Origin of the sequence: Xanthomonas codiaei (assembly GCF_002939785.1) — a bacterium.
Taxonomy (GTDB): Bacteria; Pseudomonadota; Gammaproteobacteria; order Xanthomonadales; family Xanthomonadaceae; genus Xanthomonas; species Xanthomonas codiaei.
Window position 1 is genome coordinate 111,458 of sequence record NZ_MDEC01000009.1, and the last position, 53,991, is coordinate 165,448.

The 53,991-nt window shown below is 66.2% G+C and carries 56 protein-coding genes, 1 other RNA gene and 1 pseudogene (1 of these 58 running past the window's edge); 33 read left to right on the plus strand and 25 right to left on the minus strand.

The window, feature by feature from the left end; translation table 11 throughout:
* Positions 1–15: 15 nt before the first annotated feature.
* Entirely contained in the window at positions 16–3,048 is a 3,033-nt protein-coding gene (locus XcodCFBP4690_RS08800) for a ligand-binding sensor domain-containing diguanylate cyclase (RefSeq protein ID WP_104540579.1), read from the plus strand.
* Positions 3,049–3,304: 256 nt separating this feature from the next.
* Here the strand turns inward: XcodCFBP4690_RS08800 and rnt are convergent, their stop codons facing one another.
* The 8 genes from rnt to XcodCFBP4690_RS08840 all read right to left on the minus strand — a co-directional run bounded on the left by rnt (position 3,305) and on the right by XcodCFBP4690_RS08840 (position 11,828).
* Complete coding sequence (rnt, locus tag XcodCFBP4690_RS08805) at positions 3,305–3,946, minus strand: ribonuclease T (protein WP_104540580.1); 642 nt, start codon at positions 3,944–3,946, stop codon at positions 3,305–3,307.
* Between the two features lie 341 nt (positions 3,947–4,287).
* Complete coding sequence (gene phoU / locus XcodCFBP4690_RS08810) at positions 4,288–4,998, minus strand: phosphate signaling complex protein PhoU (protein ID WP_104540581.1); 711 nt, start codon at positions 4,996–4,998, stop codon at positions 4,288–4,290.
* A 127-nt stretch (positions 4,999–5,125) separates the two neighbouring features.
* Positions 5,126–5,956 (minus strand): phosphate ABC transporter ATP-binding protein PstB, encoded by an 831-nt coding sequence (gene pstB / locus XcodCFBP4690_RS08815; protein ID WP_104540582.1) that lies wholly within the window; start codon positions 5,954–5,956, stop codon positions 5,126–5,128.
* A 22-nt stretch (positions 5,957–5,978) separates the two neighbouring features.
* Positions 5,979–6,848 (minus strand): phosphate ABC transporter permease PstA, encoded by an 870-nt coding sequence (gene pstA / locus XcodCFBP4690_RS08820; RefSeq protein ID WP_104540583.1) that lies wholly within the window; start codon positions 6,846–6,848, stop codon positions 5,979–5,981.
* Positions 6,848–7,822 (minus strand): phosphate ABC transporter permease subunit PstC, encoded by a 975-nt coding sequence (gene pstC / locus XcodCFBP4690_RS08825; protein WP_104540584.1) that lies wholly within the window; start codon positions 7,820–7,822, stop codon positions 6,848–6,850. Before pstC ends, pstA begins: the two co-directional genes overlap by 1 nt.
* Before the next feature lie 112 nt (positions 7,823–7,934).
* Positions 7,935–9,026, minus strand: a complete 1,092-nt coding sequence (gene pstS / locus XcodCFBP4690_RS08830; RefSeq protein ID WP_104540585.1) for a phosphate ABC transporter substrate-binding protein PstS — start codon at positions 9,024–9,026, stop codon at positions 7,935–7,937.
* Between the two features lie 337 nt (positions 9,027–9,363).
* The gene (pstS, locus tag XcodCFBP4690_RS08835; protein WP_104540586.1) at positions 9,364–10,383 is read right to left on the minus strand and encodes a phosphate ABC transporter substrate-binding protein PstS; all 1,020 of its coding nucleotides are present in this window, start codon (positions 10,381–10,383) and stop codon (positions 9,364–9,366) included.
* A gap of 194 nt (positions 10,384–10,577) precedes the next feature.
* The gene (locus XcodCFBP4690_RS08840; protein WP_104540587.1) at positions 10,578–11,828 is read right to left on the minus strand and encodes an OprO/OprP family phosphate-selective porin; all 1,251 of its coding nucleotides are present in this window, start codon (positions 11,826–11,828) and stop codon (positions 10,578–10,580) included.
* Between the two features lie 336 nt (positions 11,829–12,164).
* On the opposite strand from XcodCFBP4690_RS08840, the gene XcodCFBP4690_RS08845 reads away from it, so the two are divergent.
* The 3 genes from XcodCFBP4690_RS08845 (at position 12,165) to XcodCFBP4690_RS08855 (ending at position 14,852) form a co-directional block, all read left to right on the plus strand.
* Positions 12,165–12,485 carry a hypothetical protein gene (locus XcodCFBP4690_RS08845; RefSeq protein ID WP_208622714.1) on the plus strand — a complete coding sequence of 107 codons (321 nt, stop codon included), beginning with the start codon at positions 12,165–12,167 and terminating at the stop codon, positions 12,483–12,485.
* Positions 12,486–12,600: 115 nt separating this feature from the next.
* The gene (locus XcodCFBP4690_RS08850; protein WP_104540589.1) at positions 12,601–13,281 is read left to right on the plus strand and encodes a carbonic anhydrase; all 681 of its coding nucleotides are present in this window, start codon (positions 12,601–12,603) and stop codon (positions 13,279–13,281) included.
* A gap of 11 nt (positions 13,282–13,292) precedes the next feature.
* Entirely contained in the window at positions 13,293–14,852 is a 1,560-nt protein-coding gene (locus XcodCFBP4690_RS08855) for a SulP family inorganic anion transporter (protein ID WP_104540590.1), read from the plus strand.
* Positions 14,853–15,028: 176 nt separating this feature from the next.
* Here XcodCFBP4690_RS08855 and nth read toward each other — a convergent pair whose 3' ends face one another.
* Genes nth through XcodCFBP4690_RS08870 form a run of 3 tightly spaced genes read right to left on the minus strand, consistent with a single transcriptional unit; the run spans position 15,029 to position 16,953 of the window.
* A complete protein-coding gene (nth, locus tag XcodCFBP4690_RS08860; protein ID WP_104540591.1) occupies positions 15,029–15,742 on the minus strand; it encodes an endonuclease III in 714 nt (237 codons plus the stop codon).
* A gap of 41 nt (positions 15,743–15,783) precedes the next feature.
* Positions 15,784–16,164 (minus strand): hypothetical protein, encoded by a 381-nt coding sequence (locus tag XcodCFBP4690_RS08865; protein WP_104540592.1) that lies wholly within the window; start codon positions 16,162–16,164, stop codon positions 15,784–15,786.
* A gap of 6 nt (positions 16,165–16,170) precedes the next feature.
* Positions 16,171–16,953 (minus strand): enoyl-CoA hydratase/isomerase family protein, encoded by a 783-nt coding sequence (locus tag XcodCFBP4690_RS08870; protein ID WP_104540593.1) that lies wholly within the window; start codon positions 16,951–16,953, stop codon positions 16,171–16,173.
* A gap of 164 nt (positions 16,954–17,117) precedes the next feature.
* Between XcodCFBP4690_RS08870 and XcodCFBP4690_RS08875 the strand changes: the two genes are divergently transcribed.
* The 4 genes from XcodCFBP4690_RS08875 (at position 17,118) to XcodCFBP4690_RS08890 (ending at position 20,648) form a co-directional block, all read left to right on the plus strand.
* Positions 17,118–17,816, plus strand: coding sequence for an FKBP-type peptidyl-prolyl cis-trans isomerase N-terminal domain-containing protein (locus tag XcodCFBP4690_RS08875; protein ID WP_104540594.1), 699 nt, complete (start codon positions 17,118–17,120; stop codon positions 17,814–17,816).
* 126 nt (positions 17,817–17,942) lie between these two features.
* Complete coding sequence (locus XcodCFBP4690_RS08880) at positions 17,943–18,740, plus strand: CoA pyrophosphatase (RefSeq protein WP_104540595.1); 798 nt, start codon at positions 17,943–17,945, stop codon at positions 18,738–18,740.
* Complete coding sequence (locus tag XcodCFBP4690_RS08885) at positions 18,737–19,609, plus strand: sulfurtransferase (RefSeq protein ID WP_104540596.1); 873 nt, start codon at positions 18,737–18,739, stop codon at positions 19,607–19,609. The genes XcodCFBP4690_RS08880 and XcodCFBP4690_RS08885 overlap by 4 nt, the downstream gene beginning before the upstream one ends.
* Positions 19,610–19,694: 85 nt before the next feature.
* Positions 19,695–20,648, plus strand: coding sequence for a DUF1684 domain-containing protein (locus tag XcodCFBP4690_RS08890; protein ID WP_104540597.1), 954 nt, complete (start codon positions 19,695–19,697; stop codon positions 20,646–20,648).
* Positions 20,649–20,684: 36 nt separating this feature from the next.
* On the opposite strand, the gene XcodCFBP4690_RS08895 is transcribed toward XcodCFBP4690_RS08890, so the two are convergent.
* The gene (locus XcodCFBP4690_RS08895; RefSeq protein WP_104540598.1) at positions 20,685–21,260 is read right to left on the minus strand and encodes an N-acetylmuramoyl-L-alanine amidase; all 576 of its coding nucleotides are present in this window, start codon (positions 21,258–21,260) and stop codon (positions 20,685–20,687) included.
* A 23-nt stretch (positions 21,261–21,283) separates the two neighbouring features.
* Here XcodCFBP4690_RS08895 and XcodCFBP4690_RS08900 point away from each other — a divergent pair, with 23 nt between their 5' ends.
* From XcodCFBP4690_RS08900 to XcodCFBP4690_RS08945, 11 genes and pseudogenes are all read left to right on the plus strand, one after another.
* Positions 21,284–21,775: an MOSC domain-containing protein gene (locus XcodCFBP4690_RS08900; protein ID WP_104540599.1), complete on the plus strand. Its 492-nt coding sequence runs from the start codon at positions 21,284–21,286 to the stop codon at positions 21,773–21,775.
* Positions 21,772–22,299, plus strand: a complete 528-nt coding sequence (locus XcodCFBP4690_RS08905) for an alpha/beta family hydrolase (RefSeq protein ID WP_104540600.1) — start codon at positions 21,772–21,774, stop codon at positions 22,297–22,299. The genes XcodCFBP4690_RS08900 and XcodCFBP4690_RS08905 overlap by 4 nt, the downstream gene beginning before the upstream one ends.
* Before the next feature lie 40 nt (positions 22,300–22,339).
* On the plus strand, positions 22,340–22,846 hold the full coding sequence (locus XcodCFBP4690_RS08910) for a GNAT family N-acetyltransferase (RefSeq protein ID WP_104540601.1): 507 nt from the start codon (positions 22,340–22,342) through the stop codon (positions 22,844–22,846).
* 469 nt (positions 22,847–23,315) lie between these two features.
* The gene (locus XcodCFBP4690_RS08915) at positions 23,316–24,269 is read left to right on the plus strand and encodes an SAM-dependent methyltransferase (RefSeq protein WP_104540602.1); all 954 of its coding nucleotides are present in this window, start codon (positions 23,316–23,318) and stop codon (positions 24,267–24,269) included.
* 280 nt (positions 24,270–24,549) lie between these two features.
* On the plus strand, positions 24,550–26,163 hold the full coding sequence (locus tag XcodCFBP4690_RS08920; protein ID WP_104540647.1) for an ABC-F family ATP-binding cassette domain-containing protein: 1,614 nt from the start codon (positions 24,550–24,552) through the stop codon (positions 26,161–26,163).
* Positions 26,142–26,325 (plus strand): annotated as a pseudogene (locus XcodCFBP4690_RS23050) (hypothetical protein). Before XcodCFBP4690_RS08920 ends, XcodCFBP4690_RS23050 begins: the two are co-directional and overlap by 22 nt.
* Positions 26,322–28,457, plus strand: a complete 2,136-nt coding sequence (gene rlmKL / locus XcodCFBP4690_RS08925; RefSeq protein WP_104540603.1) for a bifunctional 23S rRNA (guanine(2069)-N(7))-methyltransferase RlmK/23S rRNA (guanine(2445)-N(2))-methyltransferase RlmL — start codon at positions 26,322–26,324, stop codon at positions 28,455–28,457. Before XcodCFBP4690_RS23050 ends, rlmKL begins: the two are co-directional and overlap by 4 nt.
* Positions 28,458–28,603: 146 nt before the next feature.
* Positions 28,604–28,679: non-coding RNA, sX9 sRNA (locus tag XcodCFBP4690_RS08930), on the plus strand.
* A 127-nt stretch (positions 28,680–28,806) separates the two neighbouring features.
* Positions 28,807–29,583, plus strand: coding sequence for an NAD kinase (locus XcodCFBP4690_RS08935; protein WP_104540648.1), 777 nt, complete (start codon positions 28,807–28,809; stop codon positions 29,581–29,583).
* A 144-nt stretch (positions 29,584–29,727) separates the two neighbouring features.
* Positions 29,728–30,693: a 5'-nucleotidase gene (locus XcodCFBP4690_RS08940; protein ID WP_104540604.1), complete on the plus strand. Its 966-nt coding sequence runs from the start codon at positions 29,728–29,730 to the stop codon at positions 30,691–30,693.
* A complete protein-coding gene (locus XcodCFBP4690_RS08945) occupies positions 30,690–31,430 on the plus strand; it encodes a spermine/spermidine synthase domain-containing protein (protein ID WP_104540605.1) in 741 nt (246 codons plus the stop codon). Before XcodCFBP4690_RS08940 ends, XcodCFBP4690_RS08945 begins: the two co-directional genes overlap by 4 nt.
* Positions 31,431–31,475: 45 nt before the next feature.
* Here the strand turns inward: XcodCFBP4690_RS08945 and XcodCFBP4690_RS08950 are convergent, their stop codons facing one another.
* The 8 genes from XcodCFBP4690_RS08950 to can form a co-directional block, all read right to left on the minus strand.
* Positions 31,476–32,042, minus strand: a complete 567-nt coding sequence (locus tag XcodCFBP4690_RS08950; protein ID WP_104540606.1) for a DUF2939 domain-containing protein — start codon at positions 32,040–32,042, stop codon at positions 31,476–31,478.
* A gap of 268 nt (positions 32,043–32,310) precedes the next feature.
* Positions 32,311–32,997 (minus strand): DUF2461 domain-containing protein, encoded by a 687-nt coding sequence (locus XcodCFBP4690_RS08955; protein WP_104540607.1) that lies wholly within the window; start codon positions 32,995–32,997, stop codon positions 32,311–32,313.
* Entirely contained in the window at positions 32,994–34,439 is a 1,446-nt protein-coding gene (sbcB, locus tag XcodCFBP4690_RS08960; protein ID WP_104540608.1) for an exodeoxyribonuclease I, read from the minus strand. The genes XcodCFBP4690_RS08955 and sbcB overlap by 4 nt, the downstream gene beginning before the upstream one ends.
* 165 nt (positions 34,440–34,604) lie before the next feature.
* The gene (locus XcodCFBP4690_RS08965) at positions 34,605–35,972 is read right to left on the minus strand and encodes an FAD-dependent oxidoreductase (RefSeq protein WP_104540609.1); all 1,368 of its coding nucleotides are present in this window, start codon (positions 35,970–35,972) and stop codon (positions 34,605–34,607) included.
* 172 nt (positions 35,973–36,144) lie between these two features.
* A complete protein-coding gene (kynU, locus tag XcodCFBP4690_RS08970; RefSeq protein ID WP_104540610.1) occupies positions 36,145–37,419 on the minus strand; it encodes a kynureninase in 1,275 nt (424 codons plus the stop codon).
* Between the two features lie 33 nt (positions 37,420–37,452).
* Positions 37,453–39,582 (minus strand): FUSC family protein, encoded by a 2,130-nt coding sequence (locus XcodCFBP4690_RS08975; RefSeq protein ID WP_104540611.1) that lies wholly within the window; start codon positions 39,580–39,582, stop codon positions 37,453–37,455.
* Between the two features lie 133 nt (positions 39,583–39,715).
* On the minus strand, positions 39,716–40,264 hold the full coding sequence (locus tag XcodCFBP4690_RS08980) for a 3-hydroxyanthranilate 3,4-dioxygenase (RefSeq protein WP_104540612.1): 549 nt from the start codon (positions 40,262–40,264) through the stop codon (positions 39,716–39,718).
* A gap of 82 nt (positions 40,265–40,346) precedes the next feature.
* The gene (gene can, locus XcodCFBP4690_RS08985; protein ID WP_029220919.1) at positions 40,347–41,009 is read right to left on the minus strand and encodes a carbonate dehydratase; all 663 of its coding nucleotides are present in this window, start codon (positions 41,007–41,009) and stop codon (positions 40,347–40,349) included.
* A gap of 156 nt (positions 41,010–41,165) precedes the next feature.
* Between can and XcodCFBP4690_RS08990 the strand changes: the two genes are divergently transcribed.
* The 10 genes from XcodCFBP4690_RS08990 (at position 41,166) to XcodCFBP4690_RS09040 (ending at position 48,614) form a co-directional block, all read left to right on the plus strand.
* On the plus strand, positions 41,166–41,702 hold the full coding sequence (locus XcodCFBP4690_RS08990) for a glycoside hydrolase family 108 protein (RefSeq protein ID WP_104540613.1): 537 nt from the start codon (positions 41,166–41,168) through the stop codon (positions 41,700–41,702).
* A 42-nt stretch (positions 41,703–41,744) separates the two neighbouring features.
* The gene (locus XcodCFBP4690_RS08995; protein WP_104540614.1) at positions 41,745–42,278 is read left to right on the plus strand and encodes a DUF2589 domain-containing protein; all 534 of its coding nucleotides are present in this window, start codon (positions 41,745–41,747) and stop codon (positions 42,276–42,278) included.
* A 49-nt stretch (positions 42,279–42,327) separates the two neighbouring features.
* Positions 42,328–42,948 (plus strand): DUF2589 domain-containing protein, encoded by a 621-nt coding sequence (locus XcodCFBP4690_RS09000; protein WP_104540615.1) that lies wholly within the window; start codon positions 42,328–42,330, stop codon positions 42,946–42,948.
* A gap of 46 nt (positions 42,949–42,994) precedes the next feature.
* Positions 42,995–43,255, plus strand: coding sequence for a hypothetical protein (locus tag XcodCFBP4690_RS09005; RefSeq protein WP_104540616.1), 261 nt, complete (start codon positions 42,995–42,997; stop codon positions 43,253–43,255).
* Positions 43,256–43,729 (plus strand): hypothetical protein, encoded by a 474-nt coding sequence (locus XcodCFBP4690_RS09010; protein ID WP_104540617.1) that lies wholly within the window; start codon positions 43,256–43,258, stop codon positions 43,727–43,729.
* A 219-nt stretch (positions 43,730–43,948) separates the two neighbouring features.
* Positions 43,949–44,692 (plus strand): hypothetical protein, encoded by a 744-nt coding sequence (locus XcodCFBP4690_RS09020; protein WP_104540618.1) that lies wholly within the window; start codon positions 43,949–43,951, stop codon positions 44,690–44,692.
* Positions 44,693–44,860: 168 nt separating this feature from the next.
* Positions 44,861–45,730 carry a hypothetical protein gene (locus XcodCFBP4690_RS09025; protein WP_104540649.1) on the plus strand — a complete coding sequence of 290 codons (870 nt, stop codon included), beginning with the start codon at positions 44,861–44,863 and terminating at the stop codon, positions 45,728–45,730.
* 371 nt (positions 45,731–46,101) lie between these two features.
* Positions 46,102–46,815: a LuxR C-terminal-related transcriptional regulator gene (locus XcodCFBP4690_RS09030; protein WP_341871612.1), complete on the plus strand. Its 714-nt coding sequence runs from the start codon at positions 46,102–46,104 to the stop codon at positions 46,813–46,815.
* A 457-nt stretch (positions 46,816–47,272) separates the two neighbouring features.
* Positions 47,273–47,857, plus strand: a complete 585-nt coding sequence (locus XcodCFBP4690_RS09035) for a hypothetical protein (protein ID WP_104540619.1) — start codon at positions 47,273–47,275, stop codon at positions 47,855–47,857.
* Between the two features lie 67 nt (positions 47,858–47,924).
* Positions 47,925–48,614, plus strand: a complete 690-nt coding sequence (locus tag XcodCFBP4690_RS09040; protein ID WP_104540650.1) for a hypothetical protein — start codon at positions 47,925–47,927, stop codon at positions 48,612–48,614.
* Positions 48,615–48,762: 148 nt separating this feature from the next.
* Here XcodCFBP4690_RS09040 and XcodCFBP4690_RS09045 read toward each other — a convergent pair whose 3' ends face one another.
* From XcodCFBP4690_RS09045 to asnS, 5 genes are read right to left on the minus strand one after another with little or no spacing between them, the layout of a single operon-like run.
* Positions 48,763–49,398, minus strand: coding sequence for an FMN-binding negative transcriptional regulator (locus XcodCFBP4690_RS09045; protein WP_104540620.1), 636 nt, complete (start codon positions 49,396–49,398; stop codon positions 48,763–48,765).
* Position 49,399: 1 nt separating this feature from the next.
* The gene (locus XcodCFBP4690_RS09050; protein ID WP_104540621.1) at positions 49,400–49,726 is read right to left on the minus strand and encodes a hypothetical protein; all 327 of its coding nucleotides are present in this window, start codon (positions 49,724–49,726) and stop codon (positions 49,400–49,402) included.
* The gene (locus XcodCFBP4690_RS09055; protein WP_104540622.1) at positions 49,723–50,028 is read right to left on the minus strand and encodes a hypothetical protein; all 306 of its coding nucleotides are present in this window, start codon (positions 50,026–50,028) and stop codon (positions 49,723–49,725) included. The genes XcodCFBP4690_RS09050 and XcodCFBP4690_RS09055 overlap by 4 nt, the downstream gene beginning before the upstream one ends.
* A complete protein-coding gene (locus XcodCFBP4690_RS09060; protein WP_104540623.1) occupies positions 50,025–50,447 on the minus strand; it encodes an ADP-ribosylation/crystallin J1 in 423 nt (140 codons plus the stop codon). Before XcodCFBP4690_RS09060 ends, XcodCFBP4690_RS09055 begins: the two co-directional genes overlap by 4 nt.
* Positions 50,404–51,798, minus strand: coding sequence for an asparagine--tRNA ligase (gene asnS / locus XcodCFBP4690_RS09065; RefSeq protein WP_104540624.1), 1,395 nt, complete (start codon positions 51,796–51,798; stop codon positions 50,404–50,406). Before asnS ends, XcodCFBP4690_RS09060 begins: the two co-directional genes overlap by 44 nt.
* A gap of 205 nt (positions 51,799–52,003) precedes the next feature.
* Here asnS and XcodCFBP4690_RS09070 point away from each other — a divergent pair, with 205 nt between their 5' ends.
* The 4 genes from XcodCFBP4690_RS09070 to rplI form a co-directional block, all read left to right on the plus strand.
* On the plus strand, positions 52,004–52,342 hold the full coding sequence (locus tag XcodCFBP4690_RS09070) for a HesB/IscA family protein (RefSeq protein ID WP_104540625.1): 339 nt from the start codon (positions 52,004–52,006) through the stop codon (positions 52,340–52,342).
* Between the two features lie 319 nt (positions 52,343–52,661).
* Positions 52,662–53,093, plus strand: coding sequence for a 30S ribosomal protein S6 (gene rpsF, locus XcodCFBP4690_RS09075; RefSeq protein WP_104540626.1), 432 nt, complete (start codon positions 52,662–52,664; stop codon positions 53,091–53,093).
* Positions 53,094–53,104: 11 nt separating this feature from the next.
* The gene (gene rpsR, locus XcodCFBP4690_RS09080) at positions 53,105–53,335 is read left to right on the plus strand and encodes a 30S ribosomal protein S18 (protein WP_002804494.1); all 231 of its coding nucleotides are present in this window, start codon (positions 53,105–53,107) and stop codon (positions 53,333–53,335) included.
* 253 nt (positions 53,336–53,588) lie between these two features.
* Positions 53,589–53,991 carry the 5' portion of a 50S ribosomal protein L9 gene (gene rplI, locus XcodCFBP4690_RS09085; RefSeq protein ID WP_104540627.1) on the plus strand. 47 nt of this gene lie beyond the right edge of the window, so only the first 403 of its 450 coding nucleotides appear in the window; it begins with the start codon at positions 53,589–53,591; its stop codon lies beyond the right edge, outside the window.

The window sequence follows — 53,991 nt, forward strand, 5'->3', positions numbered from 1 at the left end:
GGCGTGTCGTGTCTGATGAAACTTGGGGTGGGCGCCTGCGGTAGGGGCGAGAATGGGGACGCCGGCCAGGCGTCGGCACGACGGCATAGGCAGTGGCGGCGCTGGCTCGGTGCCGGTGTGTGCGTGCTGCTGATGCTGTGCGCGCTTGCGGCGAGCGCAGCGCCGGTCGCCACCGCGCCACTGCGCGACTACGCCATCGACAGCTGGAGTTCGCGCAACGGCCTGCCGCACAACTCGCTGCGCGATATCGCCCAGACGCCCGACGGCGCGCTGTGGTTCGCCACCTGGGAAGGGCTGGTACGCTACAACGGCCTGGAATTCAGCGTCATCGACCGCAGCACCCGGCCCGGACTGCCCGATAACGGCGTGGGCGCACTGTATGTGGATCGCGATGGTGCGCTCTGGCTCAGCGATGCGCGCGGCAATCTGGTGCGCCGTAGCGCCGACGGGCAATGGCGGCACTGGCAGCGTAGCGGGCAGTGGCCGCAGGCGCTGATCCACGCGATGACCATGGATGCCGACGGCCGCATGTGGCTGCTGTTCGAGGGCCACGGGCTGGGCTGCCTATGGCCGGATGGGCGCTTTGACTATTTTCCGCCGCGCGACGGTGTGCCGCTGCAGAGCAGTTTTCCGCGCATGCTGTTCGACGATCGTGGCCGGCTGTTGATCGGCACGCTGGATGGATTGATCTATCGCGAGCCGGACGGACGCATGCACCGCGCGCCGGCGGCATTCGGCTTGCCGCCCGGTCTGGCCTGGCCGTACCGCGCCCCAAACGGCACTCTGTGGGTGGTGGCGGGCGAGGGGTTGTACCGGTTGCACGATGAACGCGCCGAACGGGTGCATCGGGTGCCGGGACAGGGCCACTTCACCGCGATGCTGCAGGATCGCAATGGCGATCTGTGGCTGGGCAGCGAAAACCAGGGCCTGCTGCGCATCGGCAGCCATGGCGTGGAGTACCTGCCTGCTGGGCGTAGCCTGCCCACCGGGCGCATCGTCAGCCTGCGCGAGGATGCCGAAGGCAGCATCTGGGTGGGCGCCAACGGCGGCCTGTTCCGTCTGCGCGAGACCTTGTTCAGCAGCTACAGCCAGCGCGACGGCCTGAGCGGCGACTACGCCCGTGCGGTGCTGGAAGACCGCGATGGCAGCCTCTGGATCGCCGGCACCGCGGGCCTGGACCGCATGTTGCCGGATGGCCGGATCGTCCAGGTGCCGGTGGCCACGCCATCGGGGCGCCGGCTATCGGTGCTCAGCCTGGCGCTGGATCGGCGCGGCGATCTGTGGGTGGGCACCTACGCCGACGGCGTCTTCGTGCTGCGTGATGGACAACTGCTGCAGCACGTCGGTGAGGCGCAAGGCATTCCCAGCGGCCATATCCGTGCTATCGCGATCGACGCGCAGCAGGCGGTGTGGCTGGCCACCCAACGCGGCGTGGTGAAGCTGGTGGATGGCAAACGCGTGCCGTTGGCGATCGCCGGTCTGCCCGATGGCGTGATCACCGCGCTGGCCAGCGTCGATGGCGCGTTGTGGATCGGCTCGGTCGACGGGGCGGCGGTGTTGCGCGATGGCAGGGTGCAGCAACTGGATCTGGAACGCCTGGGTGGCGCGCGCAGCGTGTTCGGTTTCCAGGCGATCGGCGACGCGGTCTGGATCTCCACCGATCGCGGCCTGTACCGCGTGCGTGGCGGCACGCTGGCGCGCGTGGGCCTGGAGCAGGGCATGCCGGTGGACACCGTGTTCCAGCTCATCGACGACCGCCTGGGCAATGCCTGGATCAGCAGTAACCGGGGCGTGCTGCGCACCGGGTTCGCCGCGCTCGATGCGGTTGCCGACGGACGCGGCACGCTCGCCATCGAGCGCTATGGCGAGATCGACGGCATGGGCAATGCGCAGGCCAACGGTAGCTCCGGTCCGAGCATGATCGAACGCGCGGATGGGTCGGTGTGGGTGGTCACGGCCGGTGGCGTGAGCATGGTCGATCCCGCGCGGCTGCAGCGCTTTCGCGAACGGCGCCCGCCGCCGGCGGTGATCGAAAGCGTGCAGCAGGACGGCCGCCCGCTGGCCTGGCGGCAGCAGGCGCAGTTGCCAGGCGGCGACCGGCTCAACATCTCGTATGCGGGCATGAGTTTTCTGCTGTCCGAGCGCATCGAGTACCGCACCCGCCTGGATGGGCTGGACAACGTGTGGATCGACCGCGGCCGCCAGCGTAGCGTGGAATTCATCGGCCTGCCGCCGGGTCACTACAGCTTGCGCGTGTCCGCGCGCCACCCGGGCGGGGCATGGAGCCGGCAGGAAGCGCGCTGGACCTTCGAGGTGCTGCCGTTGTGGTGGCAGCGCCAGGACGTGCGGTTTGCCGCCGTGCTGGGCGCGCTGTTCGCACTGGCATTGCTGTATCGGATGCTGCTGCATCGCTACAAGACCCATAACGACCGCCTGGCCGAGCTGGTCCGCAAGCGCACGCAGGACCTGCAGCTGCAGGCGCAACGCCTGCTGCAGGCCAATCAGGAAAAGAGCGAATTGCTGACCCGGCTGCGCATCAAGTCCGATGTGTTCGAACGCCAGGCGCACGAAGACGCATTGACCGGGTTGCCGAACCGCCGCCATTTCGATGAAGCGCTGGCGCGCGATCTCAGCCGTGCACGCCGCAGCGGCCGGCCGCTGGTGCTGGCGATCCTGGACATCGACCATTTCAAGCGCATCAACGACCGCTATTCGCATGCCAGCGGCGACGCGGTGCTGCACGAGGTGGGCGCGCTGCTTACCGCCGCCGCACGCGCTTCGGATCTACCAGCCCGCCTGGGCGGCGAAGAGTTCGCCCTGCTGCTGGCCGATACCACCCTGGCCGATGCGCACGCGTTGTGCCTGCGCATTCGCGCGCTCTTCCACGCGCGAAACGACTGGGGTGGCGTGCAAGGCCTGCAGGTGACCTTCAGTGCCGGCATCGCCGAACTGCGCGACGAGGACACCGGCTCGTCGCTGATGCAGCGCGCCGATCACGCCTTGTACGAAGCCAAGAGCGCGGGGCGCGACCGGATCGGCGGGGCTTAGGGGCGGGGATTGGGGATTGGGGATTTGGGATTCGGGATTCGGGATTTGTGAAGCGTGGCGTTGACGCTCTTTGTGTCCGGGCGGAAGACCGGACGCTTTCATCAAATGAGGGGTTCGAGCCGATGGCGAAGATGCGCCTGTGAAAAGCCATGCGGGCTATGCATCGGTTGCTCTGAATTTTTAGCATGCACGCCGACTTTCAGCCCAAGCGCAGCACGCCCTTGCCAATCCCGAATCCCGAATTCCCAATCCCGACCTAAACCGGCCCAGGCCACGCATTGGCGATCGTGCAGAACAGCCGTGCGGTCTGCTCGGTGTCGTAGACCGCGCTGTGCGCGTCTGCCGTGTTCCACTCCAGCCCGGCCGCCTGCGCGGCGCGCGCCAGCACCGTCTGCCCGTAGGCGACGCCGGCCAGGGTGACCGTATCGAACACGCTGAAGGGGTGGAACGGGTTGCGCTTGTGCCCCACGCGCGCCACCGCCGCGTTGAGGAAGTTCAGGTCGAAATGCGCGTTGTGGCCGACCAGGATCGCGCGTTGGCAGCCGTATTTCTTCACCGCCGCGCGCACTGGAGCGAACACGTGGTCCAGCGCGTCCTTTTCCTGCTTGGCGAAGCGGAACGGGTGATCGAGCACGATGCCGGTGATCTCCAGCGACTTCGGGTCGATCTCCAGTCCGGGAGCCGGCACCAGATGCGCGCTGGCGGTCTGACCGGGGAAGAACCGTCCCTGGTCGTCCATTTCGATCGGCACGCAGGCGATTTCCAGCAGTGCATGCCTGTTCCAGTCGAAGCCACCTGTCTCCACATCGACCACCACCGGCAGATAGCCGCGGAAACGCCGTGACATCGGCAGGAAAGTGGCAGCAGGCTGTGGGTCGACCGGTTCGTTCATCCGCATAGCCTAGCAGGTCGCACCCCGGGCCTGACTGGCTCATCGTCGGCCATCTCCGCCCTGGCGTTCGGCACGTCCAGCCGGTGGGTTGCGGCCCTGCGTCGGCAGGCGCGCGCGCTGGGCGCGGCGAGCAGGGCGTACGCGGTCAGAAAGTGGGGACCTCCGTGGTGCCGAACCCGTCGCCCGTAGCGGCGACGCGCAGCGCGATCGAAAAAAGAAGGCCCGACCCAAGTGCCTGCGGGTCGGGCCACTCTAACGACGCTGTGAGCGACAGGCGGCGATCGGCGGGGCAGGCGCTCGCGCGACGGCGCTAGCCGGGCGTGCCGTGCGCGCGCCTGTGCAGCGGCTCAGATCACGCCGGTCGTGCTGGTGTCGTCGCGCTTGACGCGCGGCGGCAGCGGCTGTTCGCCGTGCACCAGGAACCACACGTTCTCGGCGATGTTGGTGGCGTGATCGCCGATGCGTTCCAGGTTCTTGGCCATGAACAGCAGGTGCGTGCACGGGGTGATGTTGCGCGGGTCTTCCATCATGTAGGTGAGCAGCTCGCGGAACAACGCGGTGTACTGGGCATCCAGGCGCGCGTCTTCGTCGCGCACCCGGATCGCGGCGTTGGCGTCCTTGTCGCGGTAAGCCTGCACCGCTTCGCGCACCGCATCGGCGGCCATCTGGCCGAGCGCGCGCAGGCCCACGGTCTGCGGCAGCGGCGGTGCGGCATTGAGCGCGATCGAGCGCTTGGCCACGTTCGCGGCGTAGTCGCCGATGCGTTCGATATCGGCCGGAATCCGCAGGCCGGCCAGGATTTCGCGCAGGTCGCGCGCCATCGGACCGCGCAGGGCCAGACGCATCACGTCATGGCTGATCGCGTGTTCCAGCGCGTCGATCGCTTCGTCGTTGACCACGATGCGGTGTGCGGCGTTGTCATCGCGACGCTCGACCACGTCCAGCGCCGCCTCCAGCTGCGCCACCGCCGTATCGCCCATGCGCACGATCTCGGCGACGAGACGGTGCTGCTCCTCGTCGTAGCTTTTGACGATATGGTCGTTGAGGTGCTGGTTCATCGTGGTCTCGTTCGTGGCAGTGGTGGATGTCCGCCGTAACCTTGGCGACATGGCACAGGATGCAAATGTCGTGCCGGGCGGTGCGGCGGAACTGCGTCAATGCGGCGTTGCGCTGGCGCGCCTGACATCAACCGAACCGGCCGGTGATGTAGTCCTCGGTCTGCTGCTTGGAGGGCTGGGAAAAGATGGTTTCGGTGCGGTCGTGTTCGATCAGGTCGCCCAGGTACATGAAGGCGGTGTAGTCGGATACGCGCGCGGCCTGCTGCATGTTGTGGGTCACGATCACGATGGTGTAGTCGCGCTTGAGTTCTTCCACCAACTGTTCGATGCGGCTGGTGGAGATCGGGTCCAGCGCCGAGGTCGGTTCGTCCAGCAGCAGTACGTCCGGCCGCAGGGCCACCGCGCGTGCGATGCACAGGCGCTGCTGCTGGCCACCGGACAGGCCCAGCGCGCTTTGTCCCAGCTTGTCCTTGACCTCGTCCCACAGCGCGCCCTGGCGCAGCGCCTGCTCGACGCGGTTCTGCATGTCGGCCTTGGAGAGTTTTTCGTGATGGCGGATGCCGTAGGCCACGTTCTCGAAGATCGTCATCGGAAACGGCACCGGCTTCTGGAACACCATGCCGACCTTGCTGCGCAGGCGGTTCATCGGGTACTTCGGCGACAGGATGTTCTCGCCGTCCAGCAGCACCTCGCCGCGTGCGTCCATCTTCGGATACAGCGCATAGATGCGGTTGAAGATGCGCAGCAGGGTCGACTTGCCGCAACCGGAAGGCCCGATCAGCGCGGTGACGCGTTTTTCCGGGATTTCCAGGTTGATGCCTTTCAGTGCGTGGTACTTGTCGTAGTAGAAATCCAGATTGCGTGCGGCCACCTTCACCGGCGTCTGCGCAGTCGGCGCCCCCTTGGCGGCCGGAACAGCGATGCGATGCATCGGCTTGGCGTTTTGGAGATCGTTCATGTCAGGTGTCCGGAAAGAAAGGTCAGTCATTGGAAATCTTGGTGCGCAACAGCAGCGCGCGTGCGCCCAGGCTCACCAACAACACGAAGACGGTCAGCACCAGTGCGCCGGCCCAGGCCAGCGTCTGCCAGGACTCGTACGGGCTGCCGGCAAACTGGTTCATGATCACCGGCACGCTGGCCATCGGCTGGAAGATATTGCTGTTCCAGTACTGATTGCCGAACGCGGTGAACAACAGCGGCGCGGTTTCGCCGCTGATGCGCGCCAGCGCCAGCAGCACGCCGGTGACGATGCCGGCCGAGGCGCTGCGGTACAGCACCTGCACGGTCACCTTCCACTGCGGAATGCCCAGCGACAGCGCCGCTTCGCGCATCTGCGCCGGCACCAGCCGCAGCATCTCGTCGGTGGTGCGTACCACCACCGGCAGTACGATGAAGGCCAGCGACAACGCACCGGCAAACGCCGAAAAGCGCCCGCCGGTCTGCATCACGTACAAGGTGTAGACGAACAGGCCCAGCACGATCGACGGCGCCGACAACAGGATGTCGTTGACGAAGCGCACCACGATGCCGGCCTTGCGTGCATTGCCGTATTCGGCCAGCCAGGTGCCGGCGGCCACGCCCAGCGGAGTGCCGATCGCCAGCGCCAGCCCGCACATCACCGCGCTACCGAAGAAGGCATTGAGCAAGCCACCTTCCTGCATCGGCGGCGGGGTCATCTTGGTGAACAGATTGATATCGATGCCGGGCACGCCCTTGGACAGCAGTGTCCACAGGATCCAGGCCAGGAAGAACAGCCCGAACAAGGCGGTGATGCACGACAACAGCAGCGCCACCGCATTGGTGATGCGGCGCCGGTTGTACAGCGATTGCGAAACGGAAGAAGCGGACATCAGTTGCCCTCCCGGCGCGAGAGCTGCATCAGCATGAAGCGCGCAATGGCCAGCACGATGAAGGTCACGATGAACAGCACGAAGCCCAGCAGCAACAGGGCCGAACGGTAGGTTTCGGTGGCCTCGCCGAAGTCATTGGCGATCAATGCAGCAATGGTGGTGCCCGGCTCCAGCAGCGACGGCGACAGCCGCACCGTGTTGCCGACCACGAAAGCGACCGCCATGGTTTCGCCCAGCGCACGCCCCAGGCCCAGGAATACGCCGCCGATCACCGCCGAGCGGGTATAGGGCAGTACGATGTCCCAGCTCACTTCCCACTTGGTGGAGCCCAGCGCGTACGCCGATTCCTTCAGGCGCGTCGGCACGGTCAGGAACACTTCGCGCATCACCGAGGAAATGAAGGGGATCACCATGATCGCCAGCACGAAGCCGGCGGTCAGCAGGCCGATCCCCAGCGGCGGGCCCTGGAACAGGGGGCCGATCAGTGGCAGCGTGCCGAGATGGTCGTTGAGCCAGGGCGTCACGTGCTCGGTCATCACTGGCACCAGCACGAACAGGCCCCACATGCCGTAGATGATCGACGGAATGCCGGCCAGCAGTTCGATGGCGGTGCCGACCGGGCCACGCAGCCAGCGCGGCGCCACCTCGGTCAGGAAGAAGGCGATCCCGAAGCTCACCGGCACCGCGATCACCATCGCGATCACGGCCGTGACCAAGGTGCCGTAGATCGGCGCCAGCGCGCCGTACTTGTTTTCCACCGGATTCCAGTCGGCGGAATAGAAGAAACTCAGGCCCTGCATCTGCAGGGCATGGCGTCCGCCCCACAGCATCGACAGTGCCGCGCTGCCGAGCGCCAGCAGCACGAATACGACAGTGGCGGCCAGCGCAAGCTTGAACAGGCGATCGGCGCGCGCATCGCGCAGGTCGCGGCCGCGGGGTGCGGTCATCGCTTCGGGGATTGCGGTGGCATTCATTCGATTGAACCCGTCACCCGCGCGGTGGCGGGAGCGTGAGACATCAGGAACGGCGAGGCGCCCTCAGGCACCCCGCCACCGCGCAGCCCGCCGCGCAGGCGGGATGCAGGCATTACTTGAACTCGCTGCCCCAGTAGGCTTCGATCTGCTTCACCAGCTCCGGCGGCAGCGGCACGTAGTGCAGCTCGCTGGCCTGGGCCTGGCCGTTTTCCAGCGCCCACTTGAAGAAGTCCAGCGTCGCCTTGCTGCGGGCGGCATCCTTGGCCTGCTTGTGCATCAGCATGAAGTTGGTGGCGGTGATCGGCCAGGCCTTCTCGCCCGGTGCGTTGGTGATCACCAGGTTGAAATCCTTGGCGTTGGCCCAGTCGGCGCTGGCGGCCGCGGCGGCGAAGCTGTCCGCATTCGGTTCCACCCACTGGCCGGCCGCGTTCTGCAGCGAGGTGTAGGGCATCTTGTTCTGCAGCGCGTAGGCCAGTTCGACATAACCGATCGAGCCCTTGATCTGCTGCACGTACGAGGCGACGCCTTCGTTGCCCTTGCCGCCCACGCCGCCCGGCCACTGCACCGAGGTGCCTTCGCCGACCTTGCTCTTCCACTCCGGGCTGACCTTGGACAGGTAGTTGGAGAAATTGAAGGTGGTGCCCGAACCATCCGAGCGGTGCACCAGGTTGATCTTGGTGGCCGGCAGCGTCACGCCGGGGTTGGCCGCAACGATCGCCGCGTCGTTCCACATGGTGACCTTGCCCAGGAAGATGTCGGCCAGCAGTGCGCCGGTCAGGCGCAGCTTGCCCGGTGCCATGCCCTCCAGATTGACCACCGGCACCACGCCGCCGATCGCCGACGGGAACTGGCCCAGCCCGGCCTGCTGCAATTCGGCGCTATCGAGCGGCTTGTCGGTCGAACCGAAATCCACCGTGCCGGCCTTGATCTGCGCGATGCCGCCGCCGGAACCGATCGACTGATAGTTCACCTTGTTGCCGGTGGCGGCGTTGTAGTCGGCCGACCACTTGGATACCAGCGGGTAGATGAAGGACGCGCCGGCACCGGAAATCTCGGCGCCCTTGCTGTCGCTGGCCGTGGCGCCGGCGCTGGGAGCGCCCTTGGCGGTGTCGCCGGACTGCGCGTCCTTGCCGGGCGAGCATGCAGCCAGGGCAAGGGCGATGGTGAGGGACAGGGCGGTCAGGCTGGCCGACTGCAATTTCATGGAAGCTCCGAGGCTGGATTGGCCGGGTGTCCGGCAGACCACGCTATGAAATGATGTTTTTGTTACACGTGCATGACAGTGCCTTCTGGCGAAGGCATCACAAAAAAGACGCGGACCACGGAGGGCATCGCACCCTCCGGGATCCGCGTCCCGGTCCCGACGCCGGGGAGAGAGACGGCGCCGTTCCTGTACGTTGTCAATCCGGTCCTCGGACAACGGCAGCCCGGGGGCCCAGGCGCCATCCGGTACCGGCATGGCCATGTCGCGTGAACTGGAGTGTCCGTGTCGATGGAGGGCTGGTGACCAGCCGCCTATCGCGCCCGCCGCGCAGGCTAGATCAACGCGGCAGGTTCTTGGCCCAGTAGGCCTCGATCTGGGTCACCAGGCTGTCCGGCAGCGGCACGTAGTCCAGCTGCTTGGCCTGCGCATCGCCCTTGGTATAGACCCAGCGGAAGAAGTCCAGCGTGTTCTTCAGGCCGGCCGGATTCTTGGGCTTCTTCTGCACCAGGATGAAATTGGTGGCGGTGATCGGCCAGGCGTTGTCGCCGGCGGCGTTGGTCATCACCAAATAGAAGTCCTTGGCCGTGCCCCAGTCGGCGCTGTTGGCCGCCGCGGCGAAGGTCTCGTCGGACGGCTGCACGAACTTGCCGGCCGCGTTCTTCATCGCGGTATAGGCCATCTTGTTCTGCAGCGCGTACGACAGCTCGACGTAGCCGATGCCGCCCTTGATCTGCTTCACGTACGCGGCCACGCCCTCGTTGCCCTTGCCGCCGATGCCGGTCGGCCACTGCACGGCGGTGCCTTCGCCGACCTTGCCCTTCCAGTCCGGATTGACCTTGGACAGGTAGTTGGTGAAGTTGAAGCTGGTGCCCGAGCCGTCGGAGCGATGCACCACGGTGATCTTGCTTTCGGGCAGCTTCACCCCCGGGTTGAGCGCGGCAATGGCCGGATCGTTCCAGGTGCTGACCTTGCCCAGGAAGATGTCGCCCAGGGTCTTGCCATCGAGCTTGAGCGCACCGGCAGCGATGCCGGGCACGTTGACCACCGGCACCACGCCGCCGATCACCGAGGGAAACTGCGCCAGCCCGGCTGCGGCCAGTTCTTCCGGCTTCAGCGGGGCATCGGAGGAGCCGAAGTCCACGCTGGCGGCCTTGATCTGGGCGATGCCGCCGCCCGAGCCGATCGATTGGTAATTGACCTGCTTCTTGGTGGCGGTGTTGTAGTCGGCCGACCACTTGGACATCACCGGGTAGATGAACGAGGCACCGGCGCCGGTGACGTCGGCGGCGTGGGCGCACAAGGCCAGCGAGGCGGCCAGGACGCCCACGGCCAGACGGGTCTTGAAGGAATGGGTCACGGAACAGCTCCAGTAGGGTTGAGGTCAGGACGTCCCGCAGGCATGCCATTGCAGGGCAGCGGCATGACCGCGCGGTGTCGAAGAGATGACAGGACAATGACGCGCAGGCGCGAACGCCTGCAGGATCGGGGGCGGCGCGGATGGGGGCCGGGCGTGCTCGGCAAGCACGCCCGGCGACCGACGCAGCGGATGGCTTACCAATAGAATTGCGCGCGCGCCTCGATGATCGACGGGTTGTCGTCGACCAGGCCACGGGTGGCACTGTTGTAGCGGGTGCTTTCCACCTTGGCGTAGTCCAGGGCGAACTTGAAGTTCGAGCGCCAGTACCAGTTGGCGCCGACCGTCCATACATTCATCCTGCCGCCCAGCACGCCATCGACGAACGGCGTGGTGCCGTTGGAGACCAGGTGGCCGTCGTTGAGGTCCAGGGTGTCGTAGCGCACTGCCAGCTGCCACATGCCCGAAGCCGGTTCGTTGGGCAGCGGGGTGGTCGGCACGCCGGCCTTGTAGCCCCAGGTTTCGCCGGTGATGTTCCAGACGCCGCTGACGTACCAGCCGTCACTCTTATAGTCACGCGCGTTGGCGCCGATGCGGTTGGCGTTCTCCTGGAAGTACTCGCTCTGCAGCTTGAACGGGCCGGTGATCCACATCGCCTCGGCACCGGCCACGCCCACGTCGTCGACATTGGTGATGGCGCCGCTGTCGATCAGGCGGATGGTGGTCAGGTCGGCGTCCGGGCGGGCACGCAGGCGCAGGGTATCGTCGTCGGTGTCGTAGGCCAGGTAGCTGAGACCGACGTGCAGCACGTTGCCGGTCTCGTTGATCGGCGCCCAGGTGCCGCGTGCGCCGTAGCCGCTGCCGTGCGCCTGGTTACGGGTCAGTTCGCGGCCGAACGCACTGGCGGTCAGGCTCCAGTTGTTGTCGCCTATGCCATAGGCCACGCCCAGACGGCGCGAGATGCCGTAGGTATTGGTCACCGATGCCTTGGAGACGAAGTCGTTGTTCTTGGTGCTGGACAGTTCTTCCAGGCTGTTGGGTTGCTTGAACTGGCCGATCTGCAGGTAGTTGTTGGCGTTGCCGCCAAACTTGTACTTGATGTTGTTGTCCAGAAACCGCCCGGTGCTGCGAATGGTGGTGCCGCGGATGGTGACGTCCTTCAACACGCTCGGATCGTAGCCGGCCACCCACTCGAAGTTGCCCGGACCCTTGCCCTTGAGCACCAGCTCGGCGCGGCGGATGCTGAATTCGGAGTTGTCGCCATTGGCACCGATCGGGCCGTTGAGATCCTGCACATCGTTATGGAACCAGTTGCCATCGGCCTGGACCAGGCCCTCCAGCGAGACTTCCGAGCCTCCGATCACATCGATGGCGATTTCGGCGTGTGCTGCCGGAGCGGAAAGCGCCAGCAGCAGCGCGGAGGAGAGCAGGGTAGGAGCGAGTTTCATGGATGCCTTGCGACCTGAGAAAGTGGGCGCAGGCTATGGCGTGAAAGTTGCGTTAATGTGACAAATCAGCAAAGACGTCACAATTGATTTTTGCCAATAAAGACAAGAGTTTACGAACGCTTCAACTGTGTCGTCGTGTGTCAGAAATCGGAATGCAATCGTTTTATGACAGCGCGTGGATCAGGGCCATAGACGCTGTTTTGAGGTCTGCGTCACTGGCGACCTGAACCGCAACTATTGCAGGCTGAACATATATGTCGGTTTGTGCGACGCACCACTTGCGCATGCCTCGCCTAAATTGTTAGTTTCGAGGCCATGTTTCCTCGATTCCTCCAACTGTTGCTGGTTTGCCTGCTCGCGCTCGGCGCGTGGTCGGCGGCCAGTGCACACACGCGCATCCAGGATGCGCTGGTGGGCGACGGTCTGGCGGTGATGGTGGATGCTGGCGAAGCACGCGATGCAGCAGAAGATCCGCAGGACGACGGCGATACCCAGAGCCAGGTCGATACCCAGCTTGCGGACGATATCCCCTTGCTCTCCCAAGCATGGCCGATGCTGGCGCGGTATTCCCCTTCCTGGCACGCGCACCACGCGCCGGTGAGTCACAAACGCGACCTGATCCCGCAACTGCGTCCTCCAAACGCGTTGCTTGGCTGATCCCCAGCGGTCGTTGTAACCGGTGCACTGCGCGCCGGATTTTCTCTTTCGTTTTCTTTTTGCGACCTGCGGTTTGCGCCGCGGGTAGCCATCCGTTGCCTAGAAGGAATCTCCCATGGAAAGTTTGCTCGAAGGTTTTCGCCATTTCCGTAAAGAAGTCTATCCACAGCAGAGCGCGCGCTTTCAGGAGCTGGCCGGCGGCCAGAGCCCGCACACCCTGTTCATCACCTGCGCCGACTCGCGCGTCATGCCGGAGCTGATCTTCTCCGCGCAGCCCGGCGAACTGTTCGTCTACCGCAATATCGGCAACGTCGTGCCGCCGTACTCCCAGCACGTCAGCGGCGTGGTGGCAGCGATCGAGTACGCCATCGCCGTGCTGGGCGTGCGTCACATCGTGATCTGTGGCCATACCGACTGCGGCGCCATGAAGGCCGTGCTCAAGCCGGAATCGCTGGAAGACGTGCCTTCGGTGGCGGCGTGGCTCAAGCACACCGATGCGGCGCGCCATGTCACCGCCCATCACGGGCACGATCCGGCCAGCCCGGACGCGCTGAGCTGCATGACCGAAGAGAACGTGGTCTCGCAGCTGGACCATCTGCGCACGCAACCGGTGGTGGCTGCGCGTCTGGCCGCCGGTACCCTGCGGATCCACGGCTGGATCTACGACATCGCCCACGGCGACATCCGCGCCTTCGATGCCGAGAAGGGTGGCTTCCGTCCGTTGCTGGGCGAGAGCACCCCCGAGGCGACCCCGCGTCCGCGACTGCAACAAGTCGTCCGCGCTGAACTGGCCTGACGGAGCCGATCATGAACACATCGGGTATCGGCGGATATTTCCGCCAGGGACTGTTCGGGCGCGATTTGCTGTCGTCGGTCGTGGTCTTCCTGGTCGCATTGCCCTTGTGCATGGGTATCGCGATCGCCTCCGGCATGCCGCCGGCCGCGGGCCTGATCACCGGTATCGTCGGTGGTCTGGTCGTCGGCTTCCTGGCGGGCTCTCCTTTGCAGGTGAGCGGGCCGGCCGCCGGCCTGGCTGTGTTGGTGTTCGAGCTGGTCCGTGAGCACGGCGCCGCCGCGCTCGGTCCAGTGATCCTGGTGGCCGGCGCGATCCAGCTGATTGCCGGTCTGTGTCGGGCGGGCGTGTGGTTCCGCATGACATCGCCGGCGGTGGTGGCCGGCATGTTGTCGGGGATCGGCATCCTGATCGTGGCCTCGCAGGCGCACGTGCTGATGGATGCGGCGCCCAAGGCACGTGGTCTGGAAAACTTCGCCGCGCTGCCTGCGGTGCTGTGGCAGGCCATCAGCGAAGGCACCGGCCGCACCGCGTTGTTCGTGGGTCTGGCCACCATCGGCATCATCCTGGCATGGGACAAGCTGCGTCCGCAGCGTCTGCGCTTCCTGCCTGGTGCATTGATCGCAGTGGTCGCAGTCACCGCCACGGCGCAGCTGCAGGGCCTGGACGTCAACCGTGTCGACGTGCCCAGCAACCTGTTCTCCGCGATCAGCATCCCCAGCGTTTCCGAGATCTTCGGCGTGTTCAATCACACGCTGCTGGTATCGGCGGTGACCTTTGCCTTCATCGCCAGTGCTGAGACCTTGCTCTCGGCGGCGGCGGTGGATCGCATGCACCAGGGCGCTCGCACGCAGTACGACCGTGAGCTGGCGGCGCAGGGCGTGGGCAATATGTTGTGCGGCTTCCTGGGCGCGTTGCCGATGACCGGCGTGATCGTGCGCAGTGCGGCCAATGTGCAGGCTGGCGCGGCCACCCGCGTATCGACCATCCTGCACGGCAGCTGGCTGCTGGTGTTCGCGATGCTGCTGCCGTGGCTGTTGCGGATGACGCCGGTGGCGTGTCTGGCCGGCATCCTGGTGTACACGGGCGTGAAGATGATCAAGATCGGGCAGGTCAAGGAGCTGGCGACCTACGGTCGTGGAACGGCTGCGATCTACCTGGCGACCACCTTCGCCATCGTGGCCACCGACTTGCTGACCGGCGTGCTGATCGGCTTCGGCCTGTCGCTGTTCCGCCTGGCGCTGCATTCCTCGCGTCTGAAGGTCGAGGTGCGCGAGCACGCCGACAAGAAGGACGAGATGCATCTGACCCTGCAGGGCTCGGCTACCTTCCTGAAGGTGCCGGCGATGGCACGTACGCTGGAAAGCGTGCCGCCGAACACCGCGCTGCATCTGGACGTGGCCAAGCTGCACCACGTGGACCATGCCTGCATCGAGTTGCTGCGCGACTGGAGCCGGAATGCGGCCTCGCGCGGATGCGAGCTGGTGGTGGACTGGAAGGAGCTGGAGCGGCGCGTGGAAGGCCAGCGCGCCGTGGAAAGCGCGCCGGTGGTGGACCCGCGCAAGGCGGCATAAGCCTGTTGTCGTCCCGGCGTTCGCGCCGGGAGCAGTTCTGTCGTGACCGGATGATGCATGGCGCCGAAAGACGCATCATCCGGTCGCGATTTTTTTGGGGCCGGGATTCGGGATTCGGGATTGGGGAATCGTAAAGGCATACGGCCTTGCGTTTGCTGGGTGTGGATCGGGGTTCTCTACTGCGCTGTCGCCTTGCTGCGGGCTTGTGTTGATGCCATAGCCGCATCATTCATCGTTTTTGTTTTCCGCTCTGGGGCCGGCGGGGTCTTGTCGGGGTAGCGGCACAGGTCGTGGATCACGCAGCCTGGGCAATCCGGTTTGCGCGCCTTGCAGACATAGCGCCCGTGCAGGATCAGCCAGTGGTGGGCGTCATGCAGAAACTCTGCAGGGATGACCTTGACCAGTGTGTCCTCCACCGCGCGCACGTCCTTGCCGGGTGCAAGGCCGGTACGGTTGGCGACCCGGAAGATATGCGTGTCCACCGCCATGGTCGGCTCGCCGAAGGCGGTGTTGAGCACCACGTTGGCGGTCTTGCGGCCGACCCCGGGCAATGCCTCCAACGCCGCACGATCGTGCGGCACCTCGCCACCGTACTGCTCCAGCAGAATGCGGCAGGTGGCGATGACGTTCTTGGCCTTGGCATTGAACAGGCCGATGGTGGAGATGTAGCGCTTCAGGCCTTCTTCGCCCAGGTCCAGGATGTCGCGCGGGGTGTTGGCCACCGGATACAGCTTGCGGGTGGCCTTGTTGACGCCGACATCGGTGGCCTGCGCCGAGAGCAGCACGGCGATCAGCAATTCGAACGGCGTGGTGTATTCCAGCTCGGTGGTGGGATGCGGATTGAGTTCGCGCAGCCGCGCGAACATTTCCTGGATCTCGGGTGTGCGCATGGTGCGGCCGCGGCGTGGCGCGGCGGTGGAGCGAACGGGAGTCAAGACTGCGCGCCTCCGGCGGCCTTGGCCTTGGCACGCGCCAGGATGGCGGCGGCCAGCGGCGGCAGTGCGGGCACGGCCGTCTGGCTGGGAGCCGGGGCAGGCGCACGTCGCGCCTCGCGCTCGGCAGCACGGCGTTGCAGGCGGGCTGCGCGTGCGCGGTAGCGTTCGCGCGCGGCCCAGGCAGTGCGCAGGCGCTGTTGCGCGGCGAGCAGTGCGGCGACGACGTTGGCTGGCGTGGCGTCCGCACCGTCTTGTTGCGGCGTCGGCTGGTAGTCCATCAGTCCGAGTGCAAGCGCACGATCGAGATCGTCCGCCCGCACGCAGTCGAACAGTTGCAGCGGCAGCGCGTGCATTTCCGGTGTGGGGTTGGGCGGCATGATGCGTCAGCGATTGCGGAACTGGGCGGGGCGCTTGTCGAGAAAGGCGCGGGTGCCCTCGCGCATGTCCTGGCTGGCAAACAGCAGTGCAAATTCCGCAGTTTCCAGCTGCAACCCCTCTTCCAGGCCGCATTCGCCGCCGAACACCACTGCGTCCAGGATGCCGCGCACCGCCAGCGGTGCCGAGTCGGCCAGGCGCTGCGCCACTGCCAGGGTTTCTTCCTGCAGGGCGTCGGCTTCGACCACGCGGTTGACCAGGCCCAGCTGCAAGGCGCGCGCCGCATCAATGGGCTGGCCAAGCAGGCACAGCTCCAGCGCGGCAGCTCGTCCGGTCAGGCGCAGCAGGCGCTGCGTGCCACCGAAGCCGGGGATCAGGCCAAGATTGATTTCCGGCTGGCCTAGTCGTGCGCTGCTCGCGGCGATGCGCAGGTGGCAGGCCATGGCCAGTTCCAGCCCGCCGCCCAGCGCGAAGCCGTTGACCATCGCAATGACCGGCTTGGGCATGCGCTCGATCCGGCGCATCAGTTGCTGCCCCACCAGCGAGAAGTCACGGCCCTCCATCGCCGACAGCTCACTCATTTCGGCGATGTCCGCGCCCGCCACGAAGGACTTGGGCCCGGCGCCGGTGAGGATCACCACGCGCACCTCGTCGGCCTTGGCCGCGTCGGCGAAGGCCTGGTCCAGCGCCAGCATGGTGTCGCGATTCAAGGCGTTCAGTTTGTCCGGCCGGTTGACCGTAATGGTCCGGACACTGGCGTGATCGGCGATCAGAATGACGTGATTGGACATCGAAAACCCTTGTGAACGTAAAAAAATAGTAAATGCGGAACTTCCGAAAGCCTTGCTGGTCCTAGCTTTCGCGATAAGTAGCGGTTCGCTAGCGCGGCCGCTATCCTAGCGCGTCATCTCAGGCGGCAGACCCGTCCTGTGCCACCACCCTGGAGAATTGTTTGATGAAGTTGCGTTCTATCGCGGTCGCTGTGGCGGCCCTGGCCCTGACGGGCAATGCACTGGCCCAGGACACGACGTCCGAAAAGGGCAAGTTGAGCTATTACTTCGGCTACGACTACGGCAATAACCTTGCCGAACTCAGCGGTCGTGGCGAGCAGCTCGACATCAACTCGGTGGTCAAGGGTCTGCAGGACGCCTATGCCAAGAAGCAGCCGGCGATCACGGCCGATCAGCTGAAGCCGGCGGTCGAAGCGTTCCAGAAGCGCGAGCAGGGCCGTGCCCAGCAGGCCAAGGCCGAGTACGACAAGGCCGCTGCCGCCAACAAGACCAAGAGCGATGCGTTCCTGGCCAAGAACAAGGTCACCGCTGGCGTGCAGAGCCTGCCGAGTGGCGTGCAGTACCGCGTGATCGAAGCCGGCAAGGGCGCCAAGCCGACCCAGGCAAGCACCGTGCAGCTGGAAGTGGCCGGCCCGTTCCCCTTCGGCGACCGCGAGAAGGCGCGTCCGGCGCAGCAGATTCCGGCCATCAAGGTCAGCGAAGTCGAAATGAAGGCGATGCGCGAGACGCTGCTGCAGATGCCGGCCGGCTCCAAGTGGGAAGTGACCCTGCCGCCGGAGCAGGCCTATGGCGCCGATCCGCGCACGCCGTTCCCGCCGAACGTGGCCGTGCAGTTCGAGATCAAGCTGGTCAGCGTGAAGTAATCGCGTTTGCCGTGTTTGCTGTTGCAGTGACGACGCCGGCCACCAGGCCGGCGTCGTCGTTTTGGACCGTTAGACAGGCGCGAGCAGAGCGATGGACAGATCGCACCACCGTGGCAGCAGCGACCGATGAGCCAGACCGATTCGGCCGGTGCGCCGCTGCCCAGTCCCTGCATCGGTGTATGTTCGTTGGACGCGCAGTCGCACTGCGTCGGCTGCCTGCGCAGCCTGGATGAAATTGCACGCTGGATGAGCATGAGCGACACCGAACGCCAGGAGTTGTTGCACACCGTCTTGCCGGCGCGCGGGCTGATCGCTGCGCTGCCCGAGCATGCGCGGCTGCGGCGGGCGCTGTATCCGCTGGACACCGCACCCGATGGGCCGGGCTGGAACCATGCCGAGCTGATCGATCTGAGCGAGGGCGGTACCTGCGCCGAAGCGGCGGTGCTGTGCGGACTGGTGCCGCGCGCGCAGGGCACCACGGTGCTGCTGACCCGGCGCACCGACAGCCTGCGCCATCATGCCGGGCAGGTCAGCTTTCCGGGTGGGCGGATGGAGCCGTCCGATGCCGACGCGGCGGCGGCGGCCTTGCGCGAGAGCTGCGAGGAAATCGCGCTGGGCGCGGGGCAGGTGCATGCGCTGGGGTACCTGGATCCCTTCCTGACCGTGAGCGGCTTTCGGGTGACGCCGGTGGTGGCGGTGATCGACCCCGGTTTCGTGGCGGTGCCGCAGCCGGAGGAAGTGGCCGAGGTCTTCGAGGTGCCACTGGCCTATCTGATGGACCCGGACAATCTGCGCAGCGTGGAGCTGGAATTCCGCGGGCGGCCGCGCCGCGTGCTCGAGTACGACTGGCCCGGGCAGCGCATCTGGGGCGCCACGGCCGCCATTCTTCTCAATCTTCGTCGTCGCCTGGAGCAGGTCGCATGAGTGCAGAGCCGAACTGGACCACCCTGGTGGACACCGCCACGTTGGCCGGCGCGTTATCGCATCCGCAGCTGCGCTTGCTGGATGCGCGCGCCGCGCCGCCCACCGCACCCGACCCGGATGCGGCACGCAAGGCCTACGCGCAAGGGCATCTGCCCGGTGCGCACTACGTGGATCTGGATCATGACCTGGCCGATCTGTCGCGGCCCGGGCAGGGGCGGCATCCGTTGCCGCACAGTGCCGACTTCGCCAGTCGCCTGGGCGCATGGGGCATCGCTCCGGAGAGCCAGGTGGTGGTCTACGACGCCGGCGATGGCAGCATGGCGGCCGCGCGCGCCTGGTGGATGCTGCGGTTGATGGGGCATCGCCGGGTGGCGGTGCTCGATGGCGGGCTGGCAGCGTGGCGGGCCGCCGGCCTGGCGGAGACCACCGAGCCGCCTGCATTGCACGCCGGCCCTGCGTATCCGGGCAGTTTCGATGCCGATGCGGTGGTGGAGGCCGAGCAGATCCAGGCCCGGCTGCAGCAGGCGCCGGGCTGGCTGCTGGATGCGCGGGCCGGCGAGCGTTTTCGCGGCGAAGTGGAGCCGATCGATCCGGTCGCCGGACATGTGCCCGGCGCGCTCAGTCGCCCGTTGGGCCTGAGCCTGCGCGATGGCCGTTTCAAGCCGGCCGAGGAACTACGTGCGGAGTTGTCCGCATTGCTGGGTACGTACCGGCCGGAGCAGGCGGTGGTGATGTGCGGATCCGGCGTGACCGCCTGCCATCTGTTGCTGGCGCTGGAAGTGGCCGGGCTGTCGGGTGCGCGCGTGTACGCCGGTTCCTGGGGCGGATGGCTGCAGGACCCGTCGCGTCCGGTCGCGACCGCTGCCTGATCAGGCACAATGCCGGCAGGAATGGTGTCTGTGGGGACGCAGGCTCGCGGCGCGGAGCGCGGATTCTTGCAGGGTTGGTCGTGACATGCGGTTGCACTTGCAGGTCGGCGTCGTGTGCGCCGCGGTAATGTCGATGGCGGCGTGTTCGGCGGGGTCCACCGCCGACGCAGACGGCGTGCGGATGAGCGGTCGCCACGATGCGGACGGGCCGCAGGTCTATCAGGTTGCGCTGGAAGACGCGCGTGCCCGGCGGCTGGACCAGGTGCGCGCACCCGATGGCTGGCTGAGCTACACCGGCTCCGGTCGCCTGCGCGCCGGCCGTTACCGGGTTGGTAGCGATCCGCACAGCGATCTCGTCCTGCCGGCCGGGCCGGGGCAGTTGGGCGAGCTGAGCCTGGATACCGAAGGGCACGTGCGTTTCCGCGCTGCGGCCGGGGTGCCGGTGCGCTTGAACGGGCAGCCGGTGGTGGAGGTCGGTCTGGAGCCCGAACGCGCGGGGCAGCGCGGCGACCGGCTGGATGTCGAGAACCGGCAGTTCTATCTGGTGCAGACCGGCACGTTGTTCGGCTGGCGCTTTCGCGACCCGGGCGCAGCGGCGATCCGCCGTTTTCAGGGCTTCGACTATTTTCCGACCGACCCGCAGTGGCGGGTGAAGGCGCGCTGGCAGCCGTATGCCACGCCACGCAGCATCACCTTGCTGACATCGATCGGCACGCCGTTGACGGTGGATGTGCCGGGCGAAGCCGTGTTCAAACGCGATGGCCGGGAATATCGCCTGCAGCCGATCATGCAGGACGACGGCAGCGGGCTGTTCTTCCTGTTTGCCGACCGTACCAGCGGCAAGGAAAGCTATGGCGGCGCACGCTACCTGTTCACCGCGATGCCAAGCGATGGACAGGTGACCCTGGATTTCAATCTGGCCGAAAACCCGCCCTGCGCCTTCACCCCGCATGTGGTCTGCCCGATCGCGCCACTGCAAAACCGGCTGGACGTGGCGGTGGACGCGGGCGAAAAGACCTATCGCGCGCCGGACCTCTGATCGCTCGGGCGTTGCACGCCCTGACCCGGCATGCGTTCAACGCACCGCATGCGACCAGTGGACCGCCGCTTCGATGCGGGGCCACGGAAACAGTGGGCCAGGATCGAGCTTGCGCTGGATCTTGCGCGCCGGATCGTCGCTGGCCGCTTCCAGGGTGGTATCCAGTTCCTGGTGACCGGCGATGCGGCGCACCGAAGGCAACTGTTGTTGCAGCCATTGCAACAGTGTGACAAGCGCGGCGATCTGCGCCTGCGGATATGGCTCTTGCATCAGCTGATGGCGCGAATCCAGCCAGTGCGGATACCGCCCGCTGTTGACCAGTTCGATGCCCAGCGTGTGCGGATTGTGCCCGCGCACATGATGGGCGATGCGCTCCAGCGCAACGTACTGCTGGATGCTGCCATTGCGGTCGATGTAGTAATGGCCGCTGTTGCCGGTGCCGCTGTCGTAGAGCACGCGCTCGCCGTAGTCGCGCGCCATCGCCATGTCCGGCAATTCGGTGCAATGGATGACCACCATGTCGATCTGGCCGAGTGCGCGGCGGGCCAGGCGCGATTCGTAGGGCAACGGCGCGTAGGTGATCGGCGGCGACGGCAGGACGGCATCGGACATGAAGCGGATGCTAGCATTGCCCGATGGCTTTGAATCCCGACAGCCCCCTGGGCAAATTGATGGCAACGCTGCCGCAGACCGGTCAGGTGACCTGGATCGGCGTGCGCCCCGCGCGTGATGTGGCGATGCTGGAAGTGGACGCGGCACAGGCCACCACCGGCGTCGGGCTGGTGGGCGATCGTTACAAGGGCGGCAGCGGCAAGCGTGGGGTCACCCTGATCCAGGCCGAGCATCTGCCGGTGATCGCGGCGCTGGCCGGGCACGCGGCGATCGCGCCGGCCACGCTGCGACGCAATCTGGTGGTCAGCGGGATTCCGTTGATCGCCTTGAAGGGGCGGCGCTTTCGCATTGGCGATGTCGAGCTGGAAGGCACCGATCCCTGCGACCCCTGCTCGCGCATGGAAGACGCGCTGGGAGCCGGTGGCTACAACGCGATGCGCGGGCATGGCGGTTTGTGCGCACGCATCCTGCGCGGCGGCGTGGTGCGGCTGGGCGATGCGGTGCAGGTGCTATGAGCCGCGGTCACTGCATTCTGGCGCACGGTTTCGAAAGTGGCCCGGCGGCACGCAAGGTCACCGCGCTGGCCGAGGTGGCCGAGCGTCTGGGCTGGAGCCACGAGCGCCCGGATTTCACCGATCTGGATGCGCAGCGCCAGATCAGCCGGCTTGGCGATGTGCAGGGGCGGCTGCTGCGGCTGTTGCAGACTGCGCGTGCAGCCGCAGATAAGGGCCCGCTGGTGCTGGCCGGTTCCAGCCTGGGGTCGTATATCGCCGCACAGGTGTCGCTGCAGGTGCCCACACAGGGCCTGTTCCTGATGGTGCCACCCACCACGATGGGCCCGATGCCGGCGCTGGATGCCGCGCCGGTACCGATCTCCATCGTGCATGCCTGGCGCGATGCGTTGATCCCGGCGGCGGAGGTGATTGCCTGGGCGCAGGCGCGGCGTGCGCGCTTGTTGCTGGTCGACGACGAACACGATCTGGCCGCGCATGTGGATGCGGCGTCGGCCGCATTCACCGACCTATTGAACAGCCTGTGATGCACGTGTGCCGTGACTGGCGCTGCCAGCGAGGTGAGCGATGGACGTGCTGATTCGCGAGGCCGGCGAAGACGATGCGGCGGCCATCGAGATCCTGACCATGGTCGCGTTCATGCGCGATGACCACAGCCGCCACGACGAGCAGTACGTGATCGCGGCGCTGCGCGAGGACGGAGCGTTGGCGTTGTCGCTGGTGGCCGATCACGACGGCTACGTGGTCGGGCATCTGGCGGTGTCGCCGGTAGTGCTGTCGGACGGTTCGTCCGGCTGGTATGCGCTGGGGCCATTGGCGGTCGGGCCAGGGCATCAAGGTCGGGGTCTGGGCACGCGGCTGGTGCAGGCGGCGCTGGCGAATCTGCGCCAACGCGGGGCGGCCGGTTGCCTGGCGCTGGGGGCACCGGGCTTCTTCAAGCGACTGGGATTCGCGGTGGAGCCCGGCCTGAGCCTGCCCGAAGCGCCGGTGTCGGAACTGCAGGCGCTGGCCTTCGGCGACCGCCTGCTGCCGCTGGCCGATGTGGCGTATCACCCGGCATTCGGACTGGGCTGAGAGCGGCGGCGACAACGTTACGGTCTGCCCTCCGTTGGATATTGGCGGGGTGCGTCGCAACCGGTGCGTAGCCGGTGCGATTGCGAACGGTGGCCCCAGCGTCGTGGGGTGACGGCCTGGTGCGGGCTGCAATAGCTACCGCGCGGATTGGGCGGTATCGACGGCAGCCTGCGCACCGACACTAGCGATGCGCGCCGTATCCACACCGGCATCGCCATCGCGCACACCCTGCAAGCGCAACAACGCACGCTTTTACGATTCCCGATTCCCGATTCCCGAATCCCGAATCCCGAATCCCGAATCCCGAAATCAAGCTGCGGCCCCTCACTCATGAGCGGCCGGCATGCACGCATCGGCAATGATTCGTTTCGCGGCAATTGGCCTCGTCTTTCCGACCACCGCACGGTGTCGGGCTCGGCAACCGTGGGCACGACGATGCAATCCCCCATTGCCGATGCGGAGGCGGACCATGCAAGACAACGACCTGCACCCGGGCCAATCCACTTCTCGTGGCCAGCTGATTTCCCATTCCGCCGAGCCCCCGCCGCAGGACGAGGCGTTGTTGCAGGCGGTCCGCGCGCGTCTGCGAGCCACCGCCAGCGGCGCCGATGCGCACGTGGACGAACTGCTCGCCCTGGTCGACGAGCTATGGACCTTCGCGCTGGGTCGCTTTCTGCTCATCAATCGCGGGCTCAATGCCGAGTGGGCGCACCAGATGGTGACCCATCCATCGGGAACCCTGGCGAAGGAGTCGACACCGGCGCTGCAGTACGCGTTGTTCGAGTCGATGCCCTCGCTGCTGGCCACGCGCGAGCGGTTCGGCATTTTTCGTCAACAACTGCAGGCGTTGCTGCGTCCGGGCATCACCCTGGCATCGATCCCCTGCGGCTGGATGGGCGAACTGCTGCTGCTCGACTATCGGGAGTGCCCCGGCGTGCGCCTGATCGGCATCGACCTCGATCACGAGGCGCTGGAGGGGGCACGTCGCCTCGCCAGCCAGCATGGTCTGGATGGCCAGCTGTCGCTGCAGCTCGACGATGCCTGGGCGCCGGGAGAGGCGGCCAGCGTGGATGTGCTGACCAGCAATGGCCTGAACATCTATGAGCCGGACGACGAGCGCGTGGTGGCGCTGTACGGCAGGTTCTACGAGCGCTTGCGCCCGGGTGGAACGCTGGTGACCAGCGCACTGACGCCTCCACCTGGCGTGTCTGCCGAGTCTCCCTGGAATCTGGACGCGGTCGATGCCGAGGGCCTGCGTCTGCAGACGCTGGTGCTTGCCGAGATCGTGCAGGTTGCCATCTCGTTCCGTACCCACGCGCAGACCCGTGAGCAGCTGGAGCGCGCAGGCTTTGTGGATGTGCGCTTCATCGACGACAGCGCCTGCGCGTTTCCAACGGTGATTGCGCGAAAGCCTGCTGACTGAGCGCCGCTGCGTCGAAACGCGAGTGCTCCATGCTGCCAACCGCACGCCGATCTCCTGTAGCCCGGCAACACGCCATTGCTTGAACGCGTGGCCGCATGCAGGCATCTGCGGAGCCGGATGCCTGGGGTGTTGCACCGCTCGGCGCGCGCGTAGACTGGGCGCACAGCCCGCCATGTGAGATCGGTCCGATGCGCCATTGATGCCGCCGTCGTGAAGACGGCCATACCCGTTGCCGTTCCGCCCGGAACGCGACGTGTCCTGGCATGCAGTGGAGACGCCGATGACCTGTCCGTCGTTGACGCTGGAAAGCGTGACGTATGTGCTGCCCGACGGCAGCATGTTGTTTTCCGATCTGAGCCTGCACATCGATCAGCGCCGCACCGGCCTGGTCGGCCGCAACGGCGTGGGCAAGAGTGTGCTCGGTCGCCTATTGGCCGGCCAGCTGGCACCCAGTGCCGGGCGCTGCCTGCGCAGCGGCAGCGTGCATTACCTGCCGCAGCGGGTGAGCGCGATGCCGGGCCAACGCATCGCCGACCTGGCCGGCGTGGCGCCGGTGCTGGACGCGCTGGAGCGCATCGAACGCGGTAGCGTGGCGCCAGCCGATTTCGAATTGGTGGGCGAGCGCTGGACGGCGCATGCCGACTTTGCTGCCGCGCTGCAGCAGCACGGGCTGGACGGGCGCGATCCGCAGTCGCCGGCCGCCCGCCTCAGTGGCGGCGAGGCGATGCGGGTGGCGCTGGCCGGCGCATGGCTGCTGCAACCGGACCTGCTGATCCTGGACGAACCCAGCAATCACCTGGATGGCCTGCAGCGGGAATGGCTGATGACGCAGTTGCAGACATGGCCGGGCGGGGTGCTGGTGATCAGCCACGACCGCATGCTGCTGGAGGGCATGCAACGCATCGTCGAATTGTCGGCGCAGGGGCTGCGCAGCTACGGCGGCAACTACACCGATTACGCGCAGCAGCGCGCTCGCGAGCAGCGTGCGGCCGCCGAATTGCTGGCGCAGTGCAAACAGGCCCGCGCACGTGGCCAGCAGGCACTGCAGGCGCAGCTGCAGCGGCAGCAGCAGCGCCAGGCACGCGGGGCGCGCAGCGCCGCGCAGGCCAACCAGGCGCCGATCCTGCTCGGCGCGCAGAAGCAACGCAGCGAGGCCAGTGCCGGCAGACTGCAGCATCGCCAGCAGGCCGAACACGCCCGCCTGAGCGCGGCAGTGGTGCAGGCCGCGGCGCAGGTAGACGAGCCGCAGGCCATCGCCGTACTGGCGCCGGCACGGCCGGCCATTGCGTCGCAGCGGCTGGCAACGCTGCAGCAGGTGGAACTGGGTGACGGGCACTGGGGCGGGCGACGGCTGGACCTGCTGCTGCACGGGCAGCCGCGCATCGGCTTGGTCGGCCCCAACGGCAGCGGCAAGTCCTCGCTGTTGCAGCTGCTGGCTGGGCGGTTGAGCCCGGCATCGGGCCGTTGCCAGGTGCGTGTGCCGGTGGCCTATCTGGACCAGGACCTGGGCATGCTGGACCCGGCGCACTCGGCCTTCGCTCACCTGTACGGCGCAGACCCCGATACCGCGGAGCATGTGCAGCGCCTGCGGCTGGCCCTGCTGGGGCTGGATCAGGCGCGCGCGGATCTGCCTTGCAGCCAGCTCAGCGGCGGGCAGCGGCTCAAGGCCGCGCTGGCCTGCGCGCTGTACCGGGCACGGCCGGCGCAGCTGCTGTTGCTGGACGAGCCCAGCAATCACCTGGATCTGGCCTCGGTGGAGGCGATCGGGCAGCTGCTGCGCGACTACACCGGCGCGCTGCTGGTGGCCTCGCACGATGCCGCCTTCCTGCAGCGGCTGGGCCTGCAGCAGCGTCTGGACACCGCGCAGCCACAGTGGCGGCTGGCGCCTTGGTGAACCGCGCGGCGGCCGGCGGGGGTGGTAATGCCGGCCGCGATGGCCGACCATTTGCGCCCGTCCACGGCGGCCACGGCATTGCCCTCTGCGGGCGCCGGCCCGCCGTCCTTCTCCCACGCTCGCCGCCACGGCCAGCGTCTTTATCGATACCTGCCCACGTGAAATTCTTCGCATCCTGCGCCAAAGGCCTGGAATACCTGCTTGCCGACGAGCTGCTGACGCTCGGTGCCAGCAAGGCCACCGCCACCATTTCCGGTGTCAACGTCGAAGGCCAGTTGCGCGATGCGCAGCGCGCCGTGCTGTGGTCGCGCCTGGCCAGCCGGGTGCTGTGGCCGCTGACCGAGTTCGATTGCCCGGACGAGGACGCGCTGTACGCCGGTGTGGCCGCGCTGCCCTGGCACGAGCATCTGGCGGTGGGGCATACCCTGTCGGTGGATGCGCACGTCTCCGGCACCGCCATCACCCATGCCCGCTATGCGGCGCAGCGCATCAAGGACGCGGTGGTCGACAGCATGCGCCGGGAGGGGCTGGAACGTCCGTCGGTGGACGTGGACAGCCCGGACCTGCGCCTGAACCTGTCGCTGCGCAAGGGCCGCGCCACCATCTCGGTGGATCTGGGCGGCGGCCCGCTGCACCGGCGCGGCTGGCGCATGGCGCAGAACGAGGCGCCATTGAAGGAAAACCTGGCTGCGGCAGTGTTGCTGCGGGCCGGCTGGCCGCGCGTCTATGCCGATGGCGGCGGCCTGCTGGATCCGATGTGCGGCAGCGGCACCTTGCTGATCGAAGGCGCGCTGATGGCCGCTGACGTGGCGCCGGGCCTGCAGCGCTATGGCAGCGATGTACCCAGTCGCTGGCGCGGTTTCGATCGCGAGCACTGGCAGCAGCTGGTAAGCGAGGCGCGCGATCGCGACAGCGCCGGGTGTGCCGCGCTCAAGCAGGTGATCCATGGCAGCGACATGGACCCGCATGCGATCCGCGCCGCCAGGGAAAATGCGCAGGTGGCCGGGGTGGCCGAAGCGATCTGGTTCGGCGTGCGCGAGGTCGGCGACCTGCAGACCCCGCCGCAGGCCACCGGCGTGGTGGTGTGCAATCCGCCCTACGACGAGCGCCTGGCCGCCGATGCGGCGCTGTACCGCCGGCTCGGCGACACCCTGCAGCGGGTGGTGCCGCAGTGGCGTGCGAGCCTGCTGTGCGGCAATGCCGAGCTGGCCTATGCCACCGGGTTGCGCGCCGGCAAGAAATACCAGATGTTCAATGGCGCGATCGAGTGCGCGCTGATCGTCTGCGACCCGATCGCGGTACCGCGTCGCACCCCGCTGGCGGCGCCTACCGCGCTCAGCGAAGGCGCGCAGATGGTGGCCAACCGGCTGCGCAAGAATCTGCAGAAATTCAAGAAGTGGCGTGCGCGCGAAGGCATCGAGTGCTTCCGCGTCTACGACGCCGACCTGCCGGAATATTCCGCTGCCATCGACGTGTACCAGCAAGCCGATGGCGACCGGCGCATCTTCCTGCATGTGCAGGAGTATGCCGCGCCGGCGACCATTCCCGAGGCGGATGTGCGCCGTCGCCTGGGCGAGTTGCTGGCGGCGGCGCGCGAGGTGTTCGAGGTGCCGGCCGAGCGTGTCGCATTGAAGTCGCGCGAGCGTGGCAAGGGCGGCAGCAAGTACGGCCGCTTGGAGCAGCGCAACGAAATCATCAACGTGCGCGAGCACGGCGCGCTGCTGCGGGTGAACCTGTTCGACTATCTGGACACCGGCCTGTTCCTGGATCACCGCCCGTTGCGCGGCAGCATGGCGCAGCAGAGCAAGGGTCGCCGCTTCCTCAACCTGTTCTGCTACACCGGCGTGGCCAGCGTGCAGGCGGCCGTTGCCGGTGCCAGTGCCACCACCAGCGTGGACCTGTCCGGCACCTACCTGCAGTGGTGCGCCGACAACCTGGCCTTGAACGGCCAGGCCGGCAGCAAGCACAAGCTGGTGCAGGCCGATGCGCTGGCCTGGCTGGAAGCCGAGCGTGCGCATTTCGATGTGATCTTCTGCGACCCGCCGACCTTCTCCAACTCCGCGCGCGCGGAGGATTTCGATATCCAGCGCGAGCATGTGCGCCTGTTGCGCGCTGCGGTGGCGCGCCTGGCGCCGGGTGGGGTGCTGTATTTCTCCAACAACTTCCGCCGTTTCAAGCTGGATGAAGACGCCGTGGCCGAGTTCGCGCAATGCGAGGAAATCAGCCCGCGCACCATCGACCCGGATTTCGAGCGGCATGCGCGCATCCATCGCGCATGGCGGTTGACGGCCTGAGCCCAGCCCGCTCGTGTTGGATGGAGCGCCGCATGCAGTGGCGAAGTCGCCAGCAAGCGCAGTTGTCGCATCGGCACACGGCGAGGGGCAGCCACCAAAACGACGGCGCTCACCGCCAGGCGGGCGCGGCCAGGGCTCGGTGCAGCATGTACCACGCGTACACTGCGGCTCCTGCGCGCCGTCCGCACCCACCTGACGACCGCTCGCACCGTTGTATTCGCCGCTTCAAGGCGTGGTGGCGCCTGAACGTGCGGACGCAATCGCGGCCGCGCAGGCCAGGGCAGGGCGCAGCGGCAACGAGCCCGCCACGGGGCTGCGGTATGCTGATTCGCATGTTCTGGAGTCGACGATGACCGCAGCACCCCGTATCGCTTTCCTGGCCAGCCCGACCGAGCCTGCGGCCAACGCGCGCGCGCGCCTGGTGCAGCGCTACGGCGATCATCCGCTGGAGACCGCCGAGGTGGTCTGCGCGTTGGGCGGAGACGGCTTCATGCTGCAGACCCTGCATCGCCATGGTGCTGCCGACAAACCGGTGTTCGGCATGAAGCTGGGCTCGGTCGGGTTCCTGATGAACCAGTACCGCGACAACGAAGACGATCTGCTGGCCCGTCTGCAACGCGCCGAGCCCGCCCACCTGCGGCCGCTGGAGATGCTGGTGCAGACCGAATCCGGTACCAGTGCCGGCTCGCTGGCCTACAACGAGGTCTCGCTGCTGCGGCAGACCCGCCAGGCCGCGCATCTGAGCGTGGACCTCAACGGCCAGACCCGCATTGCCGAGTTGATCGGCGATGGCGTAATGGTGGCCACTCCGGCCGGCAGTACCGCCTACAACTATTCGGCGCATGGTCCGATCCTGCCACTGGGCTCGCACACCCTGGCGCTGACCCCGATCGCGCCGTATCGCCCGCGGCGCTGGCGTGGCGCCATCCTCAAGGCCGATACCGAAGTGCGCTTCCGCGTGCTCGATCCCTACAAACGCCCGGTCAGCGTCACCGCCGATTCGCACGAGATCCGCGACGTGGTGGAAGTGACCATCCGCGAATCCACGCAGCGCCGCGTGACCCTGCTGTTCGACCCGGAACACAACCTGGAAGAACGCATCTTCAGCGAGCAGTTTGCAGTCTGAGCGGCGGGGATTGGGCAGTGGGGATTCGGGATTGGCCAATCACCTGCCCGCTGTCTGCAGTTGACGTGCGATCATCCTGACACGTGCAGCGGCGGTGTCCGCTTCAAACCAATCCCCAGTCCCGAATCCCGAATCCCAGCCCCAATGCCCGACAACTCCCCCAGACTCCTGACCGTCGCGGTGACCTCGCGCGCGCTGTTCGATCTCGAAGAGGGCCATGCCTTGTTCGAGGCCAGCGGGGTGGAGGCGTATTCGGCGTTCCAGCGCGAGCACGAGGACGACATCCTGCAGCCTGGCGTGGCGTTTCCGGTGGTGCGCAAACTGCTGGCGCTCAACCACGACGTGCCCGAAGAAACCCCGCGCGTGGAGGTGATCCTGCTGTCGCGCAATTCGGCCGATACCGGCCTGCGCATCTTCAACTCGATCCAGCATTACAACCTGGGCATCGTGCGCGCCACCTTCACTTCCGGCGAGCCGACCTGGCCGTACGTCAAACCGTTCGGGACCGATCTGTTCCTGTCGGCCAACCCCGAGTCGGTGCGACGTGCGCTGACGCACGGCATTGCTGCGGCCACCATCATGCCGCGTGCGCCGGGCGAACGTGCCGAGGCGGCTGCAGCGATTGTGGACAACGACGAGAGCCGGCTGTCCACGCAGTTGCGCATCGCCTTCGACGGCGATGCGGTGATTTTTGGCGACGAGAGCGAGCGCATCTCGCGCGAGCAGGGCGTGGAAGCCTTCGGGCGGCATGAGCGCGAACGCGCGCGCGAGCCGTTGTCGGTGGGGCCGTTTCGTAATTTTCTGTCGGCCTTGCATACGCTGCAGGCGGCGTTCCCGCCCGGCGAAGCCTCGCCGATCCGTACCGCGCTGGTCACCGCGCGCTCGGCACCGGCGCATGAGCGGGTGATCCGCACCCTGCGCGAGTGGGGCGTGCGGCTGGACGAAGCGCTGTTTCTCGGCGGCCGGCACAAGGGGCCGTTCCTGGAAGCCTTCGGTGCGGACATCTTCTTCGACGATTCGCAGCACAACATCGACAGCGCGCGGCAGCATCAGCATGTGGCGGCCGGGCACGTGCCGCACGGCGTGGCCAACGATCCGCCGGGCCGATGAGCAAAGCGCCGCCGCCGTTGGGTGTGGCGTTACGTCGCACCTGGCGCACGCTGGAGCTGTCCTTCAGCGACGACACGGTGCAGACCCGCATGGCGCGCTGGGCACCGCATCGGTTGGTGCTGTCGTATACGCGCAGCATGCTGGCCGCGTTGTGGCTGCAGCCGCATCCTGCGTGCATCGGGCTGATCGGTGTGGGCGGCGGCGCGCAGTTGAAGTTCTGCCACCGTTATCTGCGGCATGCGCGTATCGAGGCGGTGGAGGCCGATGCGCAGGTGCTGGCACTGCGCGATGCCTTCGCGCTGCCGCCCGACGATGCGCGGCTGGAGATCAGCCTGGGCGATGGCGCGCAGTGGATCGGCGGGCGCGCCGGGCGCTACGACCTGTTGCTGCTGGATGCCTACGACGCCGATGGTATTCCGCCAGCGTTGTGCACTCCCGACTTCTACGCGCGGTGCCGCGCCGCACTGACGCCTGACGGGGTGCTGGCAGTCAATCTGTACGATGTGCCGATTGCCGGGCCGCTGGCGCAACTGCGTACTATCTTCGACGGGTTGGTGCTGGTGCTGCCCGAGCCGGATCTGCGCAACCAGGTGGCCTTCGCCTGGAACCGCCGAGGTACCCCGGGCACGCTGCAGCAGGCCCTGACACCGTTGCCGTGGATGGCACGCCGCCAGTTGCGCCCCGCAATGCGACGGCTGCAGGCCGCGTGGCTGGAGCGGGCCTGGCGGTTTTCGTAACCCGGCCATCGGCCGCATGGCTTGGCTGCCTGGCGCGGCGCCACGTCACTGCGCCGGCGGCGAGCTGGCATCGCTTAGCGGCAGCTGGATGTCGGTCAGCCGCCAGCGCAGGCCCTGGCGGGTCAGCACGAAGACCACTGGCGCGCCGGTCGCGGTCTGGGTGGTGGCGGTGAAACGGCGGGTGGATTCGAAGCGTTGGCGCGCGCCCTGCAGTGGCCTCGCCGGTGCCGGCGGCGCGTAGGTATCGGCACTGACGGTATCGCCGGTCATGCGATTCCACACGCCATGGCCTTGCAGCAGGGCGCCGATGCCCAGCGGCGTCACCAGCGTATCCACGCCGGCGCTGCTGATGCCGCTGGCCAGTTGCAGGGCGAAGCCGCCCAGCAGGCTCGATTGCATGCCGCTGCCGGCCTGGCGCACCAGGTAGTCGTCCAGCTGCGCCTTCAGGTTGACGCGCAGGCTGGGGAAATCCACATGGCGTTCCAGCTGCGCGGCGTCGCGTTCGGCGATGGCCTGGCTGATGCCGCGGATGGCCAGATATGGCCCGGCCACCACGTAGCCGGCCAGCAGGATCACGGCTGCCAAGGGCAACAACCACCAACGTTTCTTCATCGTTCGCACTCCGTTGCCAGGTGGGAGGTGTCGGCGCGCAGCGGGCCGATGCTGGCGTGTGGGAAATCTCGAAGGTGATTCGGGGGCATCCAGGACGCCCGGTCGCGCCCGGGTGCGCTCCTACGGCGGGGTGTGGCGGCGGCTGCAGGCGTTTCGCCCGGCGATCGCCGAGCTACGCGACATTGGTAGCGGCACCTCCGGGCGCGATGGGCATTGCCGATTGCGCGTCGCGGGTGCAGGCGAGCGACTGTTCGCCTCGCCGGCCGCATCAGAATTCCAGATCCAGCGCCGCGCACAGGTAATCGACGAACGGCGCCAGGATCACCAGGTCCGCTTCGATGGTCTGGCGCAGGCGTGGTCCGGTCATGACGGCGTCGTCCAGGTGGCGCAGGTAGGCCCAGTTGCGATGCTTGAGGTCGTCGATGAATTCGAAATCGTTGGGAAAGCCACGCGGTGCACGCACCAGTTTCTCGCTGTCGTCCAACGCGAACTTGCGGCGTAGCTTGGGAGTGTGCGCAGCCGCTTTCCAGCTACCCGGATTGTCGAAGATGAACTGGCGCAGCTTGCGCTGGGTCTCCGGTTCCGGATGCCAGAGGCCTGCACCGACAAAGCTCTCGCCCGGCTGCAGATGGATGTAGAACGAGGGCGCTGGTACTTCGCGCCGGCGCGCATGGAACAGGCGCGCACCCTGCCAGTTCTTGTACGGCGATTTGTCGTTGGAAAAGCGCGCATCGCGGTAGATGCGAAACAGCGAGCCACCCTGGGTCCTGGGGTCGGCGCGATAGTGCTCGCTGACCTGCGCCAGGCCCGGCTGCAGGTCGGTGATCAACTGCAGGAACGGCTGGCGCACATGCGCCTCGTACTGGTGCCGGTGGTCGTTGAACCAGGTCTTGTCGTTGTGGCGGGCCAGGGCGCGCAGGAACTTGAAACTGGCATCGGAAAAATAGCTGGTCATAGCGTGCGTTGGAGGTCCGAACCCCAGGCGGCGAGCTGGTCGAGTAGGGCTTGCTTGGTAGCATCGTCGGGGTGAGCAAGCCGTAAATCCGCGATCTGCGCCTGGTACTGCGCCAGCGTCACTTCGCCCAGCCCGCGGTCTTCGAGCAGGCGCTGGCGGCGGTAGGCATTCCAGCGGTCCAGTTCCGCGATCGACAGCGTCTGCGGCCAGTTGCGCGCGCGGTAGCGGAACAGCAGCTCGATCAGGCGCGGCTCGCAGAAGCGCCCTTCCAGCGCGCCCAGCTCGGCCGGTGCGCTGGCGCGCACCTGGGCCAGCAGGCGCTTGTCGCCTTCGGCCAGGAAGCCGTCGTAGAGCGAGGCGTCGGCATCGTTGCCGGCCGGGTCGGCGCCGCGCTCGTTGGCGTACACCTGGCGGACCTTCTCGGCCAGGGCGGGGCCCAGTGCGCGCAGGCGCTCGGCCTTGGCCAGCACTGCGGCGCGGTCCACGCCCAGGCGCTGGAAATCGGCGTCGCGCAGATGCTGCCAAGCCACCAGCGCCGGCGACTTGTTCAGATGCACTTCCTTGAGCGCAATGCGTTGTTCGCCCTCGGGCAGATCGGCAGCGCGGATATACAGCCGCTCGGCGATCTCCTCCGGGCTCAGCCGCAGCAGCACCTCCGGGTCGCCGTCCAGGTCGAACACGATCACCCGGCTGTCGATGCGTGGATGCCGGGTCAGCGGCAGCACGACCGCCGCGCACAGGCGCGAGGCCGGATAACGCTGGGAGATGTGCAGCACCGGCTGCATGGCGATCACGTCCACCAGCGTGGCGGCAAAGCGCTTGTCGCGCAGGCGCAGCGCGTAGTCCCACAGCTTCGGCTGGTGCTGCTGGAATCTGCGCGCCATGCCGATGGTGGCGTACACATCGGACAGCGCTTCATGCGCATCGCCCTCGCGCACGTCGTTGGCATCGGCCAGGTGTTCGAGCTTGAACGAGGTGGCGCCGTCCTCGCGTTGCGGCCAGACGATGCCGTCCGGGCGCAAGGCATGCACCAGGCGCAGCACGTCCAGCAGGTCCCAGCGCGAATTGCCGCCGCGCCATTCGCGCTCGTAGGGGTCGTAGAAGTTGCGGAACAGGCCGCAGCGCACGAACTCGTCGTCGAAGCGGATCGAGTTGTAGCCCAGCGTGCAGGTCTGCGGGCGGCTCATCTGTTCGGCGATCCGCGCGAACGCTTCGGCCTCGTTCACGCCTTCGCGCAGCGCGTGCTGCGGCGTGATGCCAGTGACCATGGTGGCGTAGGGCGAGGGCAGCAGGTCGTCGGCCGGCTGCACGAAGAAGCTGATCGGCTCTTCGATCACGCGCAGCTGCGCATCGGTGCGCACCGCGGCGAACTGCGCGATGCGGGTGCGGCGCGGGTCCTGGCCGAAGGTTTCCAGGTCGTAGAAGAGAAAGGTCTCGGGCATGCGGTGGCGACATCCAGATCCGCGGCGCGCGGTGCAGGCGCCGCCTAGTGGCCGCTAGTATCCCTCATCGCCGAGCGGGTGCGCTGAGGCGCAGCTGTGCGACTGTCGGCGACAGCGGTGCAGGCGTGCGCTCCATGTGGCCATTGCAGCAAGGCGCGGCAGGCCTCAGTGCGCGCCCTCCAGCGGCTCCAGGCGTGCATGCACCACCGCTTCCAGCGCGGCCCAGTCGATCTTCGACAGGTCGCTGTGCCCGCGCGTGGCCTCGACCAGGATCTGGCGCTGGATCTCGCTGCGCGCCAGCGCGATCGAATAGCGCGTGCGCAGAAAGGTCACCATGGTGTAGTGCGGCACGAAGCGGGTGGGCCAGCGCGCCTGCAATTGCTGTTCGAGGTCGCGTTGCAGCAGGAAGTCGGCATCGCCGACGCGGTCGCGCATTTCCAGGTAGTTTTCCAGTGCCATCTGCTGGATCGCGGCGGCATCGTCACGGCGCGCCGCTTCGAACGCGGCGAACGCGCTGCCGATGTCGTCGTGCGCATCCATCTGCTCGGCCAGCGCCACGCAGTCTTCGAACGCGCAGTTCATGCCCTGGCCGTGGAAGGGCACCATCGCGTGCGCGGCATCGCCGATCAGCAGTGCGCGGCTGTCCAGGTGCCAGCGCTCCAGGGTCAGGGTGCCGAGCAGGCCGGGCGGATGTTCCTCCCAGTGCTCCTGCAGCTTCGGGATCAGCGGCAGCGCGTCGGGAAAATCGCGGGCGAACAGGGCATGGGCTTCTTCGCCGGTGCGGGTGGTGGCGAAGCTGGGCTCGCCGGCGTTGGGCAGGAACAGGGTGACGGTGAAGGTGCCACCATCGTTGGGCAGCGCGATGCACATGTAGCGCCCGCGCGGCCAGATGTGCAGCGCATTGCGTTCGATGCGGAAGCCGCCATCGGGCAGCGGCGGAATTTCCAGTTCCTTGTACGAGTGATCGAGAAATTCGATGCGCTCGCCCAGCGGCGATTTGCGCTGCATCGCCGCACGCAGCGCCGAGCCGGCGCCGTCGCTGCCGATCAGGCTCTGGAAATGGATCTCGTGTGGCTGGTCGTCGCGGTCGTCGATGAAGCGCGCATAGCCGGCATCGAAGTCCACCGTGTGCAGGCGGCGATGGAAGTGCACGCGCGCGCCGGCCTGTTCGGCCAGGTCCAGCAATGCGATGTTCAATGCAGCGCGGTGGATCGACCAGATCACCTCGCTGTCGTCGCGGCCATAGCGCTGCAGCTGCGGTGCCCCGCTGACCGGGTGCACCATGCGCCCGCGCATCATCACCGCCTTGGCCATCACTGCGTCTTCGGCACCGGCCTGGCGCAGCGCATGGCGGCCGCGTTCGGCCAGTGCCAGGTTGATCGAACGGCCCGATTCGTAGCCCTTGATGCGCGGGTCGCCGCGGCGTTCGTAGACGGTGACCTGCCAGCCGCGGCGCGACAGCAGGATGGCGAGCAGGCAACCGGCCAGGCCGGCGCCGATCAGGGTCAGGGAGCGAGGGGAGACTGGGCTCAATGCAATGTCCGGCAGCAGCCGGACGCAGCGCCGGCAAAAAGGGGGAAACAGCAACTCGCAACAGCGGCCGCCCTGGCATCAGCCATGGGCGGGGCTGGGAGTGTACGTGCGCACGCGGCGATTCCGCGTGCCGGCCGCGCGGCCTGGTGGCACGGCAGTCAGCCTGCCGCGCTCAGGCGGCGGCCCAGGCTTCCACCTGCTCCACGAAGGTGTGCAGATCGCTGAAGCGGTTGTACAGCGGCACCGGCGCAATGCGGATCACGTCCGGTTCGCGCCAGTCGCCAAGCACGCCGGCCGCACGCAGATGTTCGAACAGTGCGCGCCCCTGCGCGCGCCCGCCGGCCACCCGCAGCGACAGCTGGCAGCCGCGCCGCGCCGGTTCGGCCGGGGTGACGATCTGCAGCACCTGCGGCAGCCGCGCGTGGATCAGCTGTTCCAGATGGCCGGTGAGCCGTTCGGACTTGGCGCGCAACGCGGCCATGCCGGCCTGGTCGAACAACTCCAGCGACGCGCGCAGCGGCGCCAGTGCCAGCACCGGCGGGTTGCTCAGCTGCCAACCTTCGGCGCCGGGCGAGGGCACGAACTGCGGATCCATGCGGAACCGCGTGGGCTGCTCATGCCCCCACCAGCCGGCCATGCGTGGCAGATCGCTGCTGGAGTGCCGTTCGTGCACGAAGCAACCGCCCACCGCGCCGGGGCCGGCGTTGAGATACTTGTAGTGGCACCACACCGCAAAGTCGGCGCCATCGTCGTGCAGGGTCAGCGGGAGATTGCCCACCGCATGCGCCAGGTCGAATCCCACCGCGGCGCCCTGCGCATGCGCCAGGCGCACGATCTCGGCCAGATCGAAGGCCTGGCCGGTGCGGTACTGGATGCCGGGCCACAGCACCAGCGCCAGCCGCGGGCCATGCACGGCAATGGCCTGGGCAATGGCGGCCATCGACAGCGTGCCGTCAGTTTCGTCGGCCTGCACTTCGATCAGATGGGTGGCCGGATCCAGCCCGTGCAAACGCAACTGCGATTCCACCGCATGGCGGTCGGAGGGGAACGCGCCGGCCTCGATCAGGATCGCACCGCGCTCGGCAGTGGGCCGATAGAAGCTCGCCATCATCAGATGCAGGTTGACGCTGAGGGTATTCATCGCCACCACCTCGCCAGGCTGCGCGCCGACCACGCGCGCCAGCCCGTCGCGCACCAGCTGGTGATAGGTCAGCCACTGGGTGGGGCCGGTGAAGTGGCCCTCCACCGCCAATGCGCCCCACAGATCGAGCACCTCGCTCACCATCGCGCGCGCCTTGCGCGGTTGCAGGCCCAGCGAATTGCCGACGAAATAGGTCTGGTCGGCACCGGCATGCTGTGGGAACACGAAGGCATCGCGCAATGCGTGCAGCGGGTCGGCGGCATCCAGCGCCGCGGCATGGGAGCGGGACAGTGCGTCGGTGGTCATCGGGCTCGCAGTGGTCTGAATCGATGCGGCAGTTTACCCGCCGGCTCCATGCACGCCGTCATCCGCTGCCGCCGTGTCGGTCGAGGTCGCTCGGACGGGGCGCAGCAGATGGGTGAGCGTGCCGATGCTGTCGGTGACGCGGTCGATGGTGTCGGCCAGCGCAGCGGTGGTTGGCGAGCTCTCGGGCAAGGCGGCCAGCGCGTCGGACAGCGTGCGCTCGGCGCTGCGCAAGGTGGCCGCGGCCGGCGTGCCACCATCGGCCAGGCAGGCAATGAGCTCGGCCAGAGCCTGGTCGGCACGTTCGGCAAATGCCGGCAGCGCGTCCAGCGTGGGCAAGGGGTGGCCATCGCGCAACACCGCTTCCAGCAGCAAGGTGGCGCGGATCAGCCGGTTGCCATTGGCCAGCAACGATTCGGCCAGCTTGAGCTCCTGCAGGTTGCGCCGGCTGCGCGGCTCGCCACGCAGCCGCTCGATCGAGGCCTGCGTATTGGTCCGCGCCACGCGTGCCGCGGCGCGGCTGTCGTTCAGGCGCTCCATCCGCCTAAGCAGCAGGTTGTGCAGATGTTCGCGATAGGCGTCGAGCAACTGCGCCAGCGCGCTGCGGATCTGCCGACGTTCGCGCGTGGGCCACGCCGCGTAGGCGATCAGCGCGAGTGCGCTGCCGGCCACGGTGGCCTGCAGGCGCGCACCGACGGCTTCGCCGGGCGTGACGCCCCCGAAGGACAGCAGCAGCACCAGCATGCCGGTGAGGAAGGCCACGCCGATGCCGTAGTTGACCTGGGTCAGCAAGCGGAAGCCCAGGCAGAACAACGCTAGCAGGGCCAGGCGGATGCTGGCGCCATCCATCGCCAGATGCGCGAGCAGGGTGGCCAGCAGCAGGCCGACGAAGGTGCCGGCCACGCGCAGCGCGCCGAAGCTGAAGGTGCCGCCGAAATCCGGCTTGAGCACGATGGCGGTGGTCATCGGGATCCAGAATCCATGTGGAATCTGCTGCCAGCGTTGGAAGGCGATCGCCAGCGCCAGGCACACGCCGCAGCGCAGTGCGTGGCGGAACGCCACCGAGGACAGATCCAGGTTCGCACGCAGGGTCGCCCACCTGGCCGCTGGCCGCAGTGCCGCCGGCAGGCGCGCTTCGGCCAGTTGCGCCTGGATGTCGCCACGGCTGCTGGCCCAGTGCGCATTGCGGATCAGGGCGCGCAACTGCCCACCCAGGCCCTGCGCGCGGGCCACCGCCACGCGCACCAGGCGGCGCTCGCGGGTGTCGGCGTTATCGTGCTGGAACTGCGCCAGCGCGGCGACCAGATCGTCGAAGCCGGTCATCGATGCAGCGGCCGCCTTCGGGTCTTCGCCCGCCGTCATCGCATGCGCCAGTTGCTCCAGCACGATGGCGCTGCGTTCCAGCACGCGTTCGATCGCCGGGCGCGCCTGCGAATCGCTCAATCGGGTGTCGGCATCGGCCAGCGACAGCAGCTCCAGCCGCACGCGGTCGCACAGCTCGGCGATGATGCGAAAGCTCTGCACCGCGATCGCGCGCGAGCGGTGTTCGCCGTGCAGCATCACCATCGCATCCAGCGCTTCCTGGGTGGCCGGCGGTGCGGCGCCGGCGTCTGGACGCTGCCGGGCGATGCCGGCCAGTTGCCGCATCAGCTCGGCCAGCGCAAAGCGCTCCGGGCGATAGCGCTGCAGCGGCCAGGCCGCCAGCGCCAGCAGCACCTGCAGCAGGCCGCCGGCGAAGATCAATGCCGCCACGCCGGGCGCCTGCTCGGCCGGCAGCCGCATGTCGGCGCTGACCACCAGCAGGATCATGCTGGTCAGCCCGACCCGCGCCGCCACCGGTCCCAGCGCGACCAGCAGGCCGCCCCCCAGGCCGAGCAGCAGCCCGGCCAGTACCAACGCCGGCGTGTGGTGCCCGACCCACACGCCCAGCAAGGCCGCCAGGCCCGCCGCCAGTGCCGCCATCAGCATGCGCTGCAGGCGCGCGCGGTATGGGCCGGGCTGGTCGGAGAACGTGGTGTTGAGCGCGCCGCTGCACACCGCCAGCCCGGCGGCGACATGCCCGGTGGCGACCCCGACCGCCAGCGGCAACACCACCGCAGCGGTGTTGCGCAGGGCCACGCGCAATGGCACATCGCGCGGCTTGAGGTCGATCAGTGCGCGCAGCATGGTGCCGATGGGCGAGGTGACGACAGAAACAACGGCTGCGTGGGTGTCGGGTATACGACACCGTCACGTGCGGGTACTGCGCGCACCTGCGCATGGGCGATCGCCTGCATCGCGCTGCGCGTGCCCGCCGTGATCACGCCCCGCTGCCCACCGCCTGTTCGGCGGTGGCATAGCGCTCGGGCGCAGGATGCACGTGCCCGCATCGCGTACAGGTACGCAGCGCGAGCGAGCGATAGAAATGGTCGAACACCGGCGGAAAGTCGGTTTCGATATTGCGCAGCGGGAACATCGCTTCGTACAGCTGGTGATTGCACTGCGGGCAATACCATTGCAGCCCATCGTGCTCGTGCGGCAGGCGCTCGCGCTCCATCACCAAACCCACCGAGCCGGCGGCGCGCTGTGGCGAATGTGGCACTTTCGGCGGCAGCAGGAAGATCTCGCCGGCGCGGATCGGGATATCGCGCGCCACGCCTTCGTCCTGCACCTTCAGCACCATCTCGCCTTCGAGCTGGAAGAACCACTCCGGGCCTTCGTCGTAGTGATAGTCGGTGCGCGCATTCGGCCCACCGACGATCATGATGATGAAGCCATCCTGCTGGATGCACTTGTTGCCCACCGGCGGCTTGAGCAGGTGGCGGTGTTGCTCGATCCAGGCGTGCAGATTGATCGGCGGGATCAGCATCGGCATTTCTCGACAAAGAAGGCCAGCATAGCCAACCGGCGGCGCCGATGGGCACCGCGGTGGCTCACGTATGGGCGACGACTCAGCGTTCGGCGTGGTCGGCCTGGATCTGCGCCAGCGCCGCGTCGTAACGTTCCTGCAACAGCTCCGGGCGATCGATCGACATGCCCAGGTCGTGCGCATGCCCGTCGCGCAGGCTGTACACCCAGCCGTGCACGCACAACGCCTGCCCACGGTCCCAGGCATCGCGCACGATGGTGGTACGGCACACATTGACCACCTGTTCCAGCACGTTGAGCTCGCACAGGCGCGCGTGCTGCACCGGCAGATCACCCGCATCGTGCAGGCAGGCCTCGTGCTTGTCGGCCACATCGGTGACGTGACGGATCCAGTTGTCCACCAGCCCCATGCGCTTCTGGGTGAGGCTGGCGAACACGCCACCGCAACCGTAGTGGCCCACCACCAGGATGTGCTTGACCTTGAGCACGTCGACCGCGAACTGGATCACCGACAGGCAGTTCAAATCGGTATGCACCACCACGTTGGCGATGTTGCGATGGACGAATACCTCGCCCGGCGCCATGTCGATGATCTGGTTGGCCGGCACGCGCGAATCCGAGCAGCCGATCCACAGGTATTCGGGCGTTTGCTGGGTGGACAGCTTGGAGAAAAATTCCGGGTCCTCGCGGCGGATACGCTCGGACCAGGCACGGTTGTTGTCTAGCAGATGGTTGAGCTCGTTCATGGGGTCAGTATTCCAGAAAACGCGGTCGTGGTGGCCCCCTGCCGGGGCCCGGGATGAATCAGCTTTCAGGCAACGTAGTATCGGCGAATGGCCGATGTCCGGCTGTTGCACCGATGCGGAAACTGGCGCCACCGATCAATTCGACAGGTGGCGCCGATGGCTGACTTCAACGTGTTTTTCCCAACCCTGCTCAAGCACGAAGGCGGCTTCGTCAACGATCCCGCCGATCCGGGTGGGGCCACCAACAAAGGCATCACGCTGCTGACCTTCAAGGCCTGCGCCCAGAACCTGCTGGGCGTGGAGCCAAGCCTGGCGAACCTGCGTGCCTTGACGGATGCCCAGGCCGGGGTGATTTACAAGGCGCAGTACTGGGACCGGCTGCGCGCCGACCAGATCGCACTGCAGCCGTTGGCCAACATCCTGTTCGACTTCTATGTCAACGCCGGCGGCAACGCGATCAAGCTGCTGCAGACCGTGCTCAACGCGCAGACCGGCGGCTCGCTGGTGGCGGACGGGCGGATGGGACCGGCGACTTTCGCCGCACTGGCATCCAGCAACCAGCAAGACCTCTATGCACGCTACAGGGCCGGCCGCAAGGACTACTACCAGCGACTGGTCGCCGCGCGACCTGCGCTTGGCAAGTTTCTCAAGGGATGGCTGGCATGCGTGGATAGCTTTCCCGAGGCGGTCTGAGCCGGCACCGGCCCAGCGACATCTCCGACCAACGAGCCCAACATGGCGCAAATCTCTCTCAATGATCTGATCGAAGCGCTGGCCGGGGCGGTCATCGACGCCCAGGACCGGATCGAACAGCACCAGATGGCCAATCTGGGCGCGTTCTTCGACGAGGACAACCGTCCCAGAAGCGTTCTGATCCGCTTGCCGTCGCAGCATCCGGAAGCGGGTGAGAACGACGAAGACCTGTATCGCGCACCGCTGTTGCCGCTGGTGTCGTCCAACGTCCTGCGTATCAAGGACGTCGAGATCAGCTTCGATGCGCAACTCGGCGAGCTCAGCGAACTGGACGAAGCAGCGTTGCCGGCGTCGCTGGCGGTTCCAGCCGCCGCCGTCGAGGACTGGCATCCCAAGCCGCCGGCGCTGCCCGGCCAGATCGGCATCGACCTCGGCTCCAACGCAAAAAGTGCGCGGCACAGTGCGGTGCATGTCGTGTTGCGCGTGGAAGGCAGCGAGCCGACCGAAGGCGTGGCACGTCTCATCAATCGCCTTGCGCAGTCGCAAGGCGTGTTCAAGACGGTCAAGGGAGACTGACTCCCGCCGTCATCGATTCTTATGAAACATCACTCTTCAGGAGAGCACCATGAGCGATATTGTCAATATGTCCGACCAATTCAAGGGCCTGCCGATGGCGGACCTGATCGGCGCCCCGTTGCGTGCAGCCTGCGATGCGCAGGTCATGCTGGCCCGCGCCACCGCCGACTTCATCAAGGTCATCGGTTTCCTGCCGCCGACCGACCCTGCTGCCGATCCCAACGGAAACGGCGGCACACGGACTGCGCAGTTCAAGTTCAAACGCCCGGTCGAAGACCCCAGCGGTACCGGGATGGCCGAGGAGGAAGTGGAGATCGTGGTGCCGCTACTGACCTTGGTCAATGTTCCCAATCTGAGCATCCAGACCGTGGACGTGACCTTCGATATGGAAGTCAAATCCTCTTTCTCGGAAAAGGAAGCCGAAGACAAGAGCCTCAAGGTGGATCTGGAGGCAAGCGTCGGCTGGGGCGTGTTCAAGGCCAAGGTCAACGTGCAGGGATCGGTGTCCAGCCACAAGGAAAACACGCGATCTTCGGATAACTCGGCCAAGTATCACGTCGCATTGCACGCCGAAGATCGCGGCACCCCCGAAGGGCTGTCGCGCGTGCTCGACATCCTGCAGACCGCCGCAGCGCCACGCAAAGTCTCAGCGCCTGTGCAGGTGCCGTAAGCGTCGCTGCTGAGTCCTGTCCTTTCTATCACCCGAGTCGTTGCCGATGATCGATTTATCAGAAGTGAGCTATATCAAGCGCATCGTCGTCGGCAGCGACAACCCGGCAAAGATGCAGACCGCCGAGCAGGTCGATGCCGCGCAGCAACTGCTCAATCGCTGCCTCAGCGAAGCGCCCAAGGGAGCGATTCTCGGGATCGAGAAGAGCTTCAATATCCTGCAGCTGGGCGAGCATCAGGTGGTGCTGCAATGGTTGTGCTACCACGTTGGGTTCAAGCGCAAGCCGATCTGGCTGACGGAGTCGTAGATGGCACAGGCGAACTATTCCTTGGACGCCTTCGTGGAGTTGCTCGACCAGACCGTCCTACGAGCGCAACAGCGATGCCGCCAGCGCCACGCCGCACTGGTGCATGCTGCAGTGGCCGCCTGCGGCATGCAGGTTCGCTGCGTGGATGATGAAGAAACGGCCCATGGCAAAATGGAGACCGTGCTGTCCATTCCGGTCTGCCAGTTGCGCGCGCTGCGGCTATCGCAAATCAGCGAGTTTTCGTTGATGCTGGACGTGCAGATAGAGGCGGTCACGCAGAGCGACGGTGCTCCCGGACTGGCGTTGCGTATTGCGCCGCCACGCAGCCGTACGTCAAGCCACACGCTGAAAATCGGCTATCAGGGCAGCGCATGTCCGCGTGGCGTGCTTTGGTTCGATGGCATCGCGTTGAAGGAATGGACGCTTCATCCGTTCGTGGACGAGCCACCTTCCGATCCCGGAGTGTTGCCGTGAGGTTGCTGCTGTCAGACGCCGATGCCCGCGCGCTCGCCGAGCGGCTAGGAACCGATGTGGCGACCCTGCATGCGGATCTCCGCCGGCGGTCTTGGCGCCGGCGGCGATCCATCTTCATTATCTACCTGGTTGCCGTTCTGGTGATTGCTGCAGCCGGTGTGCTGAGCAGAAGCTTGATCGATCTTTCCATCCTGTCCAACTTCTTATCGGAGCTTTCTCATGTCTGGCCAACCTCATCATCAGCCTCACGTTCTCCGCATCGCCTCAGCCCTGGCCTTGTGTCTTTCGTTGACCGCAGTACAGGCCGCTCCGGCTGGCAGCATTCCGACGGGTGACTGGCGCGGAATCCTGTCCGCCAGCGGCGGTGCCGGCCCGGTTTATGTCCGCCTGAGCGGGCGCGCGGTGGAAGCTGACGGCATCCAAACGGCGGACGTGCGGTTTGGACCTCCGTTCAATTGTGCGCTGGAGCTAAGGGCGCAGCCGGACGGTTACGCGCTGCTGTCGCGCAATGGCGGCAGGTTTTGCGATGCGCTAGCTGGTGGCCGCGCCCAGCTTGAGGTGACGGAAGGTGCGAAGTCCGGCATGCAACTCACGCTGCTTGGCCGCGATTCGCCGTTGGTCGTTGCCTTGGACCAGAGCAGTGCAGGTTTGGCCGAAGCCGGGCGCTGGCGCGGGGCGGGCCTGATTTCCGCCCAGCTGGAGATCGTGGCGACCACAATCCGCCCGGGAGACGTGCTCGGTCGCCTGCGCTATGGCGCCCCCCGCGACTGTCAGGTGGAATTGCGCTATGCCGGGCGTGCAGCAGGCATGTTGAACGCCTGGGTCGGAGCCAACGATAGAGGCTACTGCCGCCAGCTCAGCGATGGGCAGGCCAGTCTGCGGATCCGCGACGATGGCAGTGCAGAGCTTGCTCTTATTGTGAAAGGTCAGCGCGATACGACACTGTTCGAGCGGATGCCCTGATGTTGGCTTAGGGGCGCGCCTGCACCTCGGGAATCACCTATGTGGAAGCGAACCAGGATGCGCGTCGGCCTGCGGCGACGCGCAGTGGCCCAATCCGTCTCGCCGGCAGGATTCACCGGTCCGGTGTTCTCCAGCGTGCTTGAACAACTGGAGCTCGAATGTCGGGCCATGGTGTCGTATGCGCTAAAGCAGGGGTTGGCTATGTCCCCCGATCTGCCTGGCCGGTTGGCGGAACTACGGGTGATGCCTGGCGCCTCCCTGCATGGCGAAGCCGGCGCGCGCGAACTGGCCGGTCTGCACCGACAGCTGGTTCGCGCGATCCAACCGGCAACTCCGCAAGCGGTGGTGCTGATCGAGCGGGAGCGGTTGCGCGGTGGTCTTTTGCGCTGGCTCGGCCCAATTCCGCTGATCCGCACCTTGACCTTGAGCTCGGTCGGCTGTCTTGCCACAGTGGTCGGACTGGCGATGTCTAGCTCGGTCAACGAGCAGAACATCGCGCTCGGGTTTCTCGATTCCTCGGGCAGCACGCTGGCCTGGAATGTGATGTTCATCCTAGCCTGTGCCGGGCTTGGTGCAGCGTTTTCTGCGCTGTTTCAGGCCCATCGTTACGTCGCCGACGCGACGTACGATCCGCGATTCGATTCTTCCTATGCCGCGCGCATGATCCTGGGCCTCATCGCCGGCCTGATTTTGGTGGAGTTGCTGCCGGAGGATCTGTTTGCCGAAACTAGCCTGGGCGCGTTCGGAAAACCCGCTTTGGCGATGATGGGCGGATTTTCGGCAAGTGCCGTCTATCGCCTGCTGCAGCGCATGGTCGAAGTCATGGAAACTGCCGTACGCGGCGATTCCAGCCAGCATACCGCTGCCGCGATCCAGTCGCAGCGCGCATCGGTCGAGTCCGAAGGCATCCGCGCGCGCGGCGAGCTTGCTGCAGGTCTGCTGGACCTGCAGCGTGAGATGGAAGCGGATCCGCGTTTGGATCAAGTGCGTCAGCAACTGGCCGGCCTCGCCAGGCAGATGATGTCCGGCGATTCGTGATCTTTGGCGGGTGCGCTGCAGCGAGAGCCGAGTTGGATTTATCTACAACCTTATGCAGAAACGATGTCTGGCGCAGCGTGCCGAGGATCAGGTGGGATATGTGTTGGTGTGGAGCGGCACAGTTCGCTTCGGCTGCGCTTCAACGTGTTAACACACCTTACGCAAACGTACCCGTCGTTGCGTCACACCGACATCTACACCGTCTTCAAAACCAGCAGTTGACGGTTTCCAAATCAGTCCAGGACCGATGGTTCCGAGGTGAGCGTATGACAAGCTCGCTCAAGTGCTCCTGCCGAGCATCTATCGATTCGCTGCAGCGCGCCGCTCGAAAGCCGCTGCACAGTGCGGTCCCCATTCGTGCAACCGAGGGAATGATGAAGACACGTATCGTCGTCGCTGCTGATCGCACCATCCTCGTGGAGGGTATGGTCGCTTTGCTGCAAAAGGTTCCGAATTTCGAAGTGGTAGGGCGCGCCGAAGACGGGCTGGCGTGTCTTCAGATCGCTGCCAGAGAGCAGCCGGATATCGTCCTGGTGGATGTCCTGCTCCCCGGCCTCAATGGCATAGATCTGACGCGACGTTTGATTCAACGTAGTCCCAATAGCCGGGCAATCTGCATTGCTCCATCTGATGCCTGCATGCGTGCCAGCGCAGTCTTCGAGGCAGGCGCAAAAGCCTATCTGGCGCGAACCAGCACCTTCGCCGAATTGTTGCGTGCAATTCAACTCGTTGGTCAAGATCAGATCTATATCAGTCCTCAGATGTCGCGTTCGCTGATCGCAGGATTGCGTCGAGCCGCCAAAGACGACTCCGCGTATACCCGGCTGACCTCGCGTGAGCGCGAAATCGTGCAGCTCTACTCCGAGGGTCTGTCCACCAGGCAGATCGCTACGCGCCTGCACTTGAGCGTGAAAACGGTGGCGACGCATCGCGAAAACTGCATGTTGAAGCTCAATATCCAAAGCATCGCCCAGCTCACCCGTTATGCAATCGCACAAGGGCTTTCTCCACTGGACCCTGTATCCGGCGGTGATGGCGAGCTATCGGAAGCATTCGTGCCGCAGCGGTCGTGCCAAGCTGGCTGAGTTGCCCAGTCTTTTGCAAAGACGGGTGCCAGTCACACAGTATTCGGCGCATGGCTGCGATGTCATCGCGAGAGCGGGTGCTTCGCTACGCCGAGAGTGATCGATGGATTTTCCGTTCCGGTCACGCGATGCTCAACGATGCGGTTTGCGAGCGCCTGCAGGAACCTTTCGGTGGCGCCAATCCTGTTGCGACAGTGAGAGTGTTGCGTCAACTTTTATCGCAGCGCCTCGTCGTCGCCGCGAGCAGTCACCGGCTTGCGCTTTGTCCAAAGCTGGCGCCGGAGCCGCTCCACTTGCAGTGTTGAGCGTTCTCCCGGCGGCAGGTCCGCGCATGCACCCTTGGATCTGGGTTCCTGACCGATACCGAAGGATGGTCGCCATTCGCACACTGGTGGTGCGTCCAGACGCGCAGAGGGCGCGCCCAGCGACGCAACATCATTCAATAGAGGATAAATCCATGAGCATTAACTTGCGGCTTGATGAAAAGGGCTATGCCGATGCACTGACAGCTGTGCGGCATGACAACGACCACCAGGACTCTGTCGAGGTGGTCTACGTGGATGAAAACGACAGCAAGAAAGTCTCGCGTTACTTCTTGAAGTCCCCGAACTTCGAATTGACCGCCTACGAAATCGGTGGCAGCAGGTACGACCTCAAGAGCTACCGGCACGTTGGCAAATTTCCTGGCGTCTCCTACGCCGATTTGGTCGCCGCGCTCTCCAAGGGCGGCGAGGGCGGTACCGACATGAATCAACGCTTGAGTGTCGTCGTGTGCCTGATTTGCGAGGCGGCGCGTTCCAAGCTGATTGAAGGCGCGATGCAGAGAGCCATCGCTGGGGAGCGCGTCGAACTGGAGCCGTATCGTGTGTTGATGAACATGTATGAGCACACGCTCAGGTTCAAGAGCACGAAATTCAAAGGCACCACACACGCTGCTCCGCCATTGCTGCCGTTGCAGTTGCAGGACTACATCGACTATGTCCAGTCCAAGGACTACACCGGCGACACGGGTATCGCAGACACCATTCGCGCGCTGAACTAGGTTGCCCGTTGCTATATCCATCAAGGCGCAACGGCGGCATGTGTCGTTGCGCATCAAGGAGAACAATATGAGCATGTCCGACAATGCCACTGCCACCGGGCAAGGTGGCAATCTGGAGTTCATTCAATCGCTGGAGCGGGTGCTTGCGCGTGATCGGGCTGGCACGCTGCTGCAGCCGCTTTCCGGCATGCCGGTTGCGCGGCCGATCTACCAGGTGCCGGCGACCGACGTGGCGGAACCGGTGCGGACGCTGGTCACCAGCATCTTTCGTGGCACAGGCGTCTACGATGCAGTGCCTGAATCCAAGCACGGCGAGAATGTGCACGGGTCCATGCGCGACGTGCACCAGAACGACGACCGGGGTCGCCGCTATCTTCCGGTTCTCGACTATCCAGCATCGCCGACGGGGCGGGCCAGGCTTTATCACGACTACATACTGGAGCGTGGCAAGGCATACGTCCAGAACCGGCAGCGGGAACGTTCGGGCACGAGCGATGTGCTGACCGGGTATGTGGAATACACGGTGATGCTGGAGGGCTGTAGCAATGTTCGACTGATCTTCGACTATCTCAATACCCGCTTTTTTATCTCTCCCAACCACTACAAACCGTGGGCCAGGGCAGATGCCTTGGCCGCACGTCGCAATCTGGGAGTCGATCCAGCGCGGTATCGACTCGCGCCGCACGAAGCGGGCATGGATGAGCAGAGCTGGCGCGACGACGAGTTGTACGGCCCGCATCTGCTGATCATGCTATGAGCGAAACGAAGGGCGAGGGCACCGCCTGGCGCAGGCCCAGCGCGATGTAATGACCTGGGCGCAGGTCGGTTCCGGCGTCGGCCAACACCGTGGCCGACGCCTCCCATCCTGTGGCGATCAGCCTTTCGCGTGAGCGGCTGCGGCCGTTTCAGCGCGTCGTATCGGCGTCCATGGCCGCCTGCATCAATGCGGCGATCGCGTGCGAGGCTTGGTCGGGTCGCTGCGCAAGGAACTGGCTGACGCTGCGCTGATTGGCGGCCGGATGGTTCTGGCTCAGCTTGAAGGTGAGTTCGACGCGGCTGGGCACGAAGCGAAAGCCCACGAGGCCGCGCAACTGGCGGCGATGGCTGTCGCGCTCCATCTCGAACTGCCAGTCGCTGCCGACACGCTGCTCGAAGTGCCGACTCATGCGACCGATCAGATCGCCCAGCGCCTGCTCGTCGTCCACCCGGCTGCAGTGGCCGTGCAGATGTGCAACCGCGTAATTCCAGGTCGGCACGCGCGCGGCGGCTTCCTTGTCCGGATACCAGGTGGGCGACACATAGGCATGCGGCCCGTGCACCACGATCACCGCATCGCCAGGGGCGCGGGCCTGCGGGTTGGGGCGTGCCCAGTGCCCCTCGATAAGGATTGCCTGTTCGTCGCGCCGGTACAGCACCGGCAGGTGCGAAATGGCCGGCACGCCGTCGTTGCCCGGACTGACCAGGGTCACGAACGGGTCGTGCGCCAGCAGCTTGTCCAGCAGCGCCAGATCGGTCTGTGCGAAGGCGCGCGGTGCGTACATCTCAGGCGCGGCCGCCCATGCTGATCACCATGCGTTCGCGCAGATCGGCATCGTCGGTGCCCTGCGGCGGCGAAATCTCGTGCAGCGAAAATCCGCGGATCAACGCGTCTTCTTCGTCCAGCCCGTCCAGCGCGACGAATTCGGCGTCGAACAGTGCGGCGCGCGCGCTGTCTTCGCTGTCGTAGGCCAGCGTCTTGCCATCGCTGTCCAGCACTTCGGCGGTGCCGGCGGCCTTGATGCGCAGGCGTGCCCAGATCAGGGTGCGGCCGATGCTGGCCAGCCACCACTGGTCGCGATCGAGTTCGGTATCGGGTGCAGCGTGAGTCATGTCAGAACCTTGGAAAGCAGGCCGAGCAGGGCCGCCATGCCCAGGCCGAAAAAGATGGTCAGCAGCGAGAGCCAGGCGGGCGTGGCCAGGCCGGACAGCGCACTGTCGCGGAAACTGCGGTAACGACGCGCCAGCAACCAGCGCAACGCCACGGGACTGATGAAGGCCGGGTCGCCGAAACTGTCCAGCGCGTCCGGGTGGCGGTCGCGCAGGTGTACCAGGGTCAGCGGCCAGAAGATCAGCAGCGCGGTCAGGCCGGCGACGGCGACGCCGACGAAACAAAGCGCGAAGAACAGAATCATGCATCGTGCTCCGTGGGCGGCGCATCGAACCGGCCGATGATGTCAACGAGACCGACGATATCGTCGTTCAGTGCATTCAGATCTTCGGCCCGAATCCACCGCTCGGTGTGGTGTGCACCGCCGGCTTCTTGAACGGCGCAGGGTTCGACGAACGTTGCACGAACTGCGAACTGCGCAACATGGCCAACCCCGCTGTGCTTGACGTTCCAGCGCGACGCGATCTCCTCGGCGTAGCGCTGATTGGTCACCGGATAGACCAGCGGTTGCTCCGGCAGCGGTGGCGGCCAGCGCCGAAAGCCGGAGTCGCGCACCAATGCGTATTCCTCCGGCCCCGCAGGGCGGTGCATCGTGACCGTGGCCGCCGCGTTGCCCACCTCAGAACTCGGCGCTGCCAGGCGCGCGCGGGTAGGGGATGGCATCGCGGATGTTGCTCAGCCCGCATACGTAGACCACCAGGCGTTCGAACCCTAAGCCGAAGCCGGCATGCGGCACCGAGCCGTAGCGGCGGAAATCGCGGTACCAGCCGTAGTGCTCCTTATCCAGCCCGAACTGCGCCATGCGCGCGTCCAGCACGTCCAGGCGCTCTTCGCGCTGGCTGCCGCCGATGATCTCGCCGATGCCCGGCGCCAGCACGTCCATCGCCGCGACGGTCTTGCCGTCGTCGTTCAGGCGCATGTAGAAGGCCTTGATGTGCTCGGGGTAGTTGGTCACCACCACCGGGCGGCCGATGTGTTCTTCGGTGAGCCAGCGTTCATGCTCGGTCTGCAGGTCCAGGCCCCATTCGACCGGGAAGTCGAACTTCTTGCCCGAGTTCTGCAGCAGCTTCACCGCCTCGGTGTAGTCGATCTGCTCGAACGGCGCATTGATGAAGGCCTCCAGCTTGCTGATCGCGTTCTTGTCCACGCGCTCGGCCAGGAACGCCAGATCGTCGCCACGTTCGTCCAGCACCGCACGGAACAGGTACTTGAGGAACTGCTCGGCCAGGCGCGCGTCTTCGGCCAGGTCGGCGAAGGCGATCTCCGGCTCGATCATCCAGAACTCGGCCAGATGGCGGGTGGTGTGGCTGTTCTCGGCACGGAAGGTCGGCCCGAAGGTATAGACCTTGCTCAGCGCCAGGCAGTACGCCTCCACGTTGAGCTGGCCGGAGACGGTGAGAAAGGTTTCCTTGCCGAAGAAGTCGCGGCTGAAGTCCACATTGCCCTTGGCGTCGCGCGGCAGGTTGACCATGTCCAGCGTGGAGACGCGGAACATCTGCCCGGCGCCTTCGGCATCGGAGGTGGTGATGATCGGCGTGCTGATCCAGTTGAAGCCGTTCTGGTGGAAGAAGCGATGTACCGCCTGCGCCAGGCAGTTGCGGATACGGGTGACCGCACCGAACAGGTTGGTGCGCGGGCGCAGGTGCGCCACTTCGCGCAGGAACTCCGGCTTCATCGGCTTGGGCTGGATCGGGTAGGTCAGCGGGTCTTCGACCCAGCCGACGATCTCCACGCCGCTGGCCTGGATCTCGAACGACTGGCCCTTGCCCTGCGACTTCACCAGCACGCCCTTGGCGATCAGCGAGCAACCGCTGGTCAGCCGCTTGATCTCGTCGAAATTGGGCAGGCTGTCGTTGGCCACCACCTGGATCGGCGCGAAGCAGGAACCGTCGGTCACGTTGATGAAGGCCAGTCCGGCAGATCCGCGCAGCGTGCGCACCCACCCCCGTACCGTGACTTCGCCGCCTTCGGGCAGCTTGCCCGCAAGCGCATGTTCAACGCTGACCACCGTCATGACTATTCCCCGCCGTTGCGATCTTGAATGATCGGCGAGTTTACTGGCTGCGGCCGCGCTGGCGCGAGCGTCTGAACGGCGTGCCGGCGGCTGCGCTTGTCGCAGGCGCACACCGCCCCCATCTGTTGCAGGCATCGCCGTTCAGCGTCCCCGCCTGGTTGTCGCGGTCTCGCTATACTTGTCACCACTGTTTTGGAGTGCCCTCATGGCCGTCAGTCTCACCCCCGCCGCGCTGGAGCGCGTGCAGCGTTTCGTGCAGCAGACCCCGGGTGCGCTGGGCCTGCGCTTTGGCGTGACCAAGACCGGGTGCTCCGGCTGGGGGCATGTCACCGACCTGGCGCGCGAGCAGCGCGACGACGATGCGGTGTTCGAGCAGGACGGGGTGCAGATCTTCGTCGACCCGGTCAGCCTGCCGCTGGTGGATGGCACCTGCATCGACTTCGGCAAGCACGGCCTGAGCGAGACCTTCACCTTCAGCAACCCCAATGCGACGGCCGAGTGCGGTTGCGGCGAGAGCTTCACGACCGAAGCCGAGCATCGCTGAGCCTGATTTCTTCTCCCGCCGGGAGAAGGTGCCCCGTAGGGGCGGATGAGGGTACGTGCGCAGCCGGGTGCTATTCGGCAGGTGAGTGGCTTCGCCCGTACCCTCACCCCAACCCCTCTCCCGGCGGGAGAGGGGCTCAAGCAGTCGTCGCGCAGGCGTCCTGTTCGTAGCTCGGCCCGGTTGCGGCTAAGCGCCTGAACTGCCATACTTTCCCGCTTCCTGCCCGGTCTTGGGCGGGAACCCTTGCTCCACCGGCCGTTTGCGCGGACTTGCGGGGAGCTGTCCGGCCCACGTGGCCACATCCGAAAGGTAAAACAACATGAGTCGTCATTACGAAGTCGTGTTCCTGGTCCATCCGGACCAGAGCGAACAGGTCCCGGCCATGATCGAGCGCTACAAGTCGCTGATCGAGGGCGGTAACGGCACCATCCACCGTCTGGAAGACTGGGGCCGTCGTCAGCTGGCCTATCCGATCCAGAACCTGGTGAAGGCGCACTACGTGCTGCTCAACATCGAAGTCGACCAGGCCGTGCTGAGCGAGCTGGTGGAAAGCTTCCGCTTCAACGATGCGGTGCTGCGTCACCTGGTCGTCAAGCGCGATGGCGCCGACACCGAGCAGTCGCTGATCATGAAGAGCAAGGACGAGAAGGGCGACAAGCCCGAGCGTAGCGAACGTCGTCGTCGCGACGACGAAGAGGGCGATGCCCCCGCCGCCAACGATACCGACGGCGACAACGCCGAAGCCGCTTAAGGAGCGCTGTCATGTCCAAGTTCTTCCGTCGTCGCAAGTTCTGCAAGTTCACCGCCGAGGGTGTCAAGGAGATCGACTACAAGGATCTCAATACCCTGCGTCAGTACCTCACCGAGAACGGCAAGATCGTGCCGAGCCGCGTGACCGGTACCAAGTCCAAGTACCAGCGCCAGCTGGCCACGGCCGTCAAGCGCGCTCGTTTCCTGGCGCTGATCCCGTACACGGACAACCACGACGTTTGATCCGAGTCCCTCGGAAGAGCCCGCACGGTTGTATGTGAATCCCTCACAAAAGCCCGCACGGATGTATGTGAGTCCCTCACAAAAGCCCGCACATCCATGTGCGGGTTGTTAATGGATAGAGTTCGGTCGTTCGAGATGCGGTGTTGATCGTGTTGTTGCGATTCCCAAATCCCGATTCCCGAATCCCGTCTTTTCGGACAGCACCCGTTGCGCCAGCCCATGTGCCGGCGCTAACGAATAACGGAGTACCACCATGGATCTGATTCTTCTGCAGAAAGTGACCAACCTGGGCAACCTGGGCGACAAGGTCAGCGTCAAGCCGGGTTACGGCCGCAACTTCCTCGTGCCGCAGGGCAAGGCCGTGCCGGCCACCGCCGCCAACGTCGAAGCGTTCGAAACCAAGCGCGCCGAGTACGAAGCCAAGGCCAACAGCATCCTGGCCGACGCACAGAGCCGCGCCGCCAAGTTCGAAGGCGCCAGCGTCACCATCGGTGCGCATGCATCGACCGAAGGCAAGCTGTACGGTTCGGTCGGCCCGCGCGACATCGCCGAGGCGTTCACTGCCGCCGGCCTGCCGCTGGAAAAGAGCGAAGTGATCCTGGGCGAAGGCGCATTCCGCAATGTCGGCGAGTACGACGTTGTGCTGCACCTGCACG

What these genes read in the sequence shown, in the direction of transcription:
- pstA (WP_104540583.1), bottom strand. Translation starts at nt 6,848, where the DNA reads ATGTCCGCTTCTTCCGTTTCGCAATCGCTGTACAACCGGCGCCGCATC.
- XcodCFBP4690_RS08990 (WP_104540613.1), top strand. Translation starts at nt 41,166, where the DNA reads ATGGCTGACTTCAACGTGTTTTTCCCAACCCTGCTCAAGCACGAAGGC.
- XcodCFBP4690_RS08920 (WP_104540647.1), top strand. Translation starts at nt 24,550, where the DNA reads ATGACCTGTCCGTCGTTGACGCTGGAAAGCGTGACGTATGTGCTGCCC.
- XcodCFBP4690_RS08950 (WP_104540606.1), bottom strand. Translation starts at nt 32,042, where the DNA reads ATGAAGAAACGTTGGTGGTTGTTGCCCTTGGCAGCCGTGATCCTGCTG.
- XcodCFBP4690_RS09070 (WP_104540625.1), top strand. Translation starts at nt 52,004, where the DNA reads ATGGCCGTCAGTCTCACCCCCGCCGCGCTGGAGCGCGTGCAGCGTTTC.
- rpsF (WP_104540626.1), top strand. Translation starts at nt 52,662, where the DNA reads ATGAGTCGTCATTACGAAGTCGTGTTCCTGGTCCATCCGGACCAGAGC.
- XcodCFBP4690_RS08980 (WP_104540612.1), bottom strand. Translation starts at nt 40,264, where the DNA reads ATGCTGATCCCGCCGATCAATCTGCACGCCTGGATCGAGCAACACCGC.
- XcodCFBP4690_RS09045 (WP_104540620.1), bottom strand. Translation starts at nt 49,398, where the DNA reads ATGTACGCACCGCGCGCCTTCGCACAGACCGATCTGGCGCTGCTGGAC.
- nth (WP_104540591.1), bottom strand. Translation starts at nt 15,742, where the DNA reads ATGCGCACACCCGAGATCCAGGAAATGTTCGCGCGGCTGCGCGAACTC.
- XcodCFBP4690_RS08955 (WP_104540607.1), bottom strand. Translation starts at nt 32,997, where the DNA reads ATGACCAGCTATTTTTCCGATGCCAGTTTCAAGTTCCTGCGCGCCCTG.
- XcodCFBP4690_RS09055 (WP_104540622.1), bottom strand. Translation starts at nt 50,028, where the DNA reads ATGATTCTGTTCTTCGCGCTTTGTTTCGTCGGCGTCGCCGTCGCCGGC.
- XcodCFBP4690_RS08850 (WP_104540589.1), top strand. Translation starts at nt 12,601, where the DNA reads ATGGAAAGTTTGCTCGAAGGTTTTCGCCATTTCCGTAAAGAAGTCTAT.
- kynU (WP_104540610.1), bottom strand. Translation starts at nt 37,419, where the DNA reads ATGACCACCGACGCACTGTCCCGCTCCCATGCCGCGGCGCTGGATGCC.
- XcodCFBP4690_RS08935 (WP_104540648.1), top strand. Translation starts at nt 28,807, where the DNA reads ATGACCGCAGCACCCCGTATCGCTTTCCTGGCCAGCCCGACCGAGCCT.
- rpsR (WP_002804494.1), top strand. Translation starts at nt 53,105, where the DNA reads ATGTCCAAGTTCTTCCGTCGTCGCAAGTTCTGCAAGTTCACCGCCGAG.
- XcodCFBP4690_RS08880 (WP_104540595.1), top strand. Translation starts at nt 17,943, where the DNA reads ATGAGCCAGACCGATTCGGCCGGTGCGCCGCTGCCCAGTCCCTGCATC.
- asnS (WP_104540624.1), bottom strand. Translation starts at nt 51,798, where the DNA reads ATGACGGTGGTCAGCGTTGAACATGCGCTTGCGGGCAAGCTGCCCGAA.
- XcodCFBP4690_RS08895 (WP_104540598.1), bottom strand. Translation starts at nt 21,260, where the DNA reads ATGTCCGATGCCGTCCTGCCGTCGCCGCCGATCACCTACGCGCCGTTG.
- rnt (WP_104540580.1), bottom strand. Translation starts at nt 3,946, where the DNA reads ATGCGGATGAACGAACCGGTCGACCCACAGCCTGCTGCCACTTTCCTG.
- XcodCFBP4690_RS09060 (WP_104540623.1), bottom strand. Translation starts at nt 50,447, where the DNA reads ATGCCATCCCCTACCCGCGCGCGCCTGGCAGCGCCGAGTTCTGAGGTG.
- XcodCFBP4690_RS09040 (WP_104540650.1), top strand. Translation starts at nt 47,925, where the DNA reads ATGAGCATGTCCGACAATGCCACTGCCACCGGGCAAGGTGGCAATCTG.
- pstC (WP_104540584.1), bottom strand. Translation starts at nt 7,822, where the DNA reads ATGAATGCCACCGCAATCCCCGAAGCGATGACCGCACCCCGCGGCCGC.
- XcodCFBP4690_RS08890 (WP_104540597.1), top strand. Translation starts at nt 19,695, where the DNA reads ATGCGGTTGCACTTGCAGGTCGGCGTCGTGTGCGCCGCGGTAATGTCG.
- XcodCFBP4690_RS08855 (WP_104540590.1), top strand. Translation starts at nt 13,293, where the DNA reads ATGAACACATCGGGTATCGGCGGATATTTCCGCCAGGGACTGTTCGGG.
- XcodCFBP4690_RS08975 (WP_104540611.1), bottom strand. Translation starts at nt 39,582, where the DNA reads ATGCTGCGCGCACTGATCGACCTCAAGCCGCGCGATGTGCCATTGCGC.
- sbcB (WP_104540608.1), bottom strand. Translation starts at nt 34,439, where the DNA reads ATGCCCGAGACCTTTCTCTTCTACGACCTGGAAACCTTCGGCCAGGAC.
- XcodCFBP4690_RS08900 (WP_104540599.1), top strand. Translation starts at nt 21,284, where the DNA reads ATGGCTTTGAATCCCGACAGCCCCCTGGGCAAATTGATGGCAACGCTG.
- XcodCFBP4690_RS08915 (WP_104540602.1), top strand. Translation starts at nt 23,316, where the DNA reads ATGCAAGACAACGACCTGCACCCGGGCCAATCCACTTCTCGTGGCCAG.
- XcodCFBP4690_RS08905 (WP_104540600.1), top strand. Translation starts at nt 21,772, where the DNA reads ATGAGCCGCGGTCACTGCATTCTGGCGCACGGTTTCGAAAGTGGCCCG.
- can (WP_029220919.1), bottom strand. Translation starts at nt 41,009, where the DNA reads ATGAACGAGCTCAACCATCTGCTAGACAACAACCGTGCCTGGTCCGAG.
- XcodCFBP4690_RS08875 (WP_104540594.1), top strand. Translation starts at nt 17,118, where the DNA reads ATGAAGTTGCGTTCTATCGCGGTCGCTGTGGCGGCCCTGGCCCTGACG.
- XcodCFBP4690_RS09010 (WP_104540617.1), top strand. Translation starts at nt 43,256, where the DNA reads ATGGCACAGGCGAACTATTCCTTGGACGCCTTCGTGGAGTTGCTCGAC.
- pstS (WP_104540585.1), bottom strand. Translation starts at nt 9,026, where the DNA reads ATGAAATTGCAGTCGGCCAGCCTGACCGCCCTGTCCCTCACCATCGCC.
- XcodCFBP4690_RS08940 (WP_104540604.1), top strand. Translation starts at nt 29,728, where the DNA reads ATGCCCGACAACTCCCCCAGACTCCTGACCGTCGCGGTGACCTCGCGC.
- XcodCFBP4690_RS08870 (WP_104540593.1), bottom strand. Translation starts at nt 16,953, where the DNA reads ATGTCCAATCACGTCATTCTGATCGCCGATCACGCCAGTGTCCGGACC.
- XcodCFBP4690_RS08885 (WP_104540596.1), top strand. Translation starts at nt 18,737, where the DNA reads ATGAGTGCAGAGCCGAACTGGACCACCCTGGTGGACACCGCCACGTTG.
- phoU (WP_104540581.1), bottom strand. Translation starts at nt 4,998, where the DNA reads ATGAACCAGCACCTCAACGACCATATCGTCAAAAGCTACGACGAGGAG.
- XcodCFBP4690_RS09020 (WP_104540618.1), top strand. Translation starts at nt 43,949, where the DNA reads ATGTCTGGCCAACCTCATCATCAGCCTCACGTTCTCCGCATCGCCTCA.
- XcodCFBP4690_RS08865 (WP_104540592.1), bottom strand. Translation starts at nt 16,164, where the DNA reads ATGCCGCCCAACCCCACACCGGAAATGCACGCGCTGCCGCTGCAACTG.
- XcodCFBP4690_RS09035 (WP_104540619.1), top strand. Translation starts at nt 47,273, where the DNA reads ATGAGCATTAACTTGCGGCTTGATGAAAAGGGCTATGCCGATGCACTG.
- XcodCFBP4690_RS08840 (WP_104540587.1), bottom strand. Translation starts at nt 11,828, where the DNA reads ATGAAACTCGCTCCTACCCTGCTCTCCTCCGCGCTGCTGCTGGCGCTT.
- XcodCFBP4690_RS08995 (WP_104540614.1), top strand. Translation starts at nt 41,745, where the DNA reads ATGGCGCAAATCTCTCTCAATGATCTGATCGAAGCGCTGGCCGGGGCG.
- XcodCFBP4690_RS09030 (WP_341871612.1), top strand. Translation starts at nt 46,102, where the DNA reads ATGATGAAGACACGTATCGTCGTCGCTGCTGATCGCACCATCCTCGTG.
- XcodCFBP4690_RS09025 (WP_104540649.1), top strand. Translation starts at nt 44,861, where the DNA reads ATGGTGTCGTATGCGCTAAAGCAGGGGTTGGCTATGTCCCCCGATCTG.
- XcodCFBP4690_RS09000 (WP_104540615.1), top strand. Translation starts at nt 42,328, where the DNA reads ATGAGCGATATTGTCAATATGTCCGACCAATTCAAGGGCCTGCCGATG.
- pstB (WP_104540582.1), bottom strand. Translation starts at nt 5,956, where the DNA reads ATGAACGATCTCCAAAACGCCAAGCCGATGCATCGCATCGCTGTTCCG.
- XcodCFBP4690_RS09050 (WP_104540621.1), bottom strand. Translation starts at nt 49,726, where the DNA reads ATGACTCACGCTGCACCCGATACCGAACTCGATCGCGACCAGTGGTGG.
- XcodCFBP4690_RS08800 (WP_104540579.1), top strand. Translation starts at nt 16, where the DNA reads ATGAAACTTGGGGTGGGCGCCTGCGGTAGGGGCGAGAATGGGGACGCC.
- XcodCFBP4690_RS08910 (WP_104540601.1), top strand. Translation starts at nt 22,340, where the DNA reads ATGGACGTGCTGATTCGCGAGGCCGGCGAAGACGATGCGGCGGCCATC.
- XcodCFBP4690_RS09005 (WP_104540616.1), top strand. Translation starts at nt 42,995, where the DNA reads ATGATCGATTTATCAGAAGTGAGCTATATCAAGCGCATCGTCGTCGGC.
- XcodCFBP4690_RS08945 (WP_104540605.1), top strand. Translation starts at nt 30,690, where the DNA reads ATGAGCAAAGCGCCGCCGCCGTTGGGTGTGGCGTTACGTCGCACCTGG.